This is a genomic window from Arcicella aurantiaca (assembly GCF_003148625.1).
Classification (GTDB): Bacteria; Bacteroidota; Bacteroidia; order Cytophagales; family Spirosomataceae; genus Arcicella; species Arcicella aurantiaca.
This window is the reverse complement of record NZ_QGGO01000005.1, coordinates 1-57,671: the sequence shown is the minus strand read 5'-3', so window position 1 is coordinate 57,671 and position 57,671 is coordinate 1. Positions and strand designations below refer to the sequence as shown.

Here is a 57,671-nt window from a genome sequence, read left to right as displayed (position 1 = left end):
GGTATTGGTCGTAGCACTGCTCAGAAAATTTTAACACAGGCTAACATTTCTTTCGACAAAAAAGCTGGCGAATGGAACGATGAAGAAGCAAGTGCCATCCGTGCGATTATCGCTGGAGAATTCAAGACTGAAGGTCAACTTCGTTCTGAAATCCAGTTGAACATCAAACGTTTAATGGACATTGGTTGTTATCGTGGATTACGTCACCGTAAAGGTCTTCCATTACGTGGTCAGAGAACGAAGAATAACTCTCGTACTCGTAAAGGTAAACGTAAGACTATTGCCAACAAGAAAAAAGCAACTAAGTAAAAATTAAGCTGAGATTGAGGATACAGAGAGATTCCCAATTCGCTAAGGTTCTAAGATGAGAAGGTTGTTCATAGAATGTACGTACTCAAAACTGGAATAGAAAACAAAAAAACAAATGGCACAGGCTAAAAGAAAAGACAAAGCAAAGAAAAGAGTTGTTGTAATTGAACCAGTTGGTCAAGTACACATCAAAGCTTCTTTCAACAATATCATTATCTCTATCACAAATACTCAAGGTCAAGTTATATCTTGGGCATCTGCTGGTAAAATGGGCTTTAAAGGCTCTAAAAAGAATACTCCTTATGCTGCACAAATGGCAGCATCAAACTGTGCAGCAGTTGCAGTTGAGGCAGGTATGAAAAAAGCAGAGGTTTTTGTGAAAGGTCCTGGTGCTGGTCGTGAATCTGCTATTAGAACTGTTTCTAATGCAGGTATTGAAGTTTTATCTATCAAAGATATTACTCCACTTCCTCACAACGGATGTCGTCCTCCAAAACGTCGTAGAGTATAATTTCAGAGTTAATCTGAAAAGTAAAAAATTAGCGAAGGGTAATTAGTAATTATTGCCCTTCGTTTCTTTATGTTTCATAATTACTTCATTAGTCATAAGAGGGCTAATGACTCAATTTTATCAAATAATGGCAAGATACACAGGTCCAAAATCAAAAATTGCTCGTCGTTTCGGTGAGCCAATCTTAGGTCCAAGTAAAGCGTTAGCTCGCAAAAACTATGGTCCAGGTCAACACGGAAAAGGAAAACGTGGTAAAGTTTCAGAATATGCTTTACAATTGAAAGAAAAACAAAAAGTGAAATACACTTATGGTATTCTTGAAAAACAATTCGAAAACTTATTCCATAAAGCTGCTGTAAGAGAAGGTATCAAAGGTGAAAACTTATTGAAACTTTGTGAAGCACGTTTAGACAATACTGTTTATCGTTTAGGAATTGCTCCAACTCGTCGTGCTGCACGTCAGTTAGTTATTCACAAACATATTATGGTTGATGGAGAGATTGTAAACATTCCTTCATATTCATTAAAGCCAGGTCAGTTAGTAAGTGTTCGTGAGAAATCTAAATCTTTAGAAGTTGTTACAAACTCATTGACTGGAAAAGCTGGAAAACGTTTCAATTGGTTAGAGTGGGATGCACCTACAATGACTGGTAAGTTTGTTTCTTACCCTGAGCGTTCAGATATTCCTGAAAACTTTAATGAGCAGGCAATCGTCGAACTTTACTCGAAGTAATCTTTTAATATTATTCTTCGGAATACTATTAGCAATATACATTTTGAAATTAGATTTGACAGCATATTTTATGCTGTCAAGTCTGTTTTAAACAATATTTCAAAAGTTGCCAATTTCTTGAATTTATACATGAAAATGGGGCTTATTTTTTTTGCAAACTTGTAATATAAATGATAAGTTTATGATTGTCAAGTTATTTTTGTAAATATTTTATGGAATATTCGTTGAATCACAGACTTTATTTGTAAATTGCGAATCGGTTACTCTATTCTTAATACATTCCAAGGTAAATTACGCTACGAAATATGTCAATATTAGCATTCCAAATGCCCGATAAAGTTGTCATGGAAAAAGCCGACGACTTTCACGGGTTATTTGAGTTTAAGCCACTCGAAAAAGGCTATGGCGTTACAATCGGTAATGCACTTCGTAGAATCTTATTGTCTTCTTTAGAAGGCTACGCTATTACAAGCGTTAAGGTTGGAGGAGTTCAGCACGAATTTTCAGCCATTGAAGGCGTGATTGAGGACATGACTGAGATTATTTTGAACTTGAAAAAAGTTCGTTTTAAGAAATCTCAAGAAATTCTCGAAAACAAAATTAACGTTAGAGTTAAAGGTCAGACGACTTTGAAAGCGGGTGATATTTCTAAATTTACTAACTATTTTGACATCTTGAATCCAGATTTAGTTATCTGTAACCTTGATGAGTCAAAAGAGTTTGAAATGGAAATCATCGTTGAGAAAGGTCGTGGTTATGTTCCTTCTGACGAAGTTAGAAATTCTGAACCACCGTTCGGACACATTCCAATCGATGCTATTTACACGCCAATTAAAAACGTGAAATTTAGTATCGAAAATACTCGTGTTGAGCAAAAAACAGATTACGAAAAGTTAGTTATTGACATTGAAACGGATGGTTCTATCCACCCTGAAGATGCCTTGAAAGGAGCTGCGTATATCTTGATTCAACACTTCATGTTATTCTCTGACCAAACGATGACTTTCGAGTCAATGAAGGCTGAGGAAGACAATGTTGTGGATGAAGAAATGTTACACATGAGAAAATTGTTGAAAACACCATTGGCAGATTTAGACTTATCTGTACGTGCTTACAACTGTTTAAAATCAGCTGATGTGAAAACTTTAGGTGATTTAGCAAGATTAGAAATTTCAGATATGATGAAATTCCGTAATTTCGGTAAAAAATCATTGACAGAATTAGAGCAATTAATTGAAGATAAGGGACTTCATTTTGGTATGGACGTTGTTCGTTACCGTTTAGATGAAGACTGATTCTGATTTAAAATAATAAGGTATAAACTGAAAACTTAGTTTATACCTTATTATTATTTTTAACTAAAAGCAGTAATAGGTGAGTTGATGTGAATTAACTTAACCGCAGTGATAGATGTTTTTTCGTTGGAAGATTCATTAGTCATTTTAAACTTACTCCAATACAATGAGACACGGTAAAAAAAACAACCATTTAGGTAGAACTGCTCCTCACAGAGCCGCTATGTTGTCGAACATGGCTTCTTCATTGATTCTTCACAAAAGAATCGAAACTACATTAGCGAAAGCTAAAGAATTAAGAAAATACGCTGAGCCTTTGATTACAAAAGCTAAAACGGATGATACTAACAATCGTCGTGTTGTATTCTCTTACTTACAAAACAAAGAAGCTATTAAAGAGCTTTTTGGTGTAGTTGCTGAGAAAGTTGCTAATCGCCCAGGTGGTTATACAAGAATTATTAAATTAGGTAATCGTCTTGGTGATAATGCTGAGATGTGCTTGATGGAATTAGTTGACTTCAACGAGACGATGTTAGCTGCAACTGAAGAAAAAGCAGTTAAAACTCGTCGTAGCCGTAGAAGTGGTGCTAAGAAAGAAGAAGTTGCTGTTGAAGCTACTCCTGCTGCTGAGGCTCCTTCTGCTGAGGTTGTTGAAGACGAAGCTCCTGCTACTGAAACTTCAGAAGAAGAAAAAGCAGCAGAGTAATTTTCAAAGATTTATCTTAAAAAAGGGTTTTAACTTAGGTTAAAGCCCTTTTTTTATGATAAATGGTGTAATTAAAAGCGAGAATTGGTGTGGAATGAATTAGTAGGTTTTAGTCGTTAAATATTCATGTGTTTTAGCCATTGTGGAATAGTTACGATTTGAAAGTGATTTTTATTCAATTACTTTAAAACAGTTTTATTTTTTCTAAAGAAAAATTATGGCAACTCAAGGTTGTATGCCGTTTTTTACTTGATTTTAATCCTTATATCTTATACTAAGAAGCTGTTTGAAAAAGGTTTTGCATATCTGAGTCTCAACGGAAATCGTCGTTTTAAACGACGCCTTCCAAGTACGCATCAAATCTTTAAAATTGGTATTAATTCCTCATTGTTTTGATTAATTATGAAAAAAAATAGTATTATTTGGGGACTCATTTTTATGTTGATGAGTCATTATGTTTTGTATGCTCAATTACCTTGTGGAAAGCCTGATGTAAGCTATCAAGAAGAACTTATTACCCAGAAGTTAATTCAACAATATAAATCCTACTCAACACAAGATGGATTGCTTTATGGTATTACTTATATTGCTGTAAAACCTCATTTTGTGAGAACTGATGCTGGAATAACCGATTTGAATATGGGTGCATTTAATAATGCTATTGCTATATGCAATCAATATTTTATTAATGCAGGTATTCAATTTTATATCTGTGGAACTTCTTCAAATACTCCCAATTACATTAATAAAACCGCTATGTATAATTGGAATACTACGGCTTTTAATCGAGATTCTATTACGGCGGCGAATAATGTTAATAATGCTCACAATATTTATTTTAGTAATAGTTTAGGTGGTGTTGGAGGATTTTCATTTGGAATGACCCAAAGTAAAACGAATAATCGAACATTTATTCTTAATGCTCAGACGGATGATAATAAGACTTTGGCTCACGAATTAGGACATTACTTTAACCTTTCTCATACTTTTAATAATAGTGCTTCATCAAATATTTCACTTCGAGAATTGGTTACTCGAAATTCAACTGAAATAAGTCCAAGAGTTTCTTCCAATTGCTTAACAACAGGAGATTTTGTTTGTGATACACCCGCAGACCCTTATAATCTAAATGGTGGAGAGTTGTCGTCGTGCAATGAATCAGGAGATGGCATAACCGTTGTAGATGCTAATGGCGACCATTTTATGCCTTCTTCCTTAAATATAATGAATTACTATTTTTGTTCACCATATAATTTTTCGAGAGGACAATATGCCAGAATCAATGCTGCTTTGGCGGTGAATAATACTCCTAATCCTGATGTCAACAATCGTTATACTTTGGACTGTGCGGAGACTGCTCAAAATGTTGCAACAAATGTGGTTTTGACAAACCTGTCAACGGGTGTTTCATCGGGTGTTTCAATTACTTGGACAGATAATTCTAACGTTGAAACGGGTTATATTATAGAACGTTCAATAACTTCTTCGACTGAAGGGTTTGTAGCAATTGGGGGTGTAGATGCTGATATAGTAAATTTTGTAGATAGAAATGTGGTAAGAAATATGACATATTATTACCGAGTGAAGGCATCAAATACGAAAGAAAACTACAATACCGTTATACCAGCTATTACTACGCCTGCGATTTGTGGCCCTCTGCAAACGTCGGCTTGTATTAGTAATGGAAATATCAATGTGTTTAAAATCGTGAATAATACAGGAATAACTATTTTGGACAATTCTAATAGTGGTTGTTCATCAAATAGCTATGGAGATTTTACAAATCTGGCTTCACCAACTATGAATGCAGGTAAAGCGTATAATTTTTCAATGAAAACTGGATACCTTAATGGCTATTATCCTCAGCATATTGGAATTTGGATAGATGCTAATCAAGACAATGATTTTGATGATGTAGGTGAAATGATTTATCAGAGTTCGGGGAGTGGGGTGATGTACGGTACAACGCAAATTGATGGCGTTTTTACAATTCCAGCTATGACCAATGTTGGAAATATAAGATTAAGAATAAGAAGCAAAGCTCAATATGAAGGTATTGTGACGAGTCCATGTGATGCTAATAATTCAGGTGAAACAGAGGATTATTTACTTTCAGTGGTAAAATCGATTACGGTAAATAACTCTCCTGCATTATTATGTCCAAGTAATAATACTACGTCATTAAATTTTAATATCAATTATATCGCTAATGCCGATAATAATTTTACAGTAGAGTTATCCGACGCAAATGGAGTATTTGGGCAAACTCCTTTGGTGGTAGGTTCAGGAACGATGAGTCCTATTACGATAACTATGCCCAACACAGCGGAGTCTGCGAGTTTATATAAATTAAGAGTTAAAGGAAGTAGCCCTGTTATCATGGGTAATGAGAGTGTTAGTTTTGGGTATGGTATTGCCACTGCTACTCTTTCGTTGTTGAGCAAAGGTGTAATATCTGCTGGAGATAGTAGCCTTCTGAGAATCACTTTTGTGGGAGCGAAGCCATACGCTTTTGTATTATCAAATGGCAAAACTGTAACGGGAATTACAACTGATACCTATGATTTTTACGTAAAACCAATTGCTTCTACCAATTTTACGATTGTGTCGGCATCGGGTAGTTGTGGCGTTGCGAATGTAACTGGTTCGGTAGGCGTAAGTGTGATTCCATATTGTGTACCCTTATATACTTCTGTTTGTTCGCCCAGTAGTACAACTGCTAAAATAGCCATTAATAGAGTATGGTTGCAAAATAGTACCAATAGAATTTTGTTGGACAATGACAATTCAAACTGTTCAAGCGATAATTTTAGTGATTATACTAACCTGACAGCACCAGTTCTAAAAGGTGATAGTATTTATACAGTAAATGTAAAAGGCTATTATGGGTCAAATGGGTATTATTCGCAGTATTTTAGTGTATGGATTGATTACAATAAAAATAATAGCTTTGCGGATGCGGGTGAATTGGTTTGGCAATCCCCAACGAGTGGCTATTCTCTTTCGGGTACATTTACTATTCCTAATACAACATTGCAAGGTAATACTCGTATGCGAGTAAGAAGTAGAAGTGGTTCAGCTCCGACAGACCCATGTGCTAATTATTATTATGGAGAGGGAGAGGATTATTCCGTCAATCTGTTTCAACTGATTTCGGTAGGGGGAGATGTTTCTGGAAGTGCAAGAATATGTCCAAATATCAATAACAATACCTTAACTCTAAGTGGGCAGACAGGAGATATTTTAAAATGGCAATCTGCGGATAATATTAATTTTAGTCCTGCCACTGATATTGAAAATACTACTAATACGCTGAATACACAAAATGTTGCTTCTACAAAATATTATCGGGCAGTGGTTAAATATAGCACTGCACCTGTTGCTTATTCAAGTATAGCCACGTTAACTGTTAGTTCTCCGCCAAGTGTTTCTTCAACGTTGGTTACAGTTAATTATGGCAATTTTGTAAATCTTCAAGCTACTGGTTGTATGGGAGTATTAGTTTGGCAAAAAAAAATGGGTGGTTCGGTAGTTATGCCAATTTCCCCAAAATGCTCAGAAAAATATTTTGCCCAATGTATAGAAACAAATGGAGGAACAAGTTGTTTGACAGGAAACAGTCCTGATGTTTTTCTAAAAGTGATTCCATCAGGAGAGGAATTAACCAGTATAACTTCTGGAAATTGGGAATCACCAAGTACGTGGAGTATTGGTAGAAGTCCTCAGAATGGCGATTTAGTAATCATTAGACCTAATGATACTGTTACAATTACCACTGCTACGGCAGCAGCACAATGCCTTGAAGTCGGAGAGGCAACAAACCTTCAATTCTCAACTCCAGCAAGCAAACTTTCTTTAGGATATTGAGAATGTAAAATTTTTGAAGTTACTTTTGTGTTAGTAAACAGCATGAATTTGCCAGTTCTTGATTAGAGTTCTTGAAAAAAAATGTTGTTTTACGGATACAAACACTTTCGCAAGAAGTCTATTGAGTAAGGCAAAATAATTACTTAATGTAGTAAAGTACATTTTGGTGGTTTTAACCTTATACCATTTTAAAGATTTGATGCGTACTTTACGGAGGTCGTCCTTCCAAAGGCTACGGTTTATACACAAGTATTTGAATATCGATTTAGAGCCATAGGCTCGGTTAAATTTTGTAGCGGTGGGTTTTAACCCACCGAAAATGATGCGAAAAGCAATTTTTTAAATATAAGGATTTAATAGATTATCCCTGTAAATCAATAAAGTCTGTACAAGAGTGGGCTAAATTTGTCTGTAATAAATAGTTTTAGGTTCTGTTAAATCAATAGATTTGTAATTTATACCAAATTCATAGAATTTTCAATTCTAAATATGCAAAATAATCAAGAAATTAAAAATCGTCTTTTTCCAGTTTTTTTGAAGTTGGAAGAACTCAACGTTCTATTAGTGGGTGGTGGAAATGTGGGCTTAGAAAAACTTTCAGCCATGTTGAATAATAGTCCAGATTCATGTGTAACAGTTGTGGCGGATTTTTTTCGAGATGAAATCAGAGAATATGTGAAAGGTTATCCAAAGGTTGTTTTAGTAGAAAGAAAATTTGACTTTAACGATTTGAATGATAAGGATTTGGTGATTTTGGCTACGGATAATCCTGATTTACACGCCAGCATCAAACGAGTTACTGCCGAACGCCATATCCTTTGCAATGTAGCTGATACGCCCGATTTATGTGATTTTTATTTGGGTTCAATTGTGCAGAAGGGAGATTTGAAAATTGGAATTTCCACCAATGGAAAATCGCCAACTATGGCAAAACGAATGAGAGAGTTTTTAGACGACATCATTCCCGAAAATATCCAACAGTTGTTAGATAATCTTCGAGAAATCAGAAAGTCAATTAAGGGAGATTTTCAAGAGAAAATTAGAGTCTTGAATGAAGTAACTGAAAGTATGGTCAATGAGCGAAAATCGTGAATTTACTGTTTTGAATCTTTTAAATTGATTAATTCGTCCTCCGAGATAATTCCAGCTTCGTGCAATAATTTTGAAAATTGTGGGGTGAAATTTTCGATAGAATTTATATCAGAAAGATATGGGAGCAAATAATATGATTTCCGTAGTTGGTACATTTCATCACAAGTTGTACGAATCATGTTGGAGTTTCCCTGAGATTTGTTTTGAAAAACCTCTTCAATCAGGTTTTTCATTCCTAATAAATAATAAGTACCATTATTGCTTGGGCCAAGAACGCAATCGTGAGTATTCAGTGCATAATATGATTTGGTAAGATGCCAAAGCGTTAATTCGGTAACATCGCCCCAAATGATACACGCTTGTTTGATATTTTTATCTTTTAGGTTAAAAGCATACTCAAAGGCATTTCTCATGCGTTCGCCTATATTTTTACCGTTTTGCAATTGCTTATCATAATCAGTATTGCTCCAATTGTCATTTTGGTTAATATAGTCAGAATAAAAAATGATTTTAGTATATAACAATTGGTCAGTAATAGACTGAGTAATTTGCATTAAAACCTGTTGAATTGCTTGAGTTTTTTCAAGACCGAGTTTCTCTATAAGTTTATTATTTTCTCTTTTTAGGGAATTGTCGATAAAAATAATTAGGGCGTGTTGATGAGGCATTGCTTTGTTTAATACTTGTTTAACAGAAAAAAAATCTTTGTTTTATCCTATTTCAAGATAGGACTTGAGTATTAATCGCCCAAATAAAAAAGTGGAATTTCGTCAAAAGTTGTCTTTGTATAGACTTTCGGATATTATTTACTTAATTATTTGATGAAGCGAGATAAAGAAGCAAAATGCAAATCTAAAATTGATGATAGGGAGCTATTAAATTTTGTGGAACTTTACCTTAGACAAAACAATAAAGCCTGTAAGTTTTCAATCTTACAGGCTTTATTGTTTTCTAATACCAATTATAAAAATTTGATGCGTACTTTACGGAAGTCGTCGTTCAAAACGCTCAGATACGCAATTCCTTTTTTATAAAGTATAAATCAGTTTTATTATTTCAAAAATTGATAAACAATGAATGCTGAAAAATAAGCTAAAGAAGTCATATAGAAAAACTGTATTGCAGGATATTTCCACGACTTGGTTTCTCGATAAGTAGTTGCGAGCGTACTCATACATTGCATCGCAAAAGCGTAAAATATGAGTAGTGAAAAGCCCAAAGCAGCATCATAGAGTGGCTTTCCTGTTTCAGGATTGATTTCTGCACGCATTCTGTTCATGACTGTTGCGTTTTCGTCTTCAACTTCGCCACCTAAACTATAAATGGTTGACATTGTCCCCACAAAAACTTCACGTGCTGCAAAAGACGTTATCAAGGCAATTCCAATTTTCCAGTCGTAACCTAAAGGTTTAATAGCAGGTTCAATGAACTTGCCAAAATGTCCTGCATACGAATTTTCTAATTTTTGAGCCGCAATTTTATTCTCTAAATCAATACCTGTCAATGTTGGATTTTGCATTTTAACATTAATTTCAGCTTGTTCGATGGCGTCTCCGGGTCCATAACTTGCAAAAACCCAAAGTACAATAGAAATCGCAACGATGATTTTTCCTGCTTCAAAAACAAATGCTTTAGTAGAATTCCAAATGGTAAACATTACGTGTGAAAAACGGGGCCCTTTGTAAGAAGGTAATTCCATGATGAAATAGCTTCTTTCTTTAACTTTCAAAAGGATTTTCATGACCCAAGCCGAAAATAAAGCCATAAAGAAACCTAATAAGTACAAAGCAAATAATGCAACGCCTTGAAGATTAAAGATTCCGAAAAGCGTACTTTTTTCGGGAACAACTAAAGCGATAAGCACCGTATAAATTGGCAAACGAGCAGAGCATGACATTAGCGGCGTTACCATGATGGTAATTAATCTGTCTTTCCATGAAGTAATGCTTCGGGTACTCATAATGGCAGGAACGGCACAGGCAACGCCTGAAATGAGTGGTACAACCGATTTTCCGTTTAAGCCAAAACGTCGCATAAGTTTATCCATAATAAACATTACTCTCGACATATAACCTGTCTCTTCCAAAAGCGAAATAAACAAGAATAAAAAGGCAATTTGAGGAATGAAAATCAAAACACCACCAATCCCTGCAATTAGCCCATCGGTCAATAAATCGGTTAATTTGGTAGGAGGGAGTTGAGATTTCAAAAAGTCATTTAATTGAGCGACTCCACCATCAATCAAGTCCATCGGGTAAGTTGCCCAAGTAAAAATGGCTTGGAACATGATGAATAAGATTCCCAAGAAAATAAAATATCCCCAAAAACGATGTAAGAAAATTTTATCCAAACGGTCAGTCCAAGTATTAACAACTTCATCTTCAACAGGCATTTGGTGAAGACAATTATCAACAATTTCATTGAGTTGGGCGTATCTTGCCATTGTCTCTTTCGACTGTGCATTTTGCGTATTCCAACCGTACTTTTCTTGTAGTTTATCAAAACCTACTCTTTGTTGAGTATTGAATTGTTGCAAATTATCGTGTTCAGAAAGCCACAAAAGAGCGTGATAGTCGTCAGTATCGCCATATTTCTGTTTGATTTCCGCTACCAATTCATGAGAATATTCCATTGGTAAAGAATCATTTGAATTATAGCCAGACTCTAAGGTTTTGTTTACGGCCAAACGCAAACCGTTGAGCCCAATCCCTTTTTTGGCATTTACTTCGGCAACTTCAACGTTGAGTTCTCGTGCTAATTTTACAGAATTAATAACAATTCCTTGATTTTCAGCAACGTCAATCATATTCAAAGCCAAAACCGTAGGAATTCCTAAATCTCGTACCTGACTGAATAACAAAAGATTACGTTTAATATTGGACGCATCAACAACAACGATGGCTAAATCTGGATAATCTGGGTGTTGTGGATTTGCTAAAATATTAATAACGACTTGTTCATCAACTGATTTTGGGTAAATACTATAAATTCCGGGTAAATCCAGAATTTCTGCATCTCCGCCATTATCCAAGTGCCACTTGCCAATGAGCATATCCATCGTAACTCCGGGAAAATTACCAGTTTTTTGGCGTAAACCCGTTATAGAGTTAAACAGTGACGATTTTCCTGCATTGGGATTGCCGATAAGGGCTATTTTTGGTAATTTTTTCAAAACTTGTAAACCGTTTTATTGGCTATCTTTTATAAGTGATTAGTAAAGATGATACACCAATCGTTAAAACTCTAAGCTACAATAATTGTTGCAGCTTCGTCCTTTCGCATGGAAAGAACATACCCCGTAACTTTGACCGCAATAGGGTCACCGAAAGGTGCGATGTGTGTCATGGTCACTTGCGTACCTGGCAAACAGCCCATTTCTAATAATTTTAGAGAAAGCCCTTCGTCGGTAAAATTAACGATGATACCTCTTTCTCCAATTTTCAAATCTGCTATAGTTTTCAAATTCAGTTATCAGTTATCAGTAAGTAGTTATCAGAGCATAAAAGTTATGTCAGTAATCTCCTTACTGCATAACTGATAATTGTTTACTGATAACTGAAAATACTCTTATTTAGATTTATTCAAAACAAAACAAAATTACCAAAGAGTTCCTTCATTGTAAACTATTCGGGAGGAAAACATTTTCGATTATCAAAATATTATTTTGTTTATGTGCTTGAGGTTTGTTTGTGTCGTAACTTTGCAACGAATTAGGGCTTGGGATTTAGGGGTTAGGATTTAGATATTTCTATGAAAGGATTTCTGCCATTTGTTACCTATATCCTAACTCCTAAAACCCAAGTCCTAATAAAATGCTAAAAGAAATAAAAGCACTAATTGATAAAGAAATTAGACTGGAACTTCGGCAGAAATATGCCCTTAACGGAATGTTATTGTATATCGTAAGTACGGTTTATGTTTGTTATTTGTCGTTTAGATTGAAGTCAAACCAGATTGACAAACTTACGTGGAATACTTTGTTCTGGATTATCCTATTGTTTACAGCGATGAATGCCATTGCAAAGAGTTTTACTCAAGAGCGTTTTGGAAGATTGTTGTATTATTATACCTTGGCAAGCCCCGTAGGGATAATTCTTTCAAAGATTATTTACAACACAATTTTGATGCTGGTATTGGCATTAGTTGGTTTTGGTGTATATGCGGTGGTAATGGGAAATCCCGTAGAAGATATGGGAATTTATCTGTTGAGTATTGTTTTGGGAGCAGTCGGGTTTTCGAGTACGCTAACAATGGTAGCAGGAATTGCCTCAAAAGCAGAAAACAGTGCGACGCTCATGGCAATTTTGAGTTTCCCGATTATTATTCCGATGTTGATAATGCTTCTGAAAATCTCTAAAAATGCCCTTGACGGATTGGATAGAGGAAGTAGTTTAGACGAAATCCTGACGCTTTTAGCAATTGATGGAATCGTGTTGGTGTTAAGTGTGATTTTGTTTCCGTATTTGTGGAGAAGCTAAATCAGTTTACAGTTATCAGTAAACAGTTAATAGAAAATAGAGATTTAAAAATGTAGTGATATAAAATAGACTTATCAATGAATGTTTTAGAGGTTTACAGACAAACTGTTTGCAGTCCGACTGATAACTGATAATTGTTTACTGATAACTGATATTATGAAAAACAATTGGTATAAATTCTTAGCCGTAGGGCTACTTTATTATGTATTAATTTGGGGATTTTTAGGTAGAATTCCACGTCAGCCCGTTTTACACGAGACTGCCCGTAATTTGTATTTCCACGTACCCATGTGGTTTGGAATGTTTACGATGTTGAGCGTTTCAGTGTGGAATTCGATAAAATATCTTCGTAGTCCGCAAACATTGTTCGATACAAAAGCCGCTGAATATGCCAGCACAGGGATTTTATTCGGAATTGTAGGAATCGCAACGGGCAGTATTTGGGCAAGATATACGTGGGGAGCTTGGTGGACCAACGACGTAAAACTCAATGGTGCAGCCATTGGACTATTGATTTATTTTGCATATATCATCTTACGTGGTTCGTTCAACGATGAACAACAAAGGGCAAGAATTTCTGCCATTTACAATATTTTTGCGGTTGCACTTCTAATTCCATTGTTGATTATTTTGCCAAGAATGACGGATTCTTTGCACCCAGGAAATGGAGGAAATCCCGGTTTTAAACCAATGGATACAGAACATACCATGAGAATTGTATTTTACCCTGCTTGTCTTGGCTGGATTTGTTTGGGATATTGGATTACTAATTTGAGATTACGCTTGAAAAATTTAGAGCAAATTCATCAAGAAAATAGTTAAGGTTATGGAGAATTTAAGAGTTTATCTAACAAAGCAGTCAAGTGGCTACGGTTTTTCAATTCTACCAAATCAGAAATTGAAAATTATTGAAGAATTTGGAGATAGAGCAAATCCTGCAAGTTTTATTGTTGTTAATTATGGAAAAAAAAGTAATTTTCAATCCATGTTAGGATGGTTAGAAACGGCTGTACTTCCACTACTTTTAGGAATGTATAATCAAGAAGACCTTAAAAAAATCAAAACAGTCTCGTTTTACGACCCAGAATCAGACACGAAAATAGAAGATTTGAATTTATATGAATAACCAATTCCCTAACGAACATCTATATTTTGGTAAGGCAGGGCATTTGTTTGTGATGTCTGAATTTCTTTTAAGAGGTTGGAATGTGGCAATTCCAGAGGTAGATGTTGGTGATGATATTTTCGTGGTGAAAGATTTTAACGGGGAACTTGTACGAGTACAAGTAAAGACCTCAAAGGCAATTTATCTTAAAAATGGAGGTTATACAGCTCAATTCAAATTGTCTCTGAAACAATTAAGAGACTCCATTAAAGAAGTTAGCTATGTCTTGGTAGTCAGAGAAATTGAGAATTGGAATCAACCAATTATAATTGACCAAGAAACATTGCTTGGATTATATGAAAATCAATCGTCAGGTTCTGAATACAAAGACAATCTTACACTAAGATTAACTTTCAAAAACGGAAAGGTGACCAATAAGCAAATTGACCTAACCGAATATCAAAACAATTTTGAAGACTTTATAATATTTTAAAAATGAAAAAAATACTTTCCCTAATCACGTTTTTATTAATCTCGGTAAGTTTGTTTGCTCAGGAAAATGCCTCAAATGAAATAGACATGGCAGATAAACTTTATGAAGATGGTAGAATCTATGTAGTAGTAGCGGTTGTTGCAACCATTTTTACAGGAATCATCGTTTATTTAGTAAACCTTGACAGTAAAATTTCAAAGTTAGAAAAACAAATTAAAAAATAGGTTTTAGGAGTTAGGTTTTAGGTCTTAGTATTTTGTAACTAACTCCTAAAACCTAACCACTAAAACCTAACAACTAATATGAAAAAGACACATATTTTCGGACTTATCGTGATTGCTATTGCTGTGGCAATCCTTGTTTCAACAGGTACAGAAGCAAGTACCTACACAGATTTTGCTGATGCGGAAGTAAAGGCGAAAAGCGGTGATGTTAATCAAGTTCACGTGGTTGGTAAACTGAAAAAAAGTGCTTCGGGGGATATTGAAGATTTGATTTATAACCCAGCGATTGACGCCAATCACTTAGAATTTACCTTAACTGATAACAAAGGTCGCTCACAAAAAGTAGTTTATAATGCTCCTAAGCCACAAGATTTAGGAAAAGCTGAACAAATTGTTATCATCGGTAATATGGAAGGGCAGGTTTTCAAATGTGAAAAAATCTTGTTGAAATGTCCATCAAAATATCAAGATGGAAATGCTGAGTTTAAAGAAGTAGAAAAACCAGCGAAGCAGTCATAAAATTAGATGACTTTAGATTCAAAATATCGCCAAATTATAATTGATTATTTTCAAGACAAGCCAGTTTTGAAAGCATATCTTTTTGGGTCATTTGTCAGAGGAGAAGCTACTGAAAAAAGTGACATTGATATTTTGGTAGAGTTAGATTATTCTCAGTCTATCGGTTTAGGATTTGTTCAAATGCAACTGGATTTGCAAGAAAAGCTGCTCAGAAAAGTAGATTTAGTATCAGAAAGAGCATTGTCAAAATTTGTAAGACCACTTGTTGAACAAGAAAAGGAACTAATATATGCAAGATAGATTGGGAGATAAAGTTCGTTTATTACATATTCTTGAAGCCGCAAGTGAGATTTTGGAATATGTAAAAGATGCTACTTTTGAAGAGTTTTCGAGTAACTCAATGATGTTAAACGCATCGGTTCGGCAACTTGAAATAATAGGCGAGGCTTCAAATAGACTATCTGAAAATATTCATGCAGCAAACCCAGAGATTCCATGGCGAACAATTATTGGATTTAGAAACGTAATTGTTCATGAATACTTTGGACTGGATGATAAGATTGTTTGGACAGTTATTCAAAATGAGATACCCTCTCTAATTCCAAATATTGAAAGGATTATTGAAACAATTTCGTAAATATTTATATTCTTTCAGCCTGCTAATCTTTCGTCTTCATTTGATTGAAAATAGATTCCCAATATTTGGGATATAATGATAAACAAACTCAGTACATTCAAAAATAAAATGTTTCATACAACCATCGGAAATATAGGTCATTTGTGCATTATTCTGTCATTCGTGGCATCAGTAATTGCAACTTTTGGCTATTTCAAATCTGTACAAACCACTGATTTAGACCAACAAGAATCTTGGAAACGCTTTTCTCGCTATGCCTTTTATATTCATGGTGCAGCAGTTGTAGGCGTAATAATTTCTTTATTCTCAATTATTTACAACCATTATTTTGAATATCATTACGCTTGGTCGCACTCATCAAAAGCACTGCCTGTTTACTATATAATTTCTTGTTTCTGGGAAGGGCAGGAGGGAAGTTTCCTTTTGTGGATATTCTGGCACGCAGTTTTAGGAATTATCCTTATCAAAACCAATAAACATTGGGAAGCACCCGTAATGGCAATTTTTGCAGCAGTTCAAACTTTCCTTTGTTCAATGATTTTGGGAGTTGTTTTGCCTGTAATTGATTTGAAAATTGGGTCATCGCCGTTCTTAATGATGAGAGAAGCCATGCCTGATTTACCCATTTGGCAAATGAAACCTGATTTCATTGCAGAAGATGGTCGTGGATTGAATCCATTGCTTCAAAATTATTGGATGGTAATTCACCCGCCAACCCTTTTCTTAGGTTTTGCAACAACCCTAATTCCTTTCGCTTATGCAATGGCGGGTTTGTGGAGAGGTGAATATTCAGCTTGGATTCGTCCAGCTTTGCCTTGGGCTTTGGTATCGGGTTTGGTTTTAGGCGTTGGTATTATCATGGGTGGCTATTGGGCGTATGAAACCCTGAACTTTGGTGGATATTGGAACTGGGACCCTGTTGAAAATGCTTCTTTTGTACCTTGGTTGGTATTAGTTGCCACCATTCACTGTATGATTATTTACAAAACGAATCAAACTGCTCTAAGAACCTCATTTATTTTGGTAATTGCTACGTTTATATTGGTTTTGTACTCAACATTTTTGAATAGAAGTGGTATTTTAGGAGAAGCTTCGGTTCACTCATTTACTGATTTAGGGCTTTCGGGTCAATTGTTGATTTACTTACTTTTCTTCTTATTTATTGCCATTGGTTTGTTAGTTTGGAGATGGAAAGAAGTCCCATCAGACGAAAAAGAAGTGTCAACTTATAGTCGTGAGTTTTGGATTTTCTTAGGGGCAACAACTCTTTGTTTATCTGCTTTCCAAATCATTGCGGCAACCTCATTGCCTGTTTATAATAAAATTGTAGAAGGTTTGGGTTTTGTGTCAAAATTAGCTCCTCCTGCTGATGCTCCAACTTATTACTCTAAATTTCAGTTGTGGTTTGGCGTCGGAATGGCAGTATTTTCGGGTATTGGACAAGCTTTTTGGTGGAAGAAAATTAAACAAGAGAATTTTGCAAAATATTTTTTAACACCATTGTTGGCAAGTTTAATCTTGACATTTGTTGTCATTTTCTTCACAACAAAATCTCAAACAGGAGATTTCTTTGAGTCGCCAACTTATATTATTTTATTGTTTGGTGGAATTTTCTCTATCATCACCAACGGCTCAATTTTGTTTGATATTTTCAAAGGAAACTACAAGCTATCAGGTGGGGCGGTTACACATATAGGCGTTGCCATGATGCTTTTAGGGATTTTATTCTCTTCTGGATATTCAAAAGTTGTTTCTATTAATACCGCAGGTTTTAACATTTCAAACGATAAATCATTTACGGATAATAACGGGAAGGAAAATAAAGAAAACGTTATGTTGTGGCTAAATACGCCACAAAAAATGGACGATTATACGCTTACTTACAAAGGCGTGCGTGTAGAAGGACGTGAATTACCAGATTATCTTCGTCCAGAGCAGGTGGAAATTATTGAAAATGACTTCCACGCAGTTGCTTTGCAAGACATTGAGCAAAAAGGAAAGAAATATTATTCAAAAGGAGATACCTTGCCCGTTTTCCCAGAAAATAAATATTATGAAATTGACTTTAGAGATAAAGATGGAAAGATAACAACGCTTTTCCCTCGTTTTCAGATTAATAAGAAAATGGGTAATTCGGTGTCTCCAGCTCTAAAACGTAATCTTGGGACAGATTTATATACTTACGTTGCCCTTGCTCCAGACTTAGACCAACGTGAGTGGAGTAAAACGGAAAACTATTCAGTAGCTATAAAAGATACTTTCTTTTTGAATGATTATGTTGCAGTATTAGATAACGTAACTCGTGTGAATGAATTTGAAGGAAAACCATTAGGTGCAGGAGATGCTGCCGTGCAAGCAACTATCAAAGTAATGGGCAAAGAGTTTATTCAATATGAAATAAAGCCAATTTTTGTGATTCGTGGAGGAATGGTAGCCATGCCACCAATTGAAAATAACGAAGTAGGTATTAGAGCAAAATTTGTTAATATCGACCCTAAAACGGGTAAATTTGAATTTGCTTTCAATACAACACAAAGAGATTATGTGGTACTAAAAGCTATCGAAAAACCATTAATCAACCTTTTATGGATTGGAACTTTGGTACTTTCTTTGGGTTTTGTAATGGCAATTATCAGACGTTATCGAGAATTCAGATTAATGCGAGATAAAGGATTATAATATTACTTATCAATTAAAAAAGCCTTGTAGAAAATGATTCTGCAAGGCTTTTTTTAGGTTATGAGTAAAATACCCTTTACTCATTCCTTAATAACTCATAAGCTTCATCAATGTTTATGTTCATTAAAATCTTTTCCGCAATGTGGGCATTTAATTTTTCTTCTTTCGCTTTGTTCTCTAATTTGTTCTGCAAATCCCGATGCCAAAATACCTGTTGGCAAAGCAAAAAATGATACACCCAAAATAGCAATAATACCTCCTAAGACTTTGCCCAATGGAGTTATAGGTTTTAAATCTCCATAACCAGCCGTTGTCATGTTATTGACGCCCCACCACATCGCTTCTGGAATACTACTAAATGCTTCTGGTTGAGCAGGATGTTCTACATAATACACTAAACTTGATGAAATAATGAGCGTAAAAATGATAAAAACCATACTCAAAACTAATTCTTCTTGTTTGTCTTTTATCACCCGTTGAATGACGATTAGGGCATGAAAATACTTACTTACTCTGAACAAACGCAACATTCTGAGTAAACGAAGAATCCGAATAAATCCTAAATCTTTAGTGAAATAAGACGCAAAAAAAGGTAAGATTGCGAGTAAATCAATAAGTCCCCAAACAGAAAAAACGAATTTTAAACGACCTTTAATAGGGTGTTTGTATTTGTCATTTTCTACACACGACCAAATTCTAAGTAAATATTCAATACCAAAAACAGACACTGAAAAAATCTCAAACTCATGAAAAAAACGCTCGTATTTTTCTCTGATTGATGGAACAGTATGCAAAATGATAGAAATGGTATTGAAGAAAATAACAAGCGTCAAGAAAAGATTAATCACGAAACTAATTCCGCTTTTTCGTCGGATAGAAATTTCAAGAATGTTGTGTACACGTTTTCTGAGTGAAGTCATATAATCAGCTTTTGTACAAAAATAGGGAATTATGTGTGCTGATTTTAACTGAATGGGTAATTTTATGCTATCTCATATATTGATAAATTTATGACGGAAGATGTTTAATTAATTTTAGCCCAAAATTAATTAAGTGGTCAAAATCATTATCAGTTGTATGGAGTTCTAAGTCGAAATATAAGGCAGTGGTAGCAATCCATAAATCATTTTTACCCATATTTCGGGCTGAGACACCGAGTGGAAGTGGATTCCCTTGTAGTCTTCCTTGACTATAAGCATCGGTTTGGGCGTAGATTTCAGTAAGTTCTTCGGTTATTTCAACTAATGGAAATAAATTAAAGAGATTATTCATAAAAAGCACCTTTTGTATTCCCCAATCAGACTTTAGTGCAAATGCTTTCAATTCTCCAACGACGGGCATTGGGATAATAATTCTTGAGGGTAGATTCTGTGATTTACGAATATGTTTTATGATTAGATTTGTATCAAATATCATGTTCTTTAGTATCTTCAATTAAGGTTGTAGTCATTCTTTTGTTTTCTTCATCAGTGAACCCAAGTACAGGTATAATAATTTCTTCTTTTGAACAAACGGTGTCTAAAAACCTCTCAACACCCCAACGTTTTATGTCTTCGGGACGATAGCTATTGGTCTTTCCTTTTTGTAAAAGAGGAATGATATTTTGCTGGTATGTTGTGTTTGTCATGGTTGATTATTTTGATACAAATATAGGGGAATTATTTACGAAAAATTTACATTTGAGAGCGGTATTTTAGTTTTTCATTTCATCTAAAATGTAAATAAGTAAATCGTATCATACCCATAAAAAATACAAGACTTGCCATAAAAATTAAGACGAACCATGAATATTCATTGCTTAATTTTTTCTGTATTTCAGCATTGTTTTCTTCTAATTCAGTCAAAGAAATAGTGTTTAAAATCCTTGTTACTGGATTAAGAATAAGTGGTATTGAAATCAAGGCAATAATCAATTGAAAAATAAATGGAATTGTATTATATAGCTTTAAAATCTTTGCAATCATCATTAAGATTCCGACAATAGGCATGAAAAACATACCAAAAGAAAGTACACGAGACAGATTTTTTTTGACTGCATCAAAATGTTCATTTGAAGTAGTCAAAATATGATTATTAATTAAACTGGCATAATATGCTCTTTTTAAAATATACTTAAACAACTTTCTCATTGATTAATAATAATTATTTCTATACCAAATTACAAAAAATGCCCTACAGAACAATCCGTAGGGCATTTTTACATTTCATGAAAATCAAATTCCTACATATTCAATCCAGGAAAATAAGCGTTTGCCCCTAATTCCTCTTCGATACGAAGTAATTGATTGTATTTTGCCATACGGTCTGAACGTGAAGCCGAACCAGTTTTGATTTGACCTGTGTTCAATGCTACTGCTAAGTCAGCAATGGTAGCATCTTCAGTTTCACCTGAACGGTGAGACATGATGTTTTTGTATGAATTACGTTTCGCTAAGTTGATTGTGTCGATTGTTTCAGTTAAAGAACCAATTTGGTTTACTTTTACCAATACAGCGTTTGCCACACCTTGCTCGATACCCATTTGTAAACGTTTTACGTTAGTTACAAACAAGTCATCACCAACTAATTGACACTTACCGCCAATTAATTTAGTTTGCTCTTTCCAACCTGCCCAGTCATCTTCAGCCATACCGTCTTCGATAGAGATGATTGGATATTTGTCAGCCCAAGTTTTCCAATAAGCAGCCATTTCCATGTTGTTCAATTGCTTGCCATCAGATTTCTTGAAGGTATAAAGACCAGTTTTTTCGTCATAGAATTCAGAAGCAGCAGCATCCATAGCGATGAAAATTTCTTCACCTGGTTTGTAACCTGCTTTTTCGATTGATTGTAAAACGATTTCGATAGCCTCTTCGTTAGACTTGATGTTTGGTGCAAAACCACCTTCATCACCTACGTTAGTTGAATATCCTTTTGATTTCAATACGCCTTTCAAAGCATGGAAAACCTCAGTACCCATACGCAAAGCGTGCGAGAATGATTCAGCTTTCGCTGGCATTACCATAAATTCTTGGAAGTCGATTGAGTTATCAGCATGAGAACCACCATTCAAGATGTTCATCATTGGTACAGGTAAAGTGTTAGCATTAACACCACCGATGTAACGATATAATGATAAACCTGATTCTTGTGCTGCTGCTTTAGCTACTGCCAAAGAAACACCCAAAATAGCGTTTGCTCCTAATTTGCTTTTGTTTGGAGTTCCGTCCAATTCAATCATCAAACGGTCAATCATGTTTTGTTCAGAAACTTCTAAACCCCACAATTCTTGAGCGATGGTAGTGTTTACGTTTTCAACGGCTTTCAAAACGCCTTTACCCACGTAAGTGCTTTTGTCTTCGTCACGTAATTCAACTGCTTCGTGAATACCTGTTGACGCTCCTGAAGGCACTGCGGCACGTCCAAAAGCACCGTCTTCGGTACGAATATCTACTTCTACAGTTGGATTACCACGTGAATCCAAAATTTGTCTTGCGTGTACATACTGAATTGCACTCATTTTTCTTAGATTTTGTTTTTGATTATAAATTATTAGCCGAAGACTTTACGCATTGGGCAATAGGCTTTTACAGTATATTGGGATAACTTTATATGCTTTCAAAAAAACATATTGCCTAAAGCGTACAGCATATTGCTCATAGCTTAGAAATTCTAAACAAAATTAATTCTTTTTTCAAGATTGTTTGTACTTTTCTAATAGTTTCATGTCATAATTGTTTTAATCCCCTTAAAAATGAAAAATAATATTTGTTCAATCATATTTTTTGCAATAGTATATTTTGTAAATACGTCAATTGGCTTCTCACAAGTTTTGTCAGTTGAGGAATTTGAGAAAAAATATGCTGAAACACCAACCGCTCAGTTGGTAGATGTACGCACAACGGGTGAATACGGTGGCGGGCATTTACCCAAAGCTCAGAATATTGATTATCGTAGTGCAGATTTTACCCAGAAGATTCAAACATTAGATAAATCAAAACCAGTTTTTGTGTATTGTTTGGCAGGCGGGCGTAGTGCTGAGGCTGCCAATATTTTTAAGCAAAATGGTTTTACGCAAGTTTACGATTTAGGCGGAGGATATTTGAAATGGACAACCAAAATGAAACCTGTTGAGGGCGTAAAACCTGTGGAAAAATCAAATGCTTTGTCAAAAGAATATGTGGATAAACTCTTGAAAGACAATAAAATAGTTGTGTTAGATTTTTATGCTACTTGGTGTGGTCCTTGTATCAAAATGATGCCCACTGTTGATAAATTAAAAGCAGAGTTGGAAGGTAAAGTTGTCTTTGAAAAAGTAGATTCAGATGCCAATAAAGCGTTGATTGCTGAATACAAAATTGATGAAATCCCTACGTTTTTGATTTATAAAAATGGTAAATTGACGATGCGTGCAGTAGGTTTCCAGACTGAAAAAGGATTCAGAGAAATGATTGGAGAGTAACTTGAATTTTGTCATTGCGAGGCACGAAGCAATCTGTATGAGTGATGAAAAAAAAAGGAAAAATCTTTGCCTGTAAACTGTCAGAAACCTCCTCAATGGCAAAATTTGCCTAATTTAACAAACAAAACCACTAATGAAATGCCCAAAATATATTGGATAAGCAATCTCAGAGTATTTGCAACCTTAATCGTTATTTTGCTTCATACGGCGAGTAATGGCGTTTATCACTTTGGGAAAATGCCCGTAGATACTTGGTGGATTTGCAATATTATCAATACGTTTGGGCGTTTTGCTGTGCCTGTTTTTGTGATGTTGTCGGGGTATTTGCTTTTAGACCGTTATGATGATTTGGGTGCATTTCTTTCAAAACGTTTTAGTAGAATTTTCGTTCCTTTCTTGGTTTGGCTTTTCATTTACATGATTCACGGTACTTTTAAAGGCATAAAAGCGGAACAAGTAAATTGGTTATCAGCCGATTGGCTTGTGAGAATTTTGACGAATAATGCCAGTGGCTCTGGGCAATTATGGTTTGTGTATATGCTTTTGGGTTTGTATTTGTTTACACCAATTTTGAGCCGTTGGTTTGTGGCTGCTCCCAAAAATGAGGTTTTATTTTTCTTAGGAATGTGGTTTGTTGCCAATTCTTGTTTTTTAGTTTTGGAAAAAACGATGAACATAAAACCTTATTTTGATTTTCGATATTTTACAGGTTTTGCAGGATATTTTGTTTTGGGAGCTTACTTGAAAAAATACCCAATTTTGCCTTCTGCTCAAACGTTGTTATTAGCTATTGCTTTATTTCTGATTGGTTGGATTTCTACGATGTTTACCGTTGAATTTTTCTCGAAACAAGCAGGCAAATACATAGATTTATTGGGCTATCATAGTCCTTTGGTAGTAATGATGAGTTTTGGAATTGTCTTATTTTTTCAACAAATATTTAATAAACCATTTGCCGAAAAAGCTATTGGAGAAATTGATGCGAGTAGCTACGGAGTTTTCTTATTTCACTGGTTGGTGATGAAAATTCTTTCGAGAGATTTTAAGATAAATTTTGCGATGTATAAAAATCCAATTCCGGGAATGTTACTTCATTTTATTCTTACGGCAGTTATTTGTATTGTCGTGATTGGAATTATTAGAAGATTGCCGAAAGGACATTGGATTACGGGGTAGATATGGAGTTTATGAGTTAAGAGTTTATGAGTTAAGAGTTTATGAGTTAAGAGTTTATGAGTTAAAGGTTTATGAGTTAAGAGTTTATGAGTTAAGAGTTTATGAGTTAAGAGTTTATGAGTTAAGAGTTTATGAGTTAAGAGTTTATGAGTAAAGAGTTTATGAGTTAAAGGTTTATGAGTTAAAGGTTTATGAGAAAACGTATCTCATCACTCATAAACTTTTAAACTCATAAACTCTAACTAAAAATGTTCATAACCCGGGGCAGTAATATTCACTAAATTCCCTGATTTCATCATCATTTTTGCGTCAGTAACATCATTTGTAATATAGCCAATGATGCTAACATCATTCATATTCTTGATTTTTTCGTAATCTTCTTGTTTCACCGTGAAGAGTAATTCATAGTCTTCTCCGCCATTTAAAGCTGCCGTCATTGGACTGAAATTTAGCTCAGTAGCCGTTAAATAGGTTTGGTCTTCAATCGGAATTTTGTCTTCAAAAATGACTGCTCCAACGCCCGAGTTTTTACAAATATGCAAAAGTTCAGCCGCCAATCCGTCTGAAACATCAATCATCGAAGTTGGTACAACGCCCAAATCACGTAATTCATACACAACGTCCATGCGAGCTTGCGGTTTCAACTGACGCTCAATCACATAATCTCTATCTTTATCAATTTGTGGTTGCATATCAGGATTCGCCAAGAATACCTGTTTCTCCCGTTCAAGTGTTTGTAAACCCATTAAAGCCGCTCCGAAATCTCCCGAAACACAAACAATATCATTTACTTTTGCCGTATTTCTGTAAACGATTTTTTCCTTTTCTGCAAATCCCAAAGCCGTTATTGAAATGACCAATCCAGAGCGAGAAGCGGAGGTATCTCCACCTACTAAATCCACTTTATATTCATCGCAAGCGGCTTTTATCCCTTCATATAATTCCTCAACTGCCTCTACTGAAATCCGATTACTCAAACCTAAACTAACCGTAATTTGTTTTGGAATGGCATTCATTGCCGCAATGTCAGAAACATTAACTGCCACAGATTTGTATCCTAAAAGTTTGATAGGGCAGTAGGATAAATCAAAATGGATTCCTTCAATCAATAAATCAGTTGAAACGACTAATTCTTTTCCCGCCGAATCAATTACGGCAGCATCATCGCCAATGCCTTTAAGCGTTTCTGGATTATTTATGGGAAATTTCTCGTTGATTAACTTTATTAATCCGAATTCGCCAAGAGTGCTTAGTTCTGTTCTTTGTTCCATGCTACAAAGATAATAAGTTTAGGTGTTAGGTGTTAGATGTTGGGTGTTAGATTCAGGCTTTTAATTATTAGAATGTCTAAAGTTCCAATCCCTAAATTCCAACTCCTAACCCCTAAAAACGAAAAAAGCCGTCCTTTTCAGAACGGCTTTCGAAATTATTTATATTTGGTTTACGGATTCACTAATTGTAAATTCACGGTTGTATTACCTGCTTTGAGGTCTGGTTGTGCTGACTCTAATGTTACAGCAGTTGCAGTTACTGTTGAAGTAATATTATATACGATTGTTCCAGAGGTTCCTGTTGGTGGAGCTCCAGCGGTATTTTTTAAACCTGATAGTGTTAAAACTTTGTCACTACCTGATAATGCCCAAGTACCAGAGAAAGTTGAACCATCTCTTGCTGTTAAGCTGGCAGTACCCGAACCATTAGCGATAGTCCCTAAGGTAAGTTTATAATTACTGTAACCTCCTTCAATATTAGAAGTACCTCCTTTTTGATAGACTTGAGTTCCGTTTTGTTTAGCAATGCTAACCGTCCAAGTTTTATTAGCTAAATTTTCAGCAGCGGTAGGTTCAGTAGTAGAAGTTTTACCACAGCTTAAAACCAATATAAAGGCAAATAGTATAGGTAAGTAAAGAAATATTTTTCTCATAATGATTGTAAGATTTTAATTTTGAAGGTTAAAAATGATAAATTAATTTGAAACGAGCAAATCTAATAAAAAAAATGACGCTTTAAAAGTATGGATAATGTATTTAAAGTGTTGATTTTTAGTATTTTATGTTTAAATGGTAATAAATTGAAAGAATATACGAAATCACAATTAGCTTTAAGAAATGGGCAAGACCGAGACGAAATTTGGGTTGCCTTCCAAGGACAAATTTATGATGTTACAAAGTCTCGCCTTTGGAAAAATGGCAAACATTATGAACATTGGGCTGGGCAAGACCTCACCGAAGAACTTGCCGATGCACCTCATTCAGAAACTGTTTTTGCCAAGTTTGAAATCGTTGGGAAATTACTTTAACCTTTAGACTTCCAATTTTCGTAAAAGTTTATTTCCTATTGATAAAGACTACTTTAACCTGTGAAAAGGTTGCATTACTTTATAAGAATTTCTAAGATAAAACCATGAAACTAATCGCCGAAAGTGGCTCAACTAAAACCGATTGGCGTACAATTACTGCCGACGGACAAATTTCTCAATATAAAACGGTTGGGTTTAATCCTTATTACCAAACGGCGGAGAATATTGCCGAAGAATTACGTGCAAATCTTTTACCAAATTTACCCAATACAAATATTGACGAAGTATTTTATTACGGAACGGGTATTACTAACGATGAAAAAGCGGAGGTGATTCGTCAGGCAATTGGAATGGTCTTTAATGATGTCAAAACGATTGAAGCTCATTCGGATATGCTTGCTGCTGCCCGTGCTTTGTGTGGACGTGAGGCAGGTATTGCGTGTATTTTGGGTACGGGTTCAAATTCTTGTTTTTATGATGGTGATAAAATTACCTTTCAAGTGCCACCACTTGGCTTTTGGTTGGGCGATGAAGGTTCTGGAGGATATTTGGGTAAACAGCTTATTTTGAGTTATTTGCATGAAGAATTGCCCGAAGATTTACGAGCTAAATTTGATAAGCGTTTTGGAGTAAAAGAACGTCTTGAAATTATAGAAAATGCTTATCAGAAACCATTTCCTAATCGGTATTTTGCTTCGTTTTCTAAGTTTTTATTTGATAATCGTCAACATCCTTTTGTGTACCAATTGGTGAGTAATGCTTTTGGCTTGTTTTTTGAAAAATATCTATTAAAATATCCCGATTTTTCGAAATATAAAATCCATTTTACGGGTTCGGTAGCGTTTTATTATTCGGATATTCTAAGAAGAGTTGCGGTTGAAAAAGGCTGTACCATTGGGGTAATTATGGAAAGTCCAATTGCGGGGTTAACTTTATTTTATAAATAATTTATTGATTTATTTTGTGAAATAAATGTATTTTTCAGTGCTGAATCATGCTTTTTAGCGTTATGGTATTAACTTGTGTAAGTGCTGGCTTTATAGGCTATTTAAGGTACAAAACACTTCCCAATTTTGACTTTTTAAATAAATTTATTGACAAAACCATGCTAACTTACGATAGAAACATTGGAACAAAACAAAAGGCTTTACGCATAAATCTTGACCGTCGTATTTACGGTTCATTTGCCGAAATTGGGGCAGGACAAGATGTAGCTGCTAACTTTTTTAAGTCGGGAGGAGCGTCTGGAACTATCGCTAAAACTATTTCAGCCTATGACATGGCATTTTCGGATGCTATTTATGGAGAAGAGGCATCTGGAAGATATGTGGTAGAGGCACGTTTGATGAAAATGCTCAATCGTGAGTACAAATTACTTAATGTTCGCTTGACCGAAATGGCATCAGAGCGGACATTTTTTGCTTTTGCGGATACCGTTTCTGCTCTAAATTATCAGAAAACAAATGACCCGCACGGTTGGATTGGTTTACGTTTTCAACTTGAACCCAATGGTCAGCCAAATGATGTGGTTATTCACGTTAGAATGAAGGATAATGATAATGTCCTTCAACAACAAGCTCTTGGTATTATCGGTGTGAATTTGATGTTTGGCTGTTTTTATTATCACGAACAACCAGAAATTTTACTTCAATCGCTGATGGATGACCTTTCGTCTGACCGTATTGAAATTGACATGATTCGTTTTAGTGGCCCTGATTTTAAGGAAGTTGATGACCGTGTGATGTCATTACATTTAGTGAAAAATGGGTTTACCAATGCCGCACTTTTTGGACCAGACGGAAACGTGATGCAGCCTTCTGAAGCATTTTACAAAAAGCATATTGTGGCAGTGCGTGGGCGTTTCAGACCTGTAACGAATGTGTCTTTGGATATGATTAAAAAAGGTTTGAAGCAATTTGAAAGCGAACCCGACGTTGACGATGATAAAGTGGTTTTGTTGGCAGAATTAACATTGAAAAACCTTCAAGCTGGTAATGAGCAAATCAATGAAAAAGACTTTTTGGATAGAGTTGATATTTTGTGTTCGTTGGGACAAACAGTATTGATTTCAAATTTCCATGAATATTATCGTTTGGTTCAGTATTTGGCAGGATTCACGAAAGTAAGAATGGGCTTAATTTTAGGAATGCCAAATTTGGATTACATTTTTGAAGAAAAGCACTATACGAATATTTCAGGCGGGATTTTGGCAGCTTTTTCAACACTTTTTGCTCCCAAAATTAAATTGTATTTGCACCCAACAATGAATGAAAAGGGAGAAATTGTGACAACGAAAGAATTTATTCCGCCAACGCATTTGAAAGGACTTTTTCAGTATTTACAGGATAACGACAAATTTGCTGATATTAAAGATTATAATCAGAATCTTTTGAGCATAAAAACCGATAATGTTTTAGCCCAAATTCAGTCGGGAGAAGAAGGTTGGGAAGAATTAGTACCACCAACGGTTGTAAAATTAGTGAAAGAAAACTGTTTATTTGGTTATCCTTGCGAGGTTACGCCAGTTTAAAATTAAAACGTTGTCAGCGTTCAAAACGCTGACAACGTTAAAAATACTTTCCATTAACCCATCACCCCTTAACCGCCCTAACCACCTCTCGTTTTCCCCACATTCCTTGGTGTTTCTCAACAATAAAACCTGCCGCCTGCATAGCCTTTCTAACTACCGTTTTTGAACAATAAGTGGTTAAAAAACCGCCTTTTTGCATCACAGAAGCCACTTTTGCAAATGTTTCTTCTGTCCAAAGTTCTGGTTGAGACGATGGGGCAAAAGCGTCATAATAAACTACATCAAAAAGTTTATTAGATGAAAAATTCTGTAAAGTTGTCTTGATTTTTGTTAAGTAGAAATTGGAGTTTATTTCCACTTCTTCTTCCCATTTTGCTTCGTGAAGATTTTTTAATATTTGCGTGTGCAATTCATCTTGATAATTCAAAAGTTGCACATCATCATTTGAAATTGGGAAGGGTTCAAGTGTGGTATAATGAAGTTTTAAATCGTGTTTTTGAGCTTCTAAAACACTTACCAAAGCATTTAAGCCTGTACCAAAGCCTATTTCTAAAACATTTATCTCTTTGATTTCTTGGGCTTTAGCTAATAATCCTAAGTCAATGTAAACTAATTGAGTTTCAGCCATTGCACCACGAACAGAATGGTAAAATTGCCCAAATTCAGAGCTATACAACGTGGTAAAACCATCGTCCGTAATTCTTAATCTTTCCATAATAGACTTCTGCGAAAGTGTTTTATGATTGAAAAATGGTATATTTTCGAGTGAAAATAGCGGGGATTTTGAAAGCATAGCAGAGAAATGGGGGGATGCCCAATCTTGAAAAAATTTCGCTATTTGTAGCCGAAAAGATGTTGTTTTACGACTTAAAACACCTTCGCAGGAAGTCTAATAAATAAGGGGATGTTTTTTAGGATTTAGTTGTCAAGCAAAATATCTAAGCAATTTAACTAAATCCTAAAACCCAGCCCCTAACCCCTGTTATAACATTCCAACGAAATTGTCGAACAAATAACGTGAATCGTGTGGCCCCGGAGATGCTTCTGGGTGGTGTTGTACCGAGAATGCAGGCTTGTCAGTTCTACGTAAACCTTCAACCGTTTGGTCGTTTAAGTTTATGTGTGTCAACTCTACGTTTGAAGCTGCTTTTAATTCTTCCATTTTCACAGCAAAACCATGATTTTGAGAAGTAATTTCAGACAATCCAGTAACTAAATTTTTCACTGGGTGATTCAAACCACGGTGTCCGTTTTTCATTTTATAGGTTGAAAGTCCAGACGCTTGTGCCAAAATTTGGTGTCCTAAACAAATACCAAACGTTGGGTTATTTCCATCAACAATTTGTTTAACCGTTTCAACAGCGTAAGGCATTACCGCAGGGTCGCCAGGGCCATTAGAAACAAAGTAACCATCTGGGTTCCAAGCTTTCATTTCTTCAAAAGAAGTCTTAGCAGGGAATACTTTTAAATAACAACCTCTATCCGTTAAGTTGCTCAAAATGCTTTTCTTAACTCCTAAATCTAAAACTGCTACTTTCTTTTCAGCATCTGGATTTCCCAAGAAATAAGTTTCTTGCGTACATACTTGCGAAGACAATTCTAAACCTTCCATTGGCGGAACTTTTGCCAATTCTTTCTTCAATTCTTCTACGTCTAAAATTTCAGAAGAAATAATGCAATTCATTACACCTGCTTCACGGATATGACGTACAATTTGACGAGTATCAACGCCTGAAATACCTACGATTCCAGCTTTTTCAAAATAATTTTGAAGAGAATCGTCGGCAGTTTTACGAGAATGGATAGGAGAAAATTCATTACAAACCATTCCTGAAATTTTCACAGAAGAAGATTCTGCTTCCAAATCTTCAACAACGCCATAATTCCCGATGTGAGAAGTAGTATTGACAACAACTTGACCAAAATAAGAAGGGTCAGTATAAATTTCCTGATAACCCGTCATACCTGTATTGAAGCAAATTTCTCCGCCGTGTGTTCCGATTTTGCCGAGGGCATTTCCTTTAAAAACTGTACCGTCTTCCAACAACAAAATAGCTGGTTGGCTTTGTGTTACTTTCATTTATCCTTGCTTTTTATGTAAGTAATAGGTTTTGGGTTTTAGGTTTTGGGTTTTAGAACAATAGTTACAAGTGATTTTGCTTATTTTATTGCCTTCTACCTTCTACCTTCTACCTCATACCTCTAAAAAAAGGAGGTCAATGAATTTGACCTCCTAAAATATTATTAAAAACGAGAAAGCGACCTTCTGAGAAGGGAAATCTTCGGTCTTTTTCCAGTTTTTGTACATTTCTAATTTTTTAATTTTTAATTAACACTGCAAAGATAGGGGATAAATGATTTTTTGACAAATTATTTCGACAAACAAAAAACCTTGCTCAGAATCCGAGCAAGGTTTAAGTAATCAAGCATTTATATAAAATTTTACTGAGTCAACAAGGTTGCTCTGATAACTTTTTTGTCAATTTTACCAACAGAAGTCTTCGGAATGGCAACGGCAAACTCTACTGAACTCGGAATTGTCCAAGCCGTAATGGTTTTGTCATCTACATAGCGTTGCATAAAAGCTTTTAGGTCGTCTTTTGTTAAACTTTTCCCTTCTTTCAGAACAATCATTGCGTGCGGGCGTTCTCCCCATTTGGCATCTGGAATCCCCACAATAGCAACTTCTTGTATGGCTTCGTGTTGTCCAATGATATTTTCTAAATCAATTGAACTTACCCATTCGCCTCCTGATTTGATAACGTCTTTTATTCTATCGGTAATTTTCAGTGAATTATTTTCATTCATTGTTGCCACATCACCTGTATGTAGCCAACCATCAAACCATAATTCTTCTGATTTTTGAGGTTCATTATAATAGCCTTGTGTTAACCAAGGAGTTCTGGCAGTTACTTCTCCGATGGTTTCTCCGTCTTTCGGAGCTACTTTACCTTCATCATCTAACAGACGTAAATCTACAAACATGGCAGGTGTACCCGAACGTGTACGTGCTTCCACTTGAAAATCAACATCGGGATTTATTTTGTCTTTCGGACTCACATAAACAGTTGATAAAATTGGACAAGTTTCAGACATTCCATAACCTGTAATTACATCAACTCCTCTTAATATTGCCGCTTTTGCCAGAGCTTTCGGTAAAGCTGAACCTCCAATGACCACTTTCCATTTAGAAAGGTCAATATTTTGAGTAGCAGGGTGCGAGACAAACATTTGCAAGATAGTCGGAACACAATGCGAGAAAGTCGGTTTTTCTTTAACAAAACACTTTAAAACCGTTTCGGGGTCAAATTTACCAATATAAACTTGTTTTGTATTACATAATGTTGCCACGTATGGAAAACCCCATGCGTGAACATGAAACATGGGGGTTAGTGGCATATAAACATCAGAATTGTTAAATCTACAAGCCCCGTCGATAGCACTAAAAGTTAGTCCAACCGAAAGCGTATGCAAAACTAATTGACGATGCGTAAAATATACTCCTTTTGGGTTTCCAGTTGTACCCGTTGTATAAAAGGTTGTAGCAACGGCATCTTCATCAAAATCCTCAAAATCATATTCATCAGATGCTTCTGCTAAAAGCTCTTCATATTCACCAATAATTGGTAGTAAAGGACTTTTTGAATATTCACCTCCATCAGCACAAACGATGATACTTTTTACCGTTTTCATTTCTTTTGCCAACGATTCTAATAAAGGCAAAAAGTCTGAATGACAAATAATTACAACATCTTCAGCATGATTAATGGTATAAAGAATTTGAACAGGAGATAAACGCCAATTGATAGTATGAAGCACATTGCCTGTCATGGGAACGCCAAAAAAGGCTTCCAAATATCGGTGAGAATCGTAATCTAAAACAGCAATCGTTTGTCCGCCATCTAAGCCTAATTTTTTAAAAACATTAGCTTGCTTTCTTACCCGACGATTTAGTTCAAAATAGTTATATCTTACTTGGTCTTTATAAACAATTTCATTTTCTGGCTCTAACATTACAGAATATGCCAAAATACTTTTAATAAGTAATGGATACTTAAATGCGTTGCTTGCTGATGGTAATCTACGAATATTCATAGAATTGTTATAAAAAATATAAAATGATTAATAGTTTTCAAAGATAATACATCAAAAGTAATATTAGATGCTTAATGCTTCGATATTTTTCAATTGTTTGACCCTCACAAGCATATTTTTATTAAGTTCAGACAACCCTTTTTAGTAGAAAACCGTCTATGAAATAACTAATCTTAGTAATGAAAAAATAGTAAACATGTTAAGTGGCTTTATATCAATGACTTATACTTTTTTGGTTTTTTTTAGTTAAATATATTATCATAAAAAAGAACTGACCGTTTAAAAACTTTGAACACTTTTGTATGGTTTATAGCCGTTCTTATCTTAAATTTACTTGTCATTTGATAAAGTTTTGATTTGGTCAAAATCATTCTGGCAAAATCAATTATTATTGTAATAGTTACGCTGAGTATTTTGGCATCAATCTTAACCTAAAAATTCTTATCCAAATATTATTAATTATGAACAACCTTACTCATAAGATTTTTTTAGTCCTTTTATTCGTTGCAACGTCTGTATCTGTATGGGCGAAAGGAAACGAAACTCCGACTTCTAAAAAAACAACTTCGGTAGCAATTCCTCCTGCAGCACCAGCTGTTGCATACTTAGGTGTGGACAGATGTGGTTATCAAGCGGCTGGAGATGCCAGAATGTCTGCTATTCTTCAAGCAAAAGGTTGTGGCAATGGATTTATCCAATGGTATGACTCGAATGGAGCTAATCTTGGAAGAAATCTACCAAGTTCAGATTTAAAATATTTAGATGTTACAAATGACATGGTTGTTTCTGCCACTTGTACTGAATTTGGAGAAGAAAGCCCACGTTCACAAAGTCTTTTCATTAGATATTTGGCAGCTCCAAGTGCTCAACCATTCATTGCTCAAGATAAAGCTACTGTTTGTGATGGTGAGACGATAACTTTAAAATCAAGTGTAACAGATTCAAAATATATCTATTCATGGGAGAGAGGTATTTCTCAAACTACCTATGGATATTTAATTGATGAGTCAACCAAAGGACAAGGTTCTCCAGAATTAAAAGTTACCAAATCTGGATATTATTTCCTTTCTGTGACATCTCCTGACTGTCCGAGTGTTCGTGTGTATGCACAAGGACAAGTTTATGCAGAGTTCTTCTCAGTACCAAAACCGAAAGTTACGGCAAGTGATAGTACATTTTGTGAGGATAAATCAATTTCTTTGAAATCAGATTCAACACAATTTGTAACTAAATACGAATGGTATGTAAATGGTACTAAACAAGATAGCTTAGGTTCAAAAAGTTTTATAAAATTCTTCAATAAAACGGCTAAAATTCAAGCATTAGCTATTGGAACAAGATTGAGTTGTAAATCACCTTTGTCAGATGTTGTTTCTGTAAGAGCGTTAAGAGTTCCTGCAAAACCTGTAATTACTCCTTCTAAAACTGGAGCTGCTATTTGCCAAGGTGATACGCTTTCTTTAACATCAAGTTTAGGATTTAAGTATAAGTGGAGTAACGGTGCCATTACACCAAGTATCAGAAATATCTCAGCCGTTGGCAAATACGCTGTGCAAGTAATAGATACAAGTGGTTGTGTTTCTAAGCCTTCTGATACAACAACGATTACTGTTTTCAAATTGCCTGCAAAACCTGTTATTTCTGCTGATGGTCCAATCGCATTTTGTAGTGGTGGAAGTGTTAATTTAACATCAACTCCTAACACAACTTATATTTGGAGTACCAAAGCAACAACACGTGCAATTAACGTGAATACTTCGGGAGACTTTACTGTTGCAGTTAGAGACGTAAATAACTGTCTTTCTCCAACTTCAGACATTGTAAAAGTTACCGTTTATGCTTTGCCTGCAAAACCGACAATTACAGCAAGTGGACCACTTTCATTCTGTGCTGACCAAAGTGTTGTTTTAACTTCTTCTGATTTAATAAACGGAGAAAAAACTCGTTACCGTTGGAGTACAACAGACTCAACAAAATCTTTAACAGTTAAGACTTCTGCAACATTTACAGTTCGTGTGCTTGACCCTCGCAACTGTTTGTCGCCAGCGTCAGACCCTATTTCTACGATTGCATTACCATTGCCTCCAGCTCCAACAGTTACAGCAGATGGCCCATTGGTATTCTGTGCGAGAAGTAATGCTGACTATACAAAACCTAATAGCGTTAATCTAATTGCAACAAGTCAAAATGTGGTAACTTGGAGTACAGGTTTAGTAGCTAAAACATTAACATTAACAGCAATCGGTGCAGACGGTAAATTTATAGATATTTCAAGAGAATATACAGCTACTGCAAAAGATGCAACAACAGGTTGTATTTCTTCAAAATCAGTTCCTTTGGTAATTGTTGTGAAAAATAACCCAGATGTTTCGGCTTCAAGTATTGATAAAGATGGTACGTTTACGTTGAAAGCGGTGAACTTTCCAGACGGAACAGATTATGAATGGAAATATGGTACAGAAGTATTGAAATTTACAGAAGGTGTTATCAAAGCAAATCGTTATGGAGATTATACAGCTCGTAGAAAAACAGTTTTCACAGTACCAGCTCCAACTAATACATTAGCTTGTTTCTCTGATTTTGTAAAACCATTTAATTTCAAAGAAGACCCAGATTTCAAAGGTTTATCAATTTATCCAAACCCAAGTAATGGTTTGTTAACGATTGAAACTTTAGCAGATTATGAGAATCCAGAAATTATTATTTATGACCTTTTAGGAAGATTAATCTATACAGGAACTGTTCCTTCTATTAAAGGTAAATTAATTGTTGATTTAAGAAACCAACCAGAAGGTGAATATATGCTTCGTTTTAAAGCATCAGGTTTTGATTTAGCAAAACGTATTATCATTAATAGATAATCATTCTTCTTAGAATAAAATTACAAAAGCCTTCTTTAAGCAATTAGAGAAGGCTTTTTGTTTGTTAATTTATTAGACTTCTTGCGAAAGTGTTTTATGATTGAAAAATGATATATTTTCGAGTGAAAATAGCGAGAATTTTGAAAGCATAGCAGAGCTACGGTTGAAAAATTTTCGCTATTTGTAGCCGAAAAGATATTGTTTTACGACTTAAAACACTTTCGCAAGAAGTCTATTATAGAATAATGTTCCTGCAAAAACCGTAAAACTACCCTAAAATGAATTAAATATTTATGATACCTTTGAAGCGTTTTAAACAATTTAACCATACATACCCAAAATGAAAAAATTACTATTAAGTATCGCATTGCTAATTTTTATTAGCGTTTCGGCTTCGGCTCAACAACAGTTTGTTTGGAATTATTATAAGGTAGCGTTGACTTTGCATGATGATTTTAAAGTAACTAAAAATACAGACGAAGAGTTTAGAGCAGAAGGTGATGGAATGGAAGTTTATGTAGATGTTTGGGAAGAAAATATTGCCGTTGAAGACATGGATGAAGCGGTTGCTAAATATGCTTTGAACATGAAAATGACAGAAGTTGATGCTGCTCACGAAGTACATATTAATGGTTTGGACGGCTTTTATGTAGAAGGATTTAAAGACGGAGATAGAATTATGTTAGCAGGCTTAATTGTGCCAAATTCGCATACCAATATTGTAGTAGAAATTAACTTCGATGACAAAGATACTACTGCTGAAAAAGATGCTTTGGCAATATTAAATAGCATAAAGAAATTAAGATAATCATAATCTGAAATGATTTTAAAAGGCTTAGAATATTAATTCCGAGCCTTTTTTTGTTATTTTCGTGAAAGAGATTTTTATAAATATGAAAAAGATTCAACAGATAATTTTAAGTGTGTTCATTACATTTCAAGTGAATGCACAATGGCAAAAACAGGCTTCTAATACTGACGCAAGTTTTAGAGCAATTTGTGCGGTTTCCGATAAAATTGTTTGGATAGGAGGGGCGAAAGGCACATTTTTACATACAAATGATGGTGGCAAAAAGTGGATAACGCAACAAGTTGTTGGAGCAGAGAAACTTGATTTTAGAGATGTTCATGCCTTTGATGACAAGAATGCTATTTTGATGAGTGCGGGTGAAGCTGAACAAGGGAATGCAAAATTTTATAGAACCGAAGACGGAGGGAAGTCTTGGAAAGTTGTTTATGAAACTACTCAAAAAGGTGTATTTTTTGATGGAATTGATTTTTGGGATAAACAAAATGGTATTGCATTTAGCGACCCAATTGATGGCAAGTTTTTCATTGTAAAGACAAAAGATGGAGGAAAGACTTGGTTGCCTGTCAATCCCGCAAATATTCCTTTAAATCAAGAAAATGAAGCGGCTTTTGCTGCCAGTGGAACAAGTTTAATTACGGTAGGAACAAAGCAGGCTTATATTTGTACGGGTGGAGGAGAATTTGCTCGTATTTTCAAAACCGACAATCAGGGCGAAACTTGGTCAGTGATAAAAACCGATATGCCCGCAGGTAAAACGAATGGATTATTTGGGCTAAGATTTTGGGATAATCAGCACGGAATTGCCGTAGGTGGCGATTATCAAGAAGTTGAAAAAGCAATTCCTAATGTTTTATTAACATCTGACGGTGGAAAGACTTGGCAAAATGCTCCGCAAACCAATCCTGCTGGATTAAAAGAGGGTATGGGGATTTATAAAAAGAAATTCCTGATAGCCGTTGGACCATCAGGAACTTGTTTTTCAAAAGATTTTGGTAAGTCTTGGATAATGATTGACAAAACGCCTTTTCATGCTATTAGTATTGCTGAAAATGGCATTTGGGCAGTTGGGGGCAAAGGAGCAATTGGGAAATTAGACCTTGAGATTTTAAAAAAATAAGCTAATCCAATAACCTTACAGGTCCCAAAAGTCCCGATTGTTCTAATTTCCAATCGGGCTTTATGGTAATATTTGTTTTCGTAAAACGCTCATTTTGAGGTTTTTCACGGTCTCCAATCAAGCGGTTTCGCCAAGTATTTACAATTTCAATTTCGAGTTTATTTCCTTTTTCTTTTAATAAACCTGCAACCGAAACTTGGTATGGTGGACACCACAAAATGCCCAAATCTTTTCCATTGAGCTTTACTTTAGCAATCCCAACGTCTTTAACTTCGCCTAAACTTAGCTTAACGTCGGCAAGGTTTAGAACCTTGCCGACGTTAAAAACATCAAAAGTTGTCTTATAAATTGCCTTGCCAGAATAATATTTAATGCCTTCTTCGGGTCTGTCTGTCCAACTGATTAATTTATCAAATTTAGCCGATTTTGGACCGCCCCATTTGGTGTCAAAACTTACATTCCATGTATTATTTATTTCTTGTAATGGCTTGTAAACCAATGGGTTGTTTTTAGATTTTTCGGGTGTATGATTCGGAATATCTTTTCTGAAAACAACAAAAACTGACCCATTGGGATTGAAAGATAAATCCACGAAAGTGCGTCCATTTATTTGATGAAAACGCTTGGCAGGACTAATTTCACCCGTAACAGTATTCCATATTTCAGGTTGTTTTCCTGTTATTCTGAATGCCGCCGTTAAAGAAATTGCCTCTTTATTCTGATTACTAATGAAATAATAATCGGTATTGTCGGCTACTCGGTGAATGTAATCAAATTTTTTACTATCAGATTTATAAACAAACTCACAGTCAGGCAAAATACCTTTATTTTTTAGGGCTTCCTTAGATGATATTGGACGAATTTTTGACGAATTCCAAAGCTGTTCTGTGATAGTTTCGAGTTCTTTTTCTGCTTCATTACCACCTACTAAACTGGCTGTTGAGAAAGGTTTTTCACCCACAACGGTTGCTCCATTTTCAACTAATTCTTTTACTTTTCTGAGTGCTTTTAAGGATAATATTTGATGATTTGGTAAAGCCAAAACTTGATATGAAACGCCATGTGGAAGATAAATTTTGCCATTTTTTACCGATAAATCCATCAATTTATCTTCGTTGATAAGGTCGTAGTCGTAGTTTGGCAATGCTTGTGCGGGGTCGTCATCTTTGTATCGTCCAATATTGGGAATATGGTCGCCATAATAATATAAAACATCTGCTTGTGCTACACCATTTTGCATTAAATATTGAATACGACTGAGATATTTTACAAAAGGCATAGAATAATTCCACCAAGTTACATTTGGGTTAAAGTGCGTTCCTGCAAAATACTCTTGCCCCGGTAAGCCCATTTCTTTGGGCGAACAAGTGAAAGTATGCAAATAAACAAGGTTCAATCCCGCACAAAATTCATGGTCGGCAGAGGGTTTCATATCTGCCCAAATAACGTCGTTCCAATGAGGTCCAATCGTTGTAAATGATTCTGCACCAACCAATGTTTTATTGAAAATTTTTGCTGCACTTGCCGCCTGTTTTACAAAAAATCGGTCAATATCTTTGGAACGGTGAGGCGAAGGCGACCAAAATTCAGACATCATAATTTCTGAATGTCCGTAGTTTTTGAGTCCATCAAAAGGGCCTGCGTGTGGCCCTGCCGATTCGGGCTGAATGCCCATACCGTATTCTTTGGCACGTTTTGCAAATACTCGGTAATGATTATCAGCAATACAATCGCTTAGAGTTTTGCGTAAATCTGTTAAAAAACGGTTGCTTGCTTCACGATTTTCAATGATTTTTCCTGCCAAAACGGGTAAATAAGGCGTAGGGTCGTAGCCACGACGTTTTTTAAATTCGTCTTCAAATTTATCCGACCAATTCATGCCACCCGCTTCAAAACTATCAGTTTGTAGATATTTCAATGTTTTGCCTGCTTTGTTGCCAATCATTTTTAACAATGGCTCAACGTTGGTGTCCCAATAGCGATTAAAATGTTTTTCGCTTGTGTAGTCAATTACGTGTCCTTGCCATTTGCCACTTGATGTAGAAACTTCCGCACCCGTTGGAGCATATCCAAAACGAATAATTGTCCATTCTCCTTCGGGAGCATCCCAATTTAAAACGCCATCTTTTACGAATTGAGATAGGTTGGAAACCTGACCTACGCTTGCATCTTCTTCGCCTTCGGTTGCTAGAATATCTGTTAAAAGTGGGCGAGTTTCTGGCACAGACCAACCCACTTCTTTGGTAGCAGCTTTATTCTGAAAATCTCTAATTGGCTGACGATTTGGGAAGTTTTTAGTAGGAATTGCTAATACAATAATATCCTGATAGAAGCCTTCATGTCCTTTGGGTTGAGGTAAAATCTGTTGAATTTTAGTACCGCCTTTTACATTTACTTCCGAAAAAACGACCTGTTTGGCTGCTTCGGCAGGTGTAATATCTGGTCCTCCCAAATTCCAACCGCTTTGAATACTCAATGACATGACCAAACCCAAACGGTCTGCCTCGTTAATGGCATGAAGGTATAACTCACGCCAAGCGGGCGAACCCCAAAGTGGCCCTTCGGGAACGTCGCCATTGCCTCGCTGATTTTGTCCACCTGCATCAAAAATACACGCTCCACTAAATCCTTTGGCTTTCATTTCGTGTAAATCTCTGGTAATAGCTTCTTTGGTTACATTACCATTGAGCCACCACCACCAACACCGAATTCCATATTCTGAGGGCGGATTTTGGAAATTTTTATCTGAGATTTGGGCAAAAATAGTGTTCGATAAGAAAAGGAAGAAGAGTATTTTGATGAGTGTTTTCATAATTTGGATACAGAATTATCTTGGAAGATAGACCACAGATTGTACGGATTCAGCCGATTTACACAGATTTAATTTCAGATTTGATAATTTTCATACATCATTTAGGTAGGTATGAATAGCATTCATCCAATTCCCATATTTAAACGAGTGAATGCTATTCACCCTTAGCTAACAATAAACCACAAATTAGACGAATTTTTAGCTTCAAACAGATAAATTAAAAATCTGTCTAAATCTGCCAAATCCGTACAATCTGTGGTCTATTTTAAATTTATCTATTTCGTAATCTGTACTTCTCTATACGGATAAGGGAATTTCAAACTTATCGTTGCAAAAGAACTTGGTAAAATATAACTTTTCAAAGCTTTTTCAGCCGTTGCGTGAGCCGTCATTACAGAAACTGCTTGTCCTGTACGAACCAAATCAAACCAACGGTGATTTTCAAAAGCCAATTCAATTCTACGTTCTTGGGCAATGGCTGTTCTAAACTCCGCTTGTGAAGAAATCTTCAATTTTGCATCAGCATTATCAGCCGTTTTAGCAGGAAGCCCCGCTCTGGTACGCACACGGTTAAGGTATGTAAAAGCCTCAGCATTTGGAAAACCTGCTTCATTCAACGCCTCTGCTTGCATCAACAATACATCAGCCAAACGAGAAACGATAAAATTATCTCCTGTATTAAAACGCTCTAAATACGGTGGATTTGAGTATTTTTGAATGAATGGCACAATTTTTTTAGTCGTTGGGTCAGTGAAAGTTGAGTTGATAGAAGCAACCAAACGTTTATCAGAAGGTTCGTAAGCATTGATTAAATCTTGAGTAGGAATGTTCCAACCTGCTGCCGCACCCGAACCCAAAGCATAACCTGTTGCTAATGTTCCAGAATTATAAGGAGCGAAAGAATAGATAAAATTACTAACTTTTCCGCCTACGCCTTCTACAAATTGCACCTCAAAAATTGATTCTGAACCGTTTTTCTTTTTGAAATTATCCGCATAATTTGCCGCTAAAGAATAACCTCCTTCGGTTTCAATTCCTTTTAAAATTTCTGTTGCCGAAGTATAATTTTTCTGAGTTAAGTAAACTTCTCCTAACAACGCTTTTGCTGCTCCCGAAGTAGCTCTTCCGATGTCAGAAGCTGGATATTTGGCAGGTAATTTTGTGATAGCAACTTTAAAATCATCAATAACTGCTGACAAAACTTGAGCTTCGGCTACTCTTGGAGCAGTGGCAAATGCTTCTTCTGGTGAAGTTACTTCTTTCAAAATCAAAGGCACATTGCCAAAAACTCTACTTAAATTAAAATAATAGTAAGCACGTAAAAAACGAGCTTCACCTTCAATTTGATTGCGAGACGCTTGGTCGAAAGTAGCCGATTGAATCTTTGTTAAAAGTAAATTACAACGACTAATTCCTAAATAACTGGCATTGAAAAATGACTGAAAGTTTGAATTTTGGTCGTTTTCACGAAATTCGTCCAATTCTTCCCGAATCGTTCCTGAGCGGTCAGCGGTATTTTGTTGGTACGAAGTATTGTCAGAACGTAATTCTGCAAAGAGCCAAATCGTGTTATTATGAATGCCCTGTAATGGCGAATAAGCTGAATTGATGGCTTGAATAAATTGGTCTTTGGTTTGGTAAAAACTACCCGCCGACCCATTGGTGTCGGGTGTCAATTCAAGGAAATTGTCCTTGCATGAAACCAACGCAAATGTGAGTAAAAGTATCGTTAATTTTTTCATTTTCGTCTTGATTAAAATTTACAGTTAAGTCCCACCGTATAAGTGGCAGCAATTGGATAACTTCCGTAGTTGACACCCGGTGCTAACGAATTATTTCCATTAAATCCAACTTCTGGAAATGCCCCTTTGTAAGGCGAAACGGTCAATAAGTTTTGTCCTGAGAAGTACAAACGAATCCCTTTTGCGTACTTTTTAGGTTTGAAATTATAACCCAACGTTACGTTTCTTACCACCATGTAAGAGGCATCCATTACCCAAGCATCGCTGGTATTTCTTGAAAATGAATCACCTGCTAATGCTGCACCTGTACTTTGAACATTGCCATTTCCTTGATTATTAACGTCTTTATAGGCGTTCAAAACGTCGGAATGAAGATTGAAAACGCCATCTTGATTGTAAGTAAAACGTTTGTAGAAATCAAGAATTTGTCCGCCTTGTGAGCCATTTACCAATACTGAAAAATCTAAATCTCCGTAGGTTACACGGTTGGTCATGCCCCAAGTAAAATCTGCGTAAGGACTACCAATTACGGTTTGGTCGTTGCCATCAATTTTGCCATCGCCGTTAATATCTTCAAAACGAATACTACCAATAGTTTGCACAGATGCACGTGGATATTTAGCTAAATCATCGGCAGTATTGAAGAATCCGCCCGCTTTTTTGTAGCCATAAAACAAGCCCATTGGTTGGTCAACTAAGGTAATACTGCCATTGTCGCCCGATTGGATACGAGTACGATTTCCCAAATTGATAACTTTATTACGGTTGAAAGAAATGTTAAAATCTGTATCCCAATGTAATTTTTTCGTGCTAATATTTCTACTGCTCAATGAGATTTCAACGCCTCGGTTACGCACATTTCCTAAATTGGTAATGGCAGTTGTGAAACCAGAAGACGCAGGAATATCCACGCTTTGGAGCATACTTTGCGTAAAACGCTCATAAAATTCAAGTACCAAACTGAGTTTCCCTTTGAACAAAGACGCATCTAAACCAATATCGGTTTGTTTCGATTGTTCCCAACCTAAATTTGAATTTCCGAGTGAATTAATGGCTTGCCCCGTCACGATTTTTCCACCAATTACATAATTATCCAAACTCAATAATTGTAAAGCCGTAAAATTTCCGATGTTATTATTTCCTGCTAAACCATAACTTGCACGAAGTTTTACGTCCTCAACGATGTCATTTTGTGGAAAAAATTTCTCCTCCGAAATTCTCCAACCCACCGAAGCCGAAGGGAAAGTTCCCCAACGATTATCCGCACCAAATTTTGAAGAACCATCACGACGAACCGCCACATTGACCAAATATTTGTCTTTGAAAGCATAAGTGGCACGTCCAAGATAGGAAAGTAAAGATGCCTTTCCTCCACCTGCACCCGCCGTTACGCCAGTCGCCAAAGCTGAGTTAATGGTTTGAATTACGTCATCTGCATAGCCACTTCCATTTACTGACGTATTTGTATTTACCTCTTTTTGAGCTGAATAACCCGCCATTACCGTAAAACGATGTTCTTTTACACTTTTTGAATAGGTAAGCGTATTTTCAGATAACCAGTTATAAGTACGAGCCGTAAAGTTATTTCCTGTTGCTAAGGTTGGCGGTGGATTACGGAAACCTCCCACAAATGTTGGCGTAAACCTATCCTGTGTATCAAAAATAATGTCGGCATTGAAAGTCGTTAAAAACTTCAAATTGGGCATAATTTCAACCCCTAAATAAACATTGGCAAGACTTCGGATATTGTTAGCAATATTAGTTGTATTGACCAACATATTTACGGGATTGGCATTCACAAATAAACCTGTTGAGGTAATACTTGGCGTAAAAGTACCGTCTGCCTGATAAACACTTGGCAATGGACTGTTCAAATACGACTGTGTAATGATGGCATTATTAAAGTGTCCTTCGGTTTCGGCTAAATGTCTAATTGAGAATGATGGAGCAACATTTAAACCCACAGTTACTTTTTTACCTAAGTTAGCATCAACGTTAGCTCTTACTGAAAAACGTTGAAAATCTGTATTCATCAATGTTCCTTGTTGGTTAAAATAACCTAATGAAATCATTGAACGTAGGTTTTCTGTTCCTCTACTAATGCTCAAATTATAATTTTGCATCGGAGCAGAGCGAGTTAATTCTTTAAACCAGTCAGTTCCTGCACCCAAAGCAGACGGATTTCTGTAAGCTTCTGCAACACTTGAAATATTATACGGAACTCCTTTGATAGCCGCCAATTGTACTTGACCATCAATTCTATTTTGAGCAAATTGTTCAGCCGTCATCATTTGTACACGGTTGCGGTCGGCTATGACTTGCGTACCTGTGTAAGCACTAAATTCAATGTTAGTTACACCTGATTTTGCTTTTTTAGTAGTAATCAAAATAACGCCATTCGAGCCTCTCGAACCATAAATTGCGGTAGAAGAAGCATCTTTCAAGATAGAAATTGACTCAATATCATCAGGGGCAAGCGTACTTAATGGATTAGAGAATTTACTGTAATAATTGGTTACAGGGAAGCCGTCAATTACATACAGAGGGTCGTCGCCTGCACCTAATGAACCCGCCCCACGAATACGAATAACCGGACCTGCTCCCGGAGCTCCCGAAACCTGACTAACTTGTACACCTGCTACTTGTCCTGCCATTTTTTGGTCGATACTTGTAACAGGTAAGTCTTTAATATTTTGGGCTTTAATGCTTGAAACTGCTCCTGTTACATCTTTTCTTTCTTGGCTACCATACCCAACCACAACCACTTCCGAAAGCGTTTTGGTATCTAAAACCATTGCCACATTTATTTTGGTACGATTGCCAATGGTAACTTCTTGATTCAAATATCCTACATAACTAAAAACCAAAACCGTTTTTTCGTCAGGAACTGATAAACGAAAATTACCATTGCCATCTGTACTTGTGCCTGTTGTGGTATTTTTAATGCCAATACTAACACCCGGCAAACCTTGTCCACTTTCAGAATCGGTAACTGTTCCGCTGATTGTTTGAGCAATTGATTCGATTTTCGACGTATTTTTTACGGCTAAAACCTCATTTTCATTAAGTTTTCCGTCATTAAACGGTGTGGCTATATTAGTCGTTGTTAGCGAAATGTTTTCTTGAAATCGGGCATCGTTATCTGCCGTTTGTTTTGATTTCTTTTCTGCTAAAATTAAATAAGAATCGTCCTTTATTTTCTTGTAACGCAAGCCTAACGGACGCAAAATACTTCCCAAACTCTTCTCAAATTTTAGGTCATAATGAATAGCGTTGCTCGAAACATTAAAGCCTTGAATAACTCTATCTTCAAATAAAATGTCGATTTTATAATGAGATTTTAAATTGCGAAGAGCATCTTTCAAGCTAATGCTTGATACACTTTCGGAGTGAGATTTTTGGAGTTTGGCATAAGCCATCATCTGTGCAAAACTGGAATTTTGCCACAAAAATAGGAGAGTGAAGGCAAAAAAAGTCTTGCCAACCATTCGTAGTTTTTGTTTCATAACTAAAAAGTTGGGTTTAAATTATTCAAAAAAAGTAACGTTATTATCTTGTCTATTAAAGTTGATTTCTAATAATTCTGAAATGACTTGGAGGAGTTCGTCGGCATTTTCAGCATGAAAAGTTCCTGAGATTGTTCTTTGAGATAAGGCTTCATCTCGGAATTCAATTTTCACCCCGAAATTTTCATAAATCATCGTTGCAACCTCTTTTAAGGGTGTTTGTTCAAAAACAAAACGATGTTCTTGCCAAGCAGAATAATTTTGTGGTTGGGCAATTTGTTGGACTTTTGCCTGCCCAATGGGGTTGAAAGTCACTAAATCGCCCGGTTTCATCGTTAACTGTTTGGTCGCTTTTCCAACCAAATAATTTAACTGTACTTTCCCTTTGTTCAAGACTACTTTCGCCTCTTTCTGACGAGCATATACGTTGAATTCTGTTCCTAAAACTTCTACCTCAAAATTCTTGTCAGTTTTTACAGTAAATCGTTGGTTATCAATGGTATGTTTTACTGAAAAACTGGCTTCTCCTGTTAAAAATACCTCACGAGTTTTCGTTCCAAAACCAAAACGAGCCACCTTTAAAGCAGAATTAGCATTGAGCGACACTTGGCTACCATCTGGCAGTTGTATTTTCTGAATTTCGCCAAAAGCAGTTTGGTAGCGTTTATAAAAAATATAATCTCGGGCAATAAAAACGCCAAAAGAAATAAGTAAAACTACCGCCGCCGCAGCCAACCAACGAAAATTGTGTTGGAAAAAATTAGGTGTAGGCTCAACGGAAATGGGCGTTAAATACGCCTCATTTTGAGCAATTTTTTGAAGTGATTTTTGGAGAGCGTCCTCCGTATTGGGTAAAATCTGAATAAATTGATTCTCCCATTCATCCAACCATTCGTAATACTGTTCTCGATTTTGAGGTTCGAGAAGCCATTGTTCAATTAACTTTTTTTGTAGTGGAGTTGCTCTACCCGAAAAACTCTCAAACAATATATTTTTATTTACTGATTTGTCCATTTTTAGTTTGTTCTACTGTTAATAGTAACACAGACTTTAGTCTGTAATTGAGTGCCACATATTTTAGTCTGTAATTGAGTAACGCAGACTAAAATATGTATCCAGTAATTTTACTTACAGACTGAAGTCTGTGTTACTGAAAATGAGAAAAATGAAAAGCGAAACTAAATAACCGTCTAAGGCTTTTCGCATTTGTGAAAGTGCCTTCATCATGTGTGCTTCAACTGTTTTTAAGGCAATTTCTAATTCTTCGGCTATCTCTTTATTTTTCTTATTTTCAAAACGGCTCATCAAAAATACTCGCTGACATTGGGGTGGGAGTGTGCTAATGCTATTTTCAATTTTTGAGAAAAGCTCATCATATTGAAGCATGGATTGTGGCGTTTCTTCCAAAACTTGGTTCAGAATATTCTCTGGAATTTCGTCAATATCAGAATCATTTTTAAACTCCCATTGTAGATAATTATAGGCACGATTACGGACGGATGCGTACAAATACGAGCGAAAAGAAGTAGTGATTTGTATTTGCCCTTGATTTTTCCAGAAAGTTAAAAAAACGTCTCCGACAATATCTTCCGCTACTTCTTTGGAATACACAAAGCGAACCGCATGGCTACATAAGGCACGGTAATATTTTCGGAACAATAATTCGTACCCCTTTTTGGGGTCATCTTGAAATGCCTGTCGGATAAAAACCTCAGAATCTGTGATTTTTCCTTGAACACTATGCTCATTGACAACTCGAATTATTGGCGAATCCTCATTGAATGTGTATCCTACATTTTCTGACATAGTTAAAGACTTTATTAGAGCCAATTAATTAGTATTGAGATATTTATCTGTTTTTGGAAAGCAAGCGTAATGAATTGCTAAAAGGCGATACTTACATCGTGTCTAATTATTATGACAAGAATTAATTTTACTACCCTTAGTGTTTTGTGAAAAATGTTCATTTTTTTGTTTAAAAAATTATATTTTGAAATAAGGGGCATTTTATTCAGAAGAAAATGGAAGGATTTTAATACTCGAAGAATGAATTATATGTAAAAACAAAAAACGTCATAAGTTTAAAACCTATGACGTTAAATGAATGTATTGGCGAATAGCATTCGCCAATTTTGAATTACAAGCTGGCGAATGCTATTCGCCAATACTACTTTTTACCTTTCCAAGAAATCATCAAAACGCCACCCAAAACGATAACTGTTCCGATAATTTGCCAAGTAGAAATGTGTTCGTCTAAGAAAATATTTGCCATAATTATCGTTGCGATTGGTCCAATACTACCAATGATTGAAGCATTGCCCGAACCAATTCTTTTGATTCCTTCCGAAATCATAAACGATGGAATGACCGTCGTAAAAACCGCCATCGTGATGGATAACCAATAAACTTCTGGTTGATATGAAAGTAATCCGCCACCAATTGATAGGTAATAATGCACAATAATCATGGCGGTAGAAATCAGCATGGCGTAGCAAGTAAATCGTAAAGCCCCAATTTTAGGAATCATCTCGCCCGACCCAATCAAATACAAAGCATACGTGAGTGAACTCATGAAAATCAAAAATGAGCCTGTGATTAAATCCTTTTGCAAACCCATGCGGAGGTCGGGGATAAATGCAAAAACCACGCCCAAATATGTAATAATAAGAGCGAAATATTGAATTTTATGAATTGGTTTTTTAAGAAAAATCCCCGAAAGAATCACCACCAAAGTTGGATAAATAAACAAAATAAGTCGTTCAACGCTGGCGGTGATGTAGTTCAATCCCCAAAAGTCGAAAAAGGCAGCTAAGTAATAACCAACCAAACCGATTACTAACATCCAAACCCATTCTTTGCGGTTCAATTTTGGCACTTCCGCCTGATTTTTATTCTGAAAAAATAGAATTACCAAATAAAATGGAGCGGAAAATAACATTCTAAGAGCCAGTAAAGAAACAGTATCCACATGATAATGAATATAATTATATTTGACTAAAACGGCTTTTCCCGCAAAACATATCGAGCCGACAATTACCAAAATTGCCCCGATGAAATACTGTATTTGTGATTTTGTCATAATTATTTTAAGTGCTTTAAGCCGTAAGCTATATGCGTTACGTTTTCAAGCTAACATTTGCTTAAAGCTTATTGCTTGTAAAACATAAAAAAAACCTTCCCAAAAAGCTCTGGAAAGGTTTTAAAGATTTTTATATCAAAAGGCTATTTTTTAGCCCTTTGTTTTTTTACATCTTCGGGATGAATTGCTCCTGCCTTATTTCCAAAACTTTTACGTACATACGTGAGTACCTCTGCAACCTCTTTATCTGTCAGAAAATCATGCGATGGCATTTCGTTTGAAAAGCTATCACCATTAACTTCTGCGTCTTTCAGACCTTTCAGAATAACATTAATGAGGCGGAGGGAATCACCTAAAACCCAATCCGTATTTACTAAAGGAGGATTCATATTAGGCACACCGCTTCCGTCCTCTTGGTGACAAGGGAGACAGTAAGTTTCGTAAATAATTTTTCCAGAATCTGCTTGAAAATTAGCAGATTTGGATTTAGAAACGGTATTTTTTTGCATCATTGCCGAACTCAAAAACAACGTAAGCAATGATAATGTGATGATGTATTTCATTGTGTATTCCGATGCTTCCGCATCGGACAATAGTATAATTAAAACTGTACAATCTGATGTGGAAACATCGAGTTACAATTATTGATAAATAACTCTCCAAACCTTTCCTTTTACAGAATCAGTAATGTAAATAGAGCCGTCTGTTCCTTGAGCTAATCCCATTGGTCGAGCTTTTGCATCATTAGCACTTTTGATTTCTGCTCCACCCGCAAAACCTTCTGCAAAAACTTCATAATCGCCCGATGGTTTTCCGTCTTTCCCGAAAGGAACAAAAGCTACAAAATAACCACCTTGTTTTAATGGAGCTCTATTCCAAGAACCATGAAAACAGATAAACGCACCGTTTTTGTATTTTGCAGGAAATTGATTTCCAGTATAAAACATCAAAGCATTTGGAGCCCAGTGAGCAGGAAACGCCATAATTGGCTTGTCTTTGCCTTCGCAAACTCCTTGTGTTTTAGTATCCCCACCGTACTCAGGAGCAAGGATTTTCTTATTTTGAAAACGGTCGTGGTAACAATAAGGCCAACCAAAATCTGAACCTTTCTTTAATAATAAAAACTCCTCAGAAGGTAATTCTGCACTTTGTTCAGCATTGTACATTTCTGGATAAAGGGTTGTCAATTGGTCACGTCCATGTTGCATGGCATATAATTCCCCTTGTTCTTTGTTCCAAGTTATGCCCACAATATTTCTGATACCTGTTGCATAACGGAAGCCATCAGCGTGTTTTTGGTTTTTCTTATTAGCATCAAATTGCCAAACGCCACCGTGCCAATCTAAAATTGGACAAGGCATCATTCCTTTTGAACCTTTTACACGATTTTTTTCCTGACAAGCGTTAGACGGAGCTCCAAAAGTTACATAAAGGTGTCCTTTGTCATCTAAAGCTAACGATTTTGTTCCGTGTTCTCCGTACAATTCTAATCCTGTAACGATAGTTTCTGGTTTTGATTCGTCAGGAATACCATTTTTCATCGGATAACGTGACACCGAAGAATCAGAAGACGCATATAAATAACCATTCCCGATAGCAATTCCTGTTCCTACAAAATTTCCGAAACCTTTTGTTTCGTCTGCTTTTCCGTCGCCATTGGTATCTTTCAAGATGATAGTTCCTTTGCCATCTTTCAATTTACTCAGGCGAACATAAATATCTCCTTTTTCACTTACAGCAATGTGGCGTGCTTTTCCCACACCTTCCGAAACCACCAAAGCTCCAAAACCTTTTGGAAGCGTAATTCCTCCATTATCGGCATCTGCTTTTAGTTTTTGCGTTTTATTGGGCGTTTTATCAATTGGCTTAAAACTCATACAAAGAGTTGCCAAGGAAATAGATAAGATTAGATGTCTCATTATTAGTTTGTGTTTAAGCTCTAAATTTACATATAAACTATAAAAGTATAACTAAGTTCTGACCTGATTTTGGGCAATAGGTTTTAAGCTGTATGCTTTAGGTAGTAAACAATATGCTTTATACAATAGATATTAAATACCGTAATTTAAGCTATACAGGAGGTAAATAAGCAATTTACTATTAAATAAATACGATGTTGAGCATATTGCTTACTGCCTAAAGCTTGAAGTAATTTATGGCAATTGTCAACTTTAACTTCTTCAAGAAAAAGTTTAAAAAATCTATGAAAAAAAAAACAAGCCTTTTTCATTCAACTGTTTCTGTTACCTTTGTACAATTTTTGGAGATACGTTATTGAATTATGAGATATGAGGTATGAAGTATGAGGTTGTAGGTTTTTAATCAAATTTAATATTGAATGGGAAATGATGAAACTTAAAAAGTAGATAATTTTCCAGTTTATTAGAGACTATACACACTTTTACTGATAACCAATAACTGATTAACCAATAACTGATTTCCCCTTCCATCCCTCAAAAAAATAACAAGAAAGTGCCAAAGAATACTTCTATTAAGTCCGTTCTTATTATCGGTTCAGGTCCAATCATCATCGGTCAGGCTTGCGAGTTTGATTATTCAGGTTCTCAGGCGGCTCGTTCGTTGCGTGAAGAAGGTATCAAGGTTGCCTTGATAAATTCCAATCCAGCAACTATCATGACTGACCCCCTTAATGCCGATTACGTTTATTTGAAGCCCCTCGATAAAAATTCAATTATCGAAATCTTAGAAAAACACCAAGCAGAAGGAATGCCAATTGATGCCGTTTTACCAACAATGGGTGGTCAGACGGCATTAAATTTAGCTATCGACTGTGATGCAGCAGGTGTTTGGAAAAAATACGGTGTTGAGATTATTGGGGTAGATATCAAAGCTATCGAAACTACGGAAGACCGTGAGAAATTTCGTTTGAAAATGATTGAGATTGGCGTGGGTGTTTGTAAAGGACGTACAGCTCGCTCATTTTTGGAAGGAAAAGAAATTGCTCAAGAAACAGGTTTTCCATTAGTAATTCGTCCTTCATTTACTTTGGGTGGAACTGGTGGAGGTTTTGTTCATGACCCTAAAGATTTTGATGCAGCCCTTAACAAAGGTTTGCACGCATCGCCAACACATGAAGTATTGGTAGAGCAGTCAATTATGGGTTGGAAAGAATACGAATTAGAATTATTACGTGATAATTTAGGAAACGTAATTATCATTTGTTCTATCGAGAACTTTGACCCAATGGGTATCCACACAGGAGACTCAATTACGGTTGCCCCTGCACAAACTTTACCTGATACCATTTATCAGAAAATGCGTGATATGGCAATTAAAATGATGAATGCTATTGGTCAATTTGCAGGTGGTTGTAACGTTCAGTTCTCATTAAATCCAGAGACTGACGAAATCATCGCCATCGAAATTAACCCACGTGTATCTCGTTCATCTGCCTTAGCCTCAAAAGCAACGGGTTATCCAATTGCGAAAATTGCTGCTAAAATGGCAATCGGTTATAACTTAGATGAATTGACAAATGCTATTACAGGTTCAACTTCGGCATTTTTTGAGCCAGCACTTGACTATGTTATCGTAAAAGTACCACGTTGGAACTTTGATAAATTTAAAGGAGCTGATAAGACTTTAGGTTTACAAATGAAGTCGGTAGGTGAAACAATGGGTATTGGTCGTAACTTCCAAGAGGCACTTCAAAAAGCTTGTCAATCACTTGAAATTAAGCGTAACGGAATGGGAGCAGATGGGAAAGGTCTTCGTGACCAAGACGCCATTATGCACTCATTGGCAAATCCTTCTTGGAATCGTCTTTTCCATATTTACGATGCTTTCAAATTGGGTATTTCTTTCAAAACAATTCAGCAGACAACTAAAATAGACAGATGGTTTTTATACCAAGTAGAAGATTTAGTTAGAGTTGAAAATGAAATGGAGAAATATTCAATCAATACAATTCCAACTGAATTATTAGAAGAAGCCAAACATAAAGGGTTTGCTGACCGCCAGATTGCCTATACACTTCGTTGTATGGAGTCGGAGGTTTATGACAAACGTAATAACTTAGGCATCAAACGTGTTTATAAATGTGTAGATACTTGTGCGGCAGAATTTGAAGCGAAAACACCATATTTCTATTCAACATTCTCGCAAGGTTCTGAGACATTAGATAATGAATCAGTAACAACCAATAAGAAAAAAATTGTTGTTTTGGGTTCAGGACCAAACCGTATCGGACAAGGTATTGAATTTGACTATTCATGTGTACACGGTATTTTGGCAGCCAAAGAAGCAGGTTATGAGGCAATTATGATTAACTCAAACCCTGAGACTGTTTCAACAGACTTTGATATTGCGGATAAATTATATTTCGAGCCAGTTTTCTGGGAACACGTTTACGACATCATTCAGCACGAAAAACCAGAAGGAGTTATCGTACAGTTGGGTGGACAAACGGCATTGAAATTGGCGGAAAAATTATCAAAATACGGTATCAAAATCATAGGAACATCATTTGAAGCCCTTGATTTAGCAGAAGATAGAGGTGCATTCTCAGCATTGTTGAGAGATAACGAAATTCCTTTCCCTAAATTTGGTGTTTGTGAAGATGCTGATAATGCCGTAGAATTAGGTCGTCAATTAGGTTATCCATTGTTGGTTCGTCCTTCTTATGTATTAGGTGGGCAATCAATGAAAATCGTTATCAACGAACAAGAATTAGAGCAACACGTAGTAGATATTTTAAGAGATATTCCAGGAAATAAAATTTTGCTTGACCATTTCTTAGAAAATGCTATCGAAGCAGAAGCAGATGCCATTTGTGACGGTGAAGATGTATATATCATCGGAATCATGGAGCATATCGAGCCAGCAGGTATTCACTCAGGTGACTCGCACTCGGTACTTCCTCCATTTGATTTATCAGAGAATGTAATTCGCCAAATCGAAGAACATACACGTAAAATTGCTGTAGCCTTAAAAACTAAAGGTTTACTAAATATCCAGTTTGCTGTAAAAGACGAAATCGTTTATATTATCGAAGCTAACCCACGTGCTTCTCGTACAGTACCATTTATTTGTAAAGCTTACCAAGAGCCTTACGTGAATTATGCTACAAAAGTGATGTTGGGAGCGAAGGTAAAAGATTTCAATTTCCAACCAAAGAAACATGGATGGGCAATCAAAATTCCAGTATTCTCATTCAACAAATTCCCGAATGTAAATATGGAATTAGGACCAGAGATGAAATCAACAGGTGAAGCCATTTACTTTATTGACTCATTAAAAGATGATTTCTTCAGAAAAGTTTATGGAGAACGTAATCTTTATCTTTCAAGATAATAAAACAAAAAAAATCCCAATCTGAAAAGGTTGGGATTTTTTGTTTTATTCAATTTCATAAGCTTAAAAAAAAAATTATATTCTGTGAGAAAGAAAAAATAATTTTTTTTTTCTTTTAAAATAATAACGCTTCAAAAGTCCCATTTTTCTCTTCTCAACGTCAAATTTTTATTTTCCGCAATTAGCCTTTTATTTGATAAACGTATATACTACCGTGTATATATTTTATTATTTGGTAATATCTATACCTATTCTTACCGAATAATAAAAACAACATTAGTGAAGAATCAAATATTACTCTTGTTCGTATCATTGTTCACTAATTAAAAAGTCTCAATATATTTTTTGGGGGATAGGAAATAATAAAAACAACATTAGTGAAGATATTTTTTCTTTGCCCGTCCAGTCGTGTATCTACTTGCAAATGAGTGAATTATGAATGATAGTTCTCGATAATTAATAGTTCTAAGTAAAATTAGTAGTTCTGATACAATGTAAACTATATGACTAATAAAACAATAACACACTCCAAAATAATAACTCCTTTCTTTCTCGAAAATCCTTGATTAATCTTTCAAGCGATGCTTGTATGACTAATGCAAAACTGTTTTCGATATTATAAAAGTGAAAATTAATATAGTTATGAGATTTTGGAATCAATAGCTATCAACCACTAATATTAAAAAATAAGTAGGTCACTCCATACTGTAATAAGATGGGGGTAAACGGTTGTTTATTATTCACAATTTAACCATGAAAAAAATTATACCTATGAAGCCTTTATACAATGATTTTTTAACAGTTGCACGAAATATTGTTGAAAACAATTATGATGACGAGTCATTTGGATGCCCTTCTTTATGTGAAGGGTTGAATATGAGTCGTTCGCACGTTCACCGAAAATTAGTAGAAGAGACAGGGCTATCTTGTTCAGAGTTCATACAGCAAATCAGACTTGAGAAAGCCAAAGAATTGCTGATGAATACGACGGATTCAATTTATGAAATAGCATTTAGAGTTGGTTATTCTGATGCCAATTATTTCAGTCGTTCTTTCTCAAAAATTTACGGTTATCCTCCTTCCCAGTGCAGACAAATGTCTGCTTAGTTATACAGTAAAAGTCTTATTATTTCTTCCAATTTTCACGTTCTATGAAAACAATATTACAGTCTCCAGGTAAATCAACGATTTATAACTTTGTCGATAGACCAAATATATTTTTATTTAAACCTTTACGGTTTTTGCTGTTATTTTTAATGTTTAGTGTGATGGCTCAGGTGGGGTTTGGGCAAGACAATACTTGGACTGGGGGGGCAGGTGATGGACTTTGGACCTCACCTGCAAACTGGAGCTTAGGTGTACCTACTGCTTCACATAGAGTAGTTTTTGATGCGTCTGATAATGTCTCGCAAACCGCAGATGTAACAGTTTCTGCAATAAAAGTGACCGATAATGCAACGATTAATATTAATGCAATTGGGGGAGCATTTAACTTGATTTGCGATGGAGGAACCAACAGCGTTATTGAGGCTGGAAGTACCCTTAATCTTGAAACTGCTACAGGATCTATTTCTCTTGTTTTCGTTAACGGAGGAACAACAGAAGTTTTTGCTATTAATGGAACTTTGAATATAGGAAATAATGGAACTTTTAATAGTGCCAATAGTCATACGAGTGTTGGTGGTATTCTTAGAAGGTCAAGTAACATATCTTCGGTAATAGTATCTTCAACAACTAACTTAAACTTCCTTAATGGTGGAAGTTTTGAATTAACTGCAAACGCAGGGTTAGTACCTACTGCAACTTGGGATATAAACTCTAATTTAAAAATTACGGGGGTTACCAACGGAGGGCTTTCTGGTATGGCTCAAAACTTTGGAAATGTAATTTGGAATTGTGCTGGGCAGAGTGGTTTAACAACTTTTACACCAAATTTAATTGCTGGTAATTTTGATGTTCAAAATACTAATTCTCAGGTATTATCAGTTACAACAACCCCACTTAGCATTGGAGGAAACTATATTCAAGCGGGGTATGTGAGAACAGCATCATCAAGTACGTCGAGAACATGGAATGTAGCTGGAAATGTAACAATAAATTCAGGTACATTAAAACTTGGAGAAGGTACAGGAATAGGTACTATTAATGTAATAGGAAATTTTACTCATAATGGAGGAACAATAACACAAACAGGGGGTGGTTCGGGTCAAATAAATTTTGATGGTACAACAACCTATACTTCTGGCGGTACAAATACTGGTGTAATTAATTATACTGTTAATGCTACCAAATCATTAATAATGGCATCTGCATCAACAGCAATAACTGGTGGAGGTTCTTTTACTTTGAATAGTGGAGCAACAATTGATATTAAATCTGCTGATGGTATAACAAGCAGTGGAGCAACTGGAAACGTACAGGTTACAGGTACAAGAACTTATAATACCGGAGCGAATTATATTTATTCGGGAATGGCACAAAGTTTAGGGAGTGGTTTTACTGGAGGTGCAACGCTACAATTAAAAGGTTCAGGCACAAAAACATTTAGTAATGCAGTGGCTATTAGTGGTGCTACTACGGTTGATAATGGCGTAATAGTTGCATTAGGGACATTTGCATCTACAACGGGTACATTAAATATTAGGTCAGGCGGAACACCTGCGGGTACGTGGGGAAGTACAGGTTCTAGTGCTACCTATAAAGATGCTACCTATTTTGGCTCAACAAATACCGGTACTTTGAGTGTAGGAACTGGCACTTGTACGGCAATTACATTATCTGGGCAATCTGCAACACCAACCGCAGTAACTTGTTTTGGGGGTAATAATGGTTCAATAGCTTTGACAAATCCTACTACTGTTTCTGGTGGTACGGGTATTAAGACATTATCTTATGCTTGGAGTAAAACAGGTGGAGGGTTCAGTTCAACAGCTCAAAATCCTTCATCTTTGACAGCAGGACCTTATGCTGTAACGATTACTGCTACGGATGAAAATCAGTGTACAGCTACGGTTAGTATTACTGGAGTGGTGGTTACACAACCTGCGGCAATCACTGCTTCAACCGCTTCTAAAACTGATGTATCTTGTAATGGAGGAACAAACGGAACGATTACCTTAGCGGGTGCGGGTGGAACAGCTCCTTATGCTTACACTATCACAGGAACAGGCTCAAATACTACTGGGGCAACTTCTGGAAACTTCACAGGTTTACCAGCGGGTACTTACAATTATAGCATCAC

Annotated in this window: 48 protein-coding genes (1 of these 48 running past the window's edge); 27 read left to right on the top strand and 21 right to left on the bottom strand. The window is 35.8% G+C overall.

From position 1 onward, the window contains the following. The 7 genes from rpsM to LV89_RS05990 form a co-directional block, all read left to right on the top strand. On the top strand, positions 1–309 hold the 3' portion of the coding sequence (rpsM, locus tag LV89_RS06020) for a 30S ribosomal protein S13 (RefSeq protein ID WP_109741970.1). Its footprint begins 69 nt before the window's first position; only the last 309 of its 378 coding nucleotides appear in the window; its start codon lies beyond the left edge, outside the window; its stop codon occupies positions 307–309. Between the two features lie 115 nt (positions 310–424). Next, complete coding sequence (rpsK, locus tag LV89_RS06015) at positions 425–820, top strand: 30S ribosomal protein S11 (RefSeq protein WP_109741969.1); 396 nt, start codon at positions 425–427, stop codon at positions 818–820. 127 nt (positions 821–947) lie between these two features. Further along, the gene (rpsD, locus tag LV89_RS06010) at positions 948–1,553 is read left to right on the top strand and encodes a 30S ribosomal protein S4 (protein WP_109742166.1); all 606 of its coding nucleotides are present in this window, start codon (positions 948–950) and stop codon (positions 1,551–1,553) included. Positions 1,554–1,858: 305 nt separating this feature from the next. Then, entirely contained in the window at positions 1,859–2,848 is a 990-nt protein-coding gene (locus LV89_RS06005; protein WP_109741968.1) for a DNA-directed RNA polymerase subunit alpha, read from the top strand. A 166-nt stretch (positions 2,849–3,014) separates the two neighbouring features. Next, complete coding sequence (rplQ, locus tag LV89_RS06000) at positions 3,015–3,554, top strand: 50S ribosomal protein L17 (RefSeq protein ID WP_109741967.1); 540 nt, start codon at positions 3,015–3,017, stop codon at positions 3,552–3,554. A 402-nt stretch (positions 3,555–3,956) separates the two neighbouring features. Further along, on the top strand, positions 3,957–7,421 hold the full coding sequence (locus LV89_RS05995) for a GEVED domain-containing protein (protein ID WP_109741966.1): 3,465 nt from the start codon (positions 3,957–3,959) through the stop codon (positions 7,419–7,421). A gap of 489 nt (positions 7,422–7,910) precedes the next feature. After that, positions 7,911–8,513, top strand: a complete 603-nt coding sequence (locus LV89_RS05990) for a precorrin-2 dehydrogenase/sirohydrochlorin ferrochelatase family protein (protein WP_109741965.1) — start codon at positions 7,911–7,913, stop codon at positions 8,511–8,513. Positions 8,514–8,515: 2 nt separating this feature from the next. Here the strand turns inward: LV89_RS05990 and LV89_RS05985 are convergent, their stop codons facing one another. The 3 genes from LV89_RS05985 to LV89_RS05975 all read right to left on the bottom strand — a co-directional run bounded on the left by LV89_RS05985 (position 8,516) and on the right by LV89_RS05975 (position 11,975). Continuing rightward, positions 8,516–9,181, bottom strand: coding sequence for a TIGR04282 family arsenosugar biosynthesis glycosyltransferase (locus LV89_RS05985; RefSeq protein WP_109741964.1), 666 nt, complete (start codon positions 9,179–9,181; stop codon positions 8,516–8,518). A 383-nt stretch (positions 9,182–9,564) separates the two neighbouring features. Then, on the bottom strand, positions 9,565–11,685 hold the full coding sequence (gene feoB / locus LV89_RS05980; protein ID WP_109741963.1) for a ferrous iron transport protein B: 2,121 nt from the start codon (positions 11,683–11,685) through the stop codon (positions 9,565–9,567). A gap of 71 nt (positions 11,686–11,756) precedes the next feature. Continuing rightward, a complete protein-coding gene (locus tag LV89_RS05975; RefSeq protein ID WP_310588766.1) occupies positions 11,757–11,975 on the bottom strand; it encodes a FeoA family protein in 219 nt (72 codons plus the stop codon). Between the two features lie 350 nt (positions 11,976–12,325). Here LV89_RS05975 and LV89_RS05970 point away from each other — a divergent pair, with 350 nt between their 5' ends. From LV89_RS05970 to LV89_RS05930, 9 genes are all read left to right on the top strand, one after another. Further along, the gene (locus LV89_RS05970) at positions 12,326–12,991 is read left to right on the top strand and encodes a heme exporter protein CcmB (protein WP_109741961.1); all 666 of its coding nucleotides are present in this window, start codon (positions 12,326–12,328) and stop codon (positions 12,989–12,991) included. 156 nt (positions 12,992–13,147) lie between these two features. Beyond that, on the top strand, positions 13,148–13,813 hold the full coding sequence (ccsA, locus tag LV89_RS05965) for a cytochrome c biogenesis protein (protein WP_109741960.1): 666 nt from the start codon (positions 13,148–13,150) through the stop codon (positions 13,811–13,813). A gap of 4 nt (positions 13,814–13,817) precedes the next feature. After that, complete coding sequence (locus tag LV89_RS05960) at positions 13,818–14,117, top strand: hypothetical protein (protein WP_109741959.1); 300 nt, start codon at positions 13,818–13,820, stop codon at positions 14,115–14,117. Continuing rightward, entirely contained in the window at positions 14,110–14,589 is a 480-nt protein-coding gene (locus LV89_RS05955; RefSeq protein ID WP_109741958.1) for a hypothetical protein, read from the top strand. Before LV89_RS05960 ends, LV89_RS05955 begins: the two co-directional genes overlap by 8 nt. Before the next feature lie 2 nt (positions 14,590–14,591). Continuing rightward, complete coding sequence (locus tag LV89_RS05950; RefSeq protein ID WP_109741957.1) at positions 14,592–14,813, top strand: CcmD family protein; 222 nt, start codon at positions 14,592–14,594, stop codon at positions 14,811–14,813. Between the two features lie 78 nt (positions 14,814–14,891). Beyond that, positions 14,892–15,332, top strand: a complete 441-nt coding sequence (locus tag LV89_RS05945) for a cytochrome c maturation protein CcmE domain-containing protein (protein WP_109741956.1) — start codon at positions 14,892–14,894, stop codon at positions 15,330–15,332. Between the two features lie 6 nt (positions 15,333–15,338). After that, positions 15,339–15,632, top strand: coding sequence for a nucleotidyltransferase family protein (locus LV89_RS05940; protein WP_109741955.1), 294 nt, complete (start codon positions 15,339–15,341; stop codon positions 15,630–15,632). Beyond that, complete coding sequence (locus tag LV89_RS05935; RefSeq protein ID WP_109741954.1) at positions 15,622–15,969, top strand: HepT-like ribonuclease domain-containing protein; 348 nt, start codon at positions 15,622–15,624, stop codon at positions 15,967–15,969. Before LV89_RS05940 ends, LV89_RS05935 begins: the two co-directional genes overlap by 11 nt. A gap of 108 nt (positions 15,970–16,077) precedes the next feature. Beyond that, complete coding sequence (locus LV89_RS05930; RefSeq protein WP_109742165.1) at positions 16,078–18,648, top strand: heme lyase CcmF/NrfE family subunit; 2,571 nt, start codon at positions 16,078–16,080, stop codon at positions 18,646–18,648. 107 nt (positions 18,649–18,755) lie between these two features. Here LV89_RS05930 and LV89_RS05925 read toward each other — a convergent pair whose 3' ends face one another. The 5 genes from LV89_RS05925 to eno all read right to left on the bottom strand — a co-directional run bounded on the left by LV89_RS05925 (position 18,756) and on the right by eno (position 22,147). Then, positions 18,756–19,568: an ion transporter gene (locus LV89_RS05925; RefSeq protein ID WP_109741953.1), complete on the bottom strand. Its 813-nt coding sequence runs from the start codon at positions 19,566–19,568 to the stop codon at positions 18,756–18,758. A gap of 88 nt (positions 19,569–19,656) precedes the next feature. Continuing rightward, on the bottom strand, positions 19,657–20,064 hold the full coding sequence (locus LV89_RS05920) for a PIN domain-containing protein (protein WP_109741952.1): 408 nt from the start codon (positions 20,062–20,064) through the stop codon (positions 19,657–19,659). Next, a complete protein-coding gene (locus LV89_RS05915; protein WP_109741951.1) occupies positions 20,054–20,275 on the bottom strand; it encodes a hypothetical protein in 222 nt (73 codons plus the stop codon). Before LV89_RS05915 ends, LV89_RS05920 begins: the two co-directional genes overlap by 11 nt. Positions 20,276–20,354: 79 nt before the next feature. Then, the gene (locus LV89_RS05910) at positions 20,355–20,777 is read right to left on the bottom strand and encodes a hypothetical protein (protein ID WP_109741950.1); all 423 of its coding nucleotides are present in this window, start codon (positions 20,775–20,777) and stop codon (positions 20,355–20,357) included. Between the two features lie 92 nt (positions 20,778–20,869). Beyond that, positions 20,870–22,147 (bottom strand): phosphopyruvate hydratase, encoded by a 1,278-nt coding sequence (eno, locus tag LV89_RS05905; protein ID WP_109741949.1) that lies wholly within the window; start codon positions 22,145–22,147, stop codon positions 20,870–20,872. A 234-nt stretch (positions 22,148–22,381) separates the two neighbouring features. Between eno and LV89_RS05900 the strand changes: the two genes are divergently transcribed. Beyond that, positions 22,382–23,089 carry a thioredoxin domain-containing protein gene (locus LV89_RS05900; RefSeq protein ID WP_109741948.1) on the top strand — a complete coding sequence of 236 codons (708 nt, stop codon included), beginning with the start codon at positions 22,382–22,384 and terminating at the stop codon, positions 23,087–23,089. A 138-nt stretch (positions 23,090–23,227) separates the two neighbouring features. Further along, the gene (locus LV89_RS05895; RefSeq protein ID WP_146199093.1) at positions 23,228–24,265 is read left to right on the top strand and encodes an acyltransferase; all 1,038 of its coding nucleotides are present in this window, start codon (positions 23,228–23,230) and stop codon (positions 24,263–24,265) included. A 242-nt stretch (positions 24,266–24,507) separates the two neighbouring features. Here LV89_RS05895 and thiL read toward each other — a convergent pair whose 3' ends face one another. Both thiL and LV89_RS05885 read right to left on the bottom strand, forming a co-directional pair. Next, positions 24,508–25,536, bottom strand: a complete 1,029-nt coding sequence (gene thiL, locus LV89_RS05890; protein WP_109741946.1) for a thiamine-phosphate kinase — start codon at positions 25,534–25,536, stop codon at positions 24,508–24,510. Between the two features lie 170 nt (positions 25,537–25,706). Next, positions 25,707–26,189: a hypothetical protein gene (locus LV89_RS05885; RefSeq protein ID WP_109741945.1), complete on the bottom strand. Its 483-nt coding sequence runs from the start codon at positions 26,187–26,189 to the stop codon at positions 25,707–25,709. A 147-nt stretch (positions 26,190–26,336) separates the two neighbouring features. On the opposite strand from LV89_RS05885, the gene LV89_RS05880 reads away from it, so the two are divergent. The 3 genes from LV89_RS05880 to LV89_RS05870 all read left to right on the top strand — a co-directional run bounded on the left by LV89_RS05880 (position 26,337) and on the right by LV89_RS05870 (position 29,094). Beyond that, positions 26,337–26,564, top strand: a complete 228-nt coding sequence (locus tag LV89_RS05880) for a cytochrome b5 domain-containing protein (RefSeq protein WP_211321167.1) — start codon at positions 26,337–26,339, stop codon at positions 26,562–26,564. A 104-nt stretch (positions 26,565–26,668) separates the two neighbouring features. Continuing rightward, positions 26,669–27,511: an N-acetylglucosamine kinase gene (locus LV89_RS05875; protein ID WP_109741943.1), complete on the top strand. Its 843-nt coding sequence runs from the start codon at positions 26,669–26,671 to the stop codon at positions 27,509–27,511. A gap of 158 nt (positions 27,512–27,669) precedes the next feature. Then, positions 27,670–29,094, top strand: coding sequence for a nicotinate-nucleotide adenylyltransferase (locus tag LV89_RS05870; RefSeq protein ID WP_109742164.1), 1,425 nt, complete (start codon positions 27,670–27,672; stop codon positions 29,092–29,094). A gap of 61 nt (positions 29,095–29,155) precedes the next feature. Here the strand turns inward: LV89_RS05870 and mnmC2 are convergent, their stop codons facing one another. The 3 genes from mnmC2 to LV89_RS05855 all read right to left on the bottom strand — a co-directional run bounded on the left by mnmC2 (position 29,156) and on the right by LV89_RS05855 (position 33,189). Continuing rightward, positions 29,156–29,887, bottom strand: a complete 732-nt coding sequence (mnmC2, locus tag LV89_RS05865; RefSeq protein WP_211321158.1) for a tRNA (5-methylaminomethyl-2-thiouridine)(34)-methyltransferase MnmC2 — start codon at positions 29,885–29,887, stop codon at positions 29,156–29,158. A gap of 189 nt (positions 29,888–30,076) precedes the next feature. Next, entirely contained in the window at positions 30,077–31,174 is a 1,098-nt protein-coding gene (gene carA / locus LV89_RS05860; protein WP_109741941.1) for a glutamine-hydrolyzing carbamoyl-phosphate synthase small subunit, read from the bottom strand. Between the two features lie 362 nt (positions 31,175–31,536). Beyond that, positions 31,537–33,189, bottom strand: coding sequence for a fatty acid--CoA ligase (locus LV89_RS05855; RefSeq protein ID WP_109741940.1), 1,653 nt, complete (start codon positions 33,187–33,189; stop codon positions 31,537–31,539). Positions 33,190–33,650: 461 nt separating this feature from the next. On the opposite strand from LV89_RS05855, the gene LV89_RS05850 reads away from it, so the two are divergent. The 3 genes from LV89_RS05850 to LV89_RS05840 all read left to right on the top strand — a co-directional run bounded on the left by LV89_RS05850 (position 33,651) and on the right by LV89_RS05840 (position 37,978). Beyond that, a complete protein-coding gene (locus LV89_RS05850) occupies positions 33,651–36,050 on the top strand; it encodes a T9SS type A sorting domain-containing protein (protein WP_109741939.1) in 2,400 nt (799 codons plus the stop codon). A gap of 340 nt (positions 36,051–36,390) precedes the next feature. Then, positions 36,391–36,858 (top strand): hypothetical protein, encoded by a 468-nt coding sequence (locus LV89_RS05845; protein WP_109741938.1) that lies wholly within the window; start codon positions 36,391–36,393, stop codon positions 36,856–36,858. A gap of 85 nt (positions 36,859–36,943) precedes the next feature. Next, positions 36,944–37,978 carry a WD40/YVTN/BNR-like repeat-containing protein gene (locus LV89_RS05840; RefSeq protein WP_229201478.1) on the top strand — a complete coding sequence of 345 codons (1,035 nt, stop codon included), beginning with the start codon at positions 36,944–36,946 and terminating at the stop codon, positions 37,976–37,978. A gap of 1 nt (position 37,979) precedes the next feature. Here the strand turns inward: LV89_RS05840 and LV89_RS05835 are convergent, their stop codons facing one another. The 8 genes from LV89_RS05835 to LV89_RS05800 form a co-directional block, all read right to left on the bottom strand. Beyond that, positions 37,980–40,790 (bottom strand): glycosyl hydrolase, encoded by a 2,811-nt coding sequence (locus LV89_RS05835; protein WP_109741937.1) that lies wholly within the window; start codon positions 40,788–40,790, stop codon positions 37,980–37,982. A 275-nt stretch (positions 40,791–41,065) separates the two neighbouring features. After that, positions 41,066–42,532 (bottom strand): RagB/SusD family nutrient uptake outer membrane protein, encoded by a 1,467-nt coding sequence (locus LV89_RS05830; protein ID WP_109741936.1) that lies wholly within the window; start codon positions 42,530–42,532, stop codon positions 41,066–41,068. A gap of 11 nt (positions 42,533–42,543) precedes the next feature. Then, on the bottom strand, positions 42,544–46,038 hold the full coding sequence (locus LV89_RS05825; protein ID WP_109741935.1) for a SusC/RagA family TonB-linked outer membrane protein: 3,495 nt from the start codon (positions 46,036–46,038) through the stop codon (positions 42,544–42,546). 21 nt (positions 46,039–46,059) lie between these two features. Beyond that, a complete protein-coding gene (locus tag LV89_RS05820; RefSeq protein WP_109741934.1) occupies positions 46,060–47,052 on the bottom strand; it encodes a FecR family protein in 993 nt (330 codons plus the stop codon). A gap of 114 nt (positions 47,053–47,166) precedes the next feature. Next, a complete protein-coding gene (locus tag LV89_RS05815) occupies positions 47,167–47,844 on the bottom strand; it encodes an RNA polymerase sigma-70 factor (RefSeq protein ID WP_109741933.1) in 678 nt (225 codons plus the stop codon). 361 nt (positions 47,845–48,205) lie between these two features. Continuing rightward, positions 48,206–49,117 (bottom strand): DMT family transporter, encoded by a 912-nt coding sequence (locus LV89_RS05810; RefSeq protein WP_109741932.1) that lies wholly within the window; start codon positions 49,115–49,117, stop codon positions 48,206–48,208. A 143-nt stretch (positions 49,118–49,260) separates the two neighbouring features. Then, the gene (locus tag LV89_RS05805) at positions 49,261–49,680 is read right to left on the bottom strand and encodes a c-type cytochrome (RefSeq protein ID WP_109741931.1); all 420 of its coding nucleotides are present in this window, start codon (positions 49,678–49,680) and stop codon (positions 49,261–49,263) included. A gap of 78 nt (positions 49,681–49,758) precedes the next feature. Next, on the bottom strand, positions 49,759–51,036 hold the full coding sequence (locus LV89_RS05800) for a PQQ-dependent sugar dehydrogenase (protein WP_109741930.1): 1,278 nt from the start codon (positions 51,034–51,036) through the stop codon (positions 49,759–49,761). A gap of 553 nt (positions 51,037–51,589) precedes the next feature. Between LV89_RS05800 and carB the strand changes: the two genes are divergently transcribed. The 3 genes from carB to LV89_RS05785 form a co-directional block, all read left to right on the top strand. After that, the gene (gene carB / locus LV89_RS05795) at positions 51,590–54,430 is read left to right on the top strand and encodes a carbamoyl-phosphate synthase large subunit (protein WP_109741929.1); all 2,841 of its coding nucleotides are present in this window, start codon (positions 51,590–51,592) and stop codon (positions 54,428–54,430) included. A gap of 771 nt (positions 54,431–55,201) precedes the next feature. Then, entirely contained in the window at positions 55,202–55,537 is a 336-nt protein-coding gene (locus tag LV89_RS05790) for a helix-turn-helix domain-containing protein (protein WP_158279523.1), read from the top strand. A gap of 44 nt (positions 55,538–55,581) precedes the next feature. Beyond that, the coding region (locus tag LV89_RS05785; RefSeq protein WP_146199092.1) for a beta strand repeat-containing protein at positions 55,582–57,671 on the top strand (2,090 nt) is incomplete at its 3' end.

What these genes read in the sequence shown, in the direction of transcription:
- rpsK (WP_109741969.1), top strand. Translation starts at nt 425, where the DNA reads ATGGCACAGGCTAAAAGAAAAGACAAAGCAAAGAAAAGAGTTGTTGTA.
- rpsD (WP_109742166.1), top strand. Translation starts at nt 948, where the DNA reads ATGGCAAGATACACAGGTCCAAAATCAAAAATTGCTCGTCGTTTCGGT.
- LV89_RS06005 (WP_109741968.1), top strand. Translation starts at nt 1,859, where the DNA reads ATGTCAATATTAGCATTCCAAATGCCCGATAAAGTTGTCATGGAAAAA.
- rplQ (WP_109741967.1), top strand. Translation starts at nt 3,015, where the DNA reads ATGAGACACGGTAAAAAAAACAACCATTTAGGTAGAACTGCTCCTCAC.
- LV89_RS05995 (WP_109741966.1), top strand. Translation starts at nt 3,957, where the DNA reads ATGAAAAAAAATAGTATTATTTGGGGACTCATTTTTATGTTGATGAGT.
- LV89_RS05990 (WP_109741965.1), top strand. Translation starts at nt 7,911, where the DNA reads ATGCAAAATAATCAAGAAATTAAAAATCGTCTTTTTCCAGTTTTTTTG.
- LV89_RS05985 (WP_109741964.1), bottom strand. Translation starts at nt 9,181, where the DNA reads ATGCCTCATCAACACGCCCTAATTATTTTTATCGACAATTCCCTAAAA.
- LV89_RS05970 (WP_109741961.1), top strand. Translation starts at nt 12,326, where the DNA reads ATGCTAAAAGAAATAAAAGCACTAATTGATAAAGAAATTAGACTGGAA.
- ccsA (WP_109741960.1), top strand. Translation starts at nt 13,148, where the DNA reads ATGAAAAACAATTGGTATAAATTCTTAGCCGTAGGGCTACTTTATTAT.
- LV89_RS05960 (WP_109741959.1), top strand. Translation starts at nt 13,818, where the DNA reads ATGGAGAATTTAAGAGTTTATCTAACAAAGCAGTCAAGTGGCTACGGT.
- LV89_RS05955 (WP_109741958.1), top strand. Translation starts at nt 14,110, where the DNA reads ATGAATAACCAATTCCCTAACGAACATCTATATTTTGGTAAGGCAGGG.
- LV89_RS05950 (WP_109741957.1), top strand. Translation starts at nt 14,592, where the DNA reads ATGAAAAAAATACTTTCCCTAATCACGTTTTTATTAATCTCGGTAAGT.
- LV89_RS05945 (WP_109741956.1), top strand. Translation starts at nt 14,892, where the DNA reads ATGAAAAAGACACATATTTTCGGACTTATCGTGATTGCTATTGCTGTG.
- LV89_RS05940 (WP_109741955.1), top strand. Translation starts at nt 15,339, where the DNA reads ATGACTTTAGATTCAAAATATCGCCAAATTATAATTGATTATTTTCAA.
- LV89_RS05935 (WP_109741954.1), top strand. Translation starts at nt 15,622, where the DNA reads ATGCAAGATAGATTGGGAGATAAAGTTCGTTTATTACATATTCTTGAA.
- LV89_RS05930 (WP_109742165.1), top strand. Translation starts at nt 16,078, where the DNA reads ATGTTTCATACAACCATCGGAAATATAGGTCATTTGTGCATTATTCTG.
- LV89_RS05925 (WP_109741953.1), bottom strand. Translation starts at nt 19,568, where the DNA reads ATGACTTCACTCAGAAAACGTGTACACAACATTCTTGAAATTTCTATC.
- LV89_RS05920 (WP_109741952.1), bottom strand. Translation starts at nt 20,064, where the DNA reads ATGATATTTGATACAAATCTAATCATAAAACATATTCGTAAATCACAG.
- LV89_RS05915 (WP_109741951.1), bottom strand. Translation starts at nt 20,275, where the DNA reads ATGACAAACACAACATACCAGCAAAATATCATTCCTCTTTTACAAAAA.
- LV89_RS05910 (WP_109741950.1), bottom strand. Translation starts at nt 20,777, where the DNA reads ATGAGAAAGTTGTTTAAGTATATTTTAAAAAGAGCATATTATGCCAGT.
- eno (WP_109741949.1), bottom strand. Translation starts at nt 22,147, where the DNA reads ATGAGTGCAATTCAGTATGTACACGCAAGACAAATTTTGGATTCACGT.
- LV89_RS05900 (WP_109741948.1), top strand. Translation starts at nt 22,382, where the DNA reads ATGAAAAATAATATTTGTTCAATCATATTTTTTGCAATAGTATATTTT.
- LV89_RS05895 (WP_146199093.1), top strand. Translation starts at nt 23,228, where the DNA reads ATGCCCAAAATATATTGGATAAGCAATCTCAGAGTATTTGCAACCTTA.
- thiL (WP_109741946.1), bottom strand. Translation starts at nt 25,536, where the DNA reads ATGGAACAAAGAACAGAACTAAGCACTCTTGGCGAATTCGGATTAATA.
- LV89_RS05885 (WP_109741945.1), bottom strand. Translation starts at nt 26,189, where the DNA reads ATGAGAAAAATATTTCTTTACTTACCTATACTATTTGCCTTTATATTG.
- LV89_RS05875 (WP_109741943.1), top strand. Translation starts at nt 26,669, where the DNA reads ATGAAACTAATCGCCGAAAGTGGCTCAACTAAAACCGATTGGCGTACA.
- LV89_RS05870 (WP_109742164.1), top strand. Translation starts at nt 27,670, where the DNA reads ATGCTAACTTACGATAGAAACATTGGAACAAAACAAAAGGCTTTACGC.
- mnmC2 (WP_211321158.1), bottom strand. Translation starts at nt 29,887, where the DNA reads ATGCTTTCAAAATCCCCGCTATTTTCACTCGAAAATATACCATTTTTC.
- carA (WP_109741941.1), bottom strand. Translation starts at nt 31,174, where the DNA reads ATGAAAGTAACACAAAGCCAACCAGCTATTTTGTTGTTGGAAGACGGT.
- LV89_RS05855 (WP_109741940.1), bottom strand. Translation starts at nt 33,189, where the DNA reads ATGAATATTCGTAGATTACCATCAGCAAGCAACGCATTTAAGTATCCA.
- LV89_RS05850 (WP_109741939.1), top strand. Translation starts at nt 33,651, where the DNA reads ATGAACAACCTTACTCATAAGATTTTTTTAGTCCTTTTATTCGTTGCA.
- LV89_RS05845 (WP_109741938.1), top strand. Translation starts at nt 36,391, where the DNA reads ATGAAAAAATTACTATTAAGTATCGCATTGCTAATTTTTATTAGCGTT.
- LV89_RS05840 (WP_229201478.1), top strand. Translation starts at nt 36,944, where the DNA reads ATGAAAAAGATTCAACAGATAATTTTAAGTGTGTTCATTACATTTCAA.
- LV89_RS05835 (WP_109741937.1), bottom strand. Translation starts at nt 40,790, where the DNA reads ATGAAAACACTCATCAAAATACTCTTCTTCCTTTTCTTATCGAACACT.
- LV89_RS05830 (WP_109741936.1), bottom strand. Translation starts at nt 42,532, where the DNA reads ATGAAAAAATTAACGATACTTTTACTCACATTTGCGTTGGTTTCATGC.
- LV89_RS05825 (WP_109741935.1), bottom strand. Translation starts at nt 46,038, where the DNA reads ATGAAACAAAAACTACGAATGGTTGGCAAGACTTTTTTTGCCTTCACT.
- LV89_RS05820 (WP_109741934.1), bottom strand. Translation starts at nt 47,052, where the DNA reads ATGGACAAATCAGTAAATAAAAATATATTGTTTGAGAGTTTTTCGGGT.
- LV89_RS05815 (WP_109741933.1), bottom strand. Translation starts at nt 47,844, where the DNA reads ATGTCAGAAAATGTAGGATACACATTCAATGAGGATTCGCCAATAATT.
- LV89_RS05810 (WP_109741932.1), bottom strand. Translation starts at nt 49,117, where the DNA reads ATGACAAAATCACAAATACAGTATTTCATCGGGGCAATTTTGGTAATT.
- LV89_RS05805 (WP_109741931.1), bottom strand. Translation starts at nt 49,680, where the DNA reads ATGAAATACATCATCACATTATCATTGCTTACGTTGTTTTTGAGTTCG.
- LV89_RS05800 (WP_109741930.1), bottom strand. Translation starts at nt 51,036, where the DNA reads ATGAGACATCTAATCTTATCTATTTCCTTGGCAACTCTTTGTATGAGT.
- LV89_RS05790 (WP_158279523.1), top strand. Translation starts at nt 55,202, where the DNA reads ATGAAGCCTTTATACAATGATTTTTTAACAGTTGCACGAAATATTGTT.